Origin of the sequence: Lysobacter sp. BMK333-48F3, from assembly GCF_019733395.1 — a bacterium.
Classification (GTDB): Bacteria; Pseudomonadota; Gammaproteobacteria; order Xanthomonadales; family Xanthomonadaceae; genus Lysobacter.
Genome location: NZ_JAIHOO010000001.1, coordinates 4806797 through 4863068 on the forward strand (window position 1 = coordinate 4806797; position 56272 = coordinate 4863068).

At 69.6% G+C, this 56272-nt stretch carries 52 protein-coding genes and 1 tRNA gene (2 of these 53 cut by a window edge); 19 read left to right on the forward strand and 34 right to left on the reverse strand.

Annotated features, from left to right (window positions below):
* Window positions 1-45 carry the end of an MATE family efflux transporter gene (locus K4L06_RS20630; RefSeq protein ID WP_221673163.1) on the forward strand. It extends 1473 nt beyond the left edge of the window, so the window shows 45 of its 1518 coding nt (coding positions 1474-1518); the start codon falls outside the window, past its left edge; it ends in the stop codon at window positions 43-45.
* Between the two features lie 49 nt (window positions 46-94).
* Here K4L06_RS20630 and K4L06_RS20635 read toward each other — a convergent pair whose 3' ends face one another.
* The 9 genes from K4L06_RS20635 to ffh all read right to left on the reverse strand — a co-directional run bounded on the left by K4L06_RS20635 (window position 95) and on the right by ffh (window position 8205).
* Complete coding sequence (locus tag K4L06_RS20635; RefSeq protein ID WP_221673164.1) at window positions 95-460, reverse strand: hypothetical protein; 366 nt, start codon at window positions 458-460, stop codon at window positions 95-97.
* 217 nt (window positions 461-677) lie between these two features.
* On the reverse strand, window positions 678-1076 hold the full coding sequence (rplS, locus tag K4L06_RS20640) for a 50S ribosomal protein L19 (RefSeq protein ID WP_221673165.1): 399 nt from the start codon (window positions 1074-1076) through the stop codon (window positions 678-680).
* 111 nt (window positions 1077-1187) lie between these two features.
* Window positions 1188-2021, reverse strand: coding sequence for a tRNA (guanosine(37)-N1)-methyltransferase TrmD (gene trmD, locus K4L06_RS20645; RefSeq protein WP_221673166.1), 834 nt, complete (start codon window positions 2019-2021; stop codon window positions 1188-1190).
* Between the two features lie 88 nt (window positions 2022-2109).
* The gene (gene rimM / locus K4L06_RS20650) at window positions 2110-2625 is read right to left on the reverse strand and encodes a ribosome maturation factor RimM (RefSeq protein WP_221673167.1); all 516 of its coding nucleotides are present in this window, start codon (window positions 2623-2625) and stop codon (window positions 2110-2112) included.
* Between the two features lie 53 nt (window positions 2626-2678).
* Window positions 2679-2936, reverse strand: coding sequence for a 30S ribosomal protein S16 (gene rpsP / locus K4L06_RS20655; RefSeq protein WP_064750149.1), 258 nt, complete (start codon window positions 2934-2936; stop codon window positions 2679-2681).
* A gap of 342 nt (window positions 2937-3278) precedes the next feature.
* Window positions 3279-4199 (reverse strand): hypothetical protein, encoded by a 921-nt coding sequence (locus K4L06_RS20660; RefSeq protein WP_221673168.1) that lies wholly within the window; start codon window positions 4197-4199, stop codon window positions 3279-3281.
* A gap of 219 nt (window positions 4200-4418) precedes the next feature.
* A complete protein-coding gene (locus K4L06_RS20665) occupies window positions 4419-5348 on the reverse strand; it encodes a hypothetical protein (RefSeq protein WP_221673169.1) in 930 nt (309 codons plus the stop codon).
* 292 nt (window positions 5349-5640) lie between these two features.
* The gene (locus tag K4L06_RS20670) at window positions 5641-6555 is read right to left on the reverse strand and encodes a hypothetical protein (protein WP_221673170.1); all 915 of its coding nucleotides are present in this window, start codon (window positions 6553-6555) and stop codon (window positions 5641-5643) included.
* 282 nt (window positions 6556-6837) lie between these two features.
* On the reverse strand, window positions 6838-8205 hold the full coding sequence (ffh, locus tag K4L06_RS20675; RefSeq protein ID WP_221673171.1) for a signal recognition particle protein: 1368 nt from the start codon (window positions 8203-8205) through the stop codon (window positions 6838-6840).
* 139 nt (window positions 8206-8344) lie between these two features.
* Between ffh and ccsA the strand changes: the two genes are divergently transcribed.
* The 6 genes from ccsA (at window position 8345) to K4L06_RS20705 (ending at window position 15093) form a co-directional block, all read left to right on the forward strand.
* Complete coding sequence (gene ccsA / locus K4L06_RS20680) at window positions 8345-9136, forward strand: cytochrome c biogenesis protein CcsA (RefSeq protein WP_221673172.1); 792 nt, start codon at window positions 8345-8347, stop codon at window positions 9134-9136.
* An 88-nt stretch (window positions 9137-9224) separates the two neighbouring features.
* A complete protein-coding gene (locus K4L06_RS20685; protein WP_221673173.1) occupies window positions 9225-9842 on the forward strand; it encodes a CPBP family intramembrane glutamic endopeptidase in 618 nt (205 codons plus the stop codon).
* Window positions 9843-10110: 268 nt separating this feature from the next.
* Window positions 10111-10569, forward strand: a complete 459-nt coding sequence (locus K4L06_RS20690) for a MarR family transcriptional regulator (RefSeq protein ID WP_255595380.1) — start codon at window positions 10111-10113, stop codon at window positions 10567-10569.
* A gap of 4 nt (window positions 10570-10573) precedes the next feature.
* Window positions 10574-12097 (forward strand): efflux transporter outer membrane subunit, encoded by a 1524-nt coding sequence (locus K4L06_RS20695; protein WP_221673174.1) that lies wholly within the window; start codon window positions 10574-10576, stop codon window positions 12095-12097.
* Window positions 12094-13290 carry an efflux RND transporter periplasmic adaptor subunit gene (locus K4L06_RS20700; RefSeq protein ID WP_221673175.1) on the forward strand — a complete coding sequence of 399 codons (1197 nt, stop codon included), beginning with the start codon at window positions 12094-12096 and terminating at the stop codon, window positions 13288-13290. Before K4L06_RS20695 ends, K4L06_RS20700 begins: the two co-directional genes overlap by 4 nt.
* A 225-nt stretch (window positions 13291-13515) precedes the next feature.
* Window positions 13516-15093 (forward strand): DHA2 family efflux MFS transporter permease subunit, encoded by a 1578-nt coding sequence (locus K4L06_RS20705; RefSeq protein ID WP_221673176.1) that lies wholly within the window; start codon window positions 13516-13518, stop codon window positions 15091-15093.
* A 176-nt stretch (window positions 15094-15269) separates the two neighbouring features.
* Here the strand turns inward: K4L06_RS20705 and K4L06_RS20710 are convergent, their stop codons facing one another.
* Window positions 15270-16970 (reverse strand): enoyl-CoA hydratase-related protein, encoded by a 1701-nt coding sequence (locus K4L06_RS20710; protein ID WP_221673177.1) that lies wholly within the window; start codon window positions 16968-16970, stop codon window positions 15270-15272.
* Window positions 16971-17342: 372 nt separating this feature from the next.
* Here K4L06_RS20710 and K4L06_RS20715 point away from each other — a divergent pair, with 372 nt between their 5' ends.
* Entirely contained in the window at window positions 17343-17555 is a 213-nt protein-coding gene (locus tag K4L06_RS20715; RefSeq protein WP_064750140.1) for a hypothetical protein, read from the forward strand.
* Between the two features lie 383 nt (window positions 17556-17938).
* On the forward strand, window positions 17939-18364 hold the full coding sequence (locus K4L06_RS20720) for a glutaredoxin family protein (protein WP_221673178.1): 426 nt from the start codon (window positions 17939-17941) through the stop codon (window positions 18362-18364).
* 120 nt (window positions 18365-18484) lie between these two features.
* Here K4L06_RS20720 and K4L06_RS20725 read toward each other — a convergent pair whose 3' ends face one another.
* From K4L06_RS20725 to murJ, 14 genes are all read right to left on the reverse strand, one after another.
* Window positions 18485-19099, reverse strand: coding sequence for a hypothetical protein (locus K4L06_RS20725; protein ID WP_221673179.1), 615 nt, complete (start codon window positions 19097-19099; stop codon window positions 18485-18487).
* A complete protein-coding gene (gene radA, locus K4L06_RS20730; protein ID WP_221673180.1) occupies window positions 19096-20511 on the reverse strand; it encodes a DNA repair protein RadA in 1416 nt (471 codons plus the stop codon). Before radA ends, K4L06_RS20725 begins: the two co-directional genes overlap by 4 nt.
* Window positions 20512-20647: 136 nt before the next feature.
* A complete protein-coding gene (locus K4L06_RS20735) occupies window positions 20648-20944 on the reverse strand; it encodes a hypothetical protein (RefSeq protein ID WP_141233643.1) in 297 nt (98 codons plus the stop codon).
* A 389-nt stretch (window positions 20945-21333) separates the two neighbouring features.
* Window positions 21334-21996 carry a hypothetical protein gene (locus K4L06_RS20740; protein WP_221673181.1) on the reverse strand — a complete coding sequence of 221 codons (663 nt, stop codon included), beginning with the start codon at window positions 21994-21996 and terminating at the stop codon, window positions 21334-21336.
* A gap of 365 nt (window positions 21997-22361) precedes the next feature.
* Window positions 22362-23846, reverse strand: a complete 1485-nt coding sequence (locus K4L06_RS20745; protein WP_221673182.1) for a hypothetical protein — start codon at window positions 23844-23846, stop codon at window positions 22362-22364.
* A 158-nt stretch (window positions 23847-24004) separates the two neighbouring features.
* Window positions 24005-24080 (reverse strand) — tRNA-Thr (locus K4L06_RS20750).
* Window positions 24081-24177: 97 nt separating this feature from the next.
* Window positions 24178-24744, reverse strand: coding sequence for a hypothetical protein (locus K4L06_RS20755; protein WP_221673183.1), 567 nt, complete (start codon window positions 24742-24744; stop codon window positions 24178-24180).
* Between the two features lie 107 nt (window positions 24745-24851).
* Window positions 24852-25853, reverse strand: a complete 1002-nt coding sequence (locus K4L06_RS20760; RefSeq protein ID WP_221673184.1) for a glycoside hydrolase family 16 protein — start codon at window positions 25851-25853, stop codon at window positions 24852-24854.
* A gap of 233 nt (window positions 25854-26086) precedes the next feature.
* Window positions 26087-27217 carry a hypothetical protein gene (locus K4L06_RS20765; RefSeq protein ID WP_221673185.1) on the reverse strand — a complete coding sequence of 377 codons (1131 nt, stop codon included), beginning with the start codon at window positions 27215-27217 and terminating at the stop codon, window positions 26087-26089.
* Between the two features lie 194 nt (window positions 27218-27411).
* Window positions 27412-28362, reverse strand: coding sequence for a 4-hydroxy-3-methylbut-2-enyl diphosphate reductase (gene ispH, locus K4L06_RS20770; protein ID WP_221673186.1), 951 nt, complete (start codon window positions 28360-28362; stop codon window positions 27412-27414).
* Window positions 28363-28469: 107 nt separating this feature from the next.
* The gene (lspA, locus tag K4L06_RS20775) at window positions 28470-28979 is read right to left on the reverse strand and encodes a signal peptidase II (protein ID WP_221673187.1); all 510 of its coding nucleotides are present in this window, start codon (window positions 28977-28979) and stop codon (window positions 28470-28472) included.
* Window positions 28980-29088: 109 nt separating this feature from the next.
* Entirely contained in the window at window positions 29089-31947 is a 2859-nt protein-coding gene (gene ileS, locus K4L06_RS20780) for an isoleucine--tRNA ligase (protein ID WP_221673719.1), read from the reverse strand.
* 86 nt (window positions 31948-32033) lie between these two features.
* Window positions 32034-33023 (reverse strand): bifunctional riboflavin kinase/FAD synthetase, encoded by a 990-nt coding sequence (locus tag K4L06_RS20785; protein WP_221673188.1) that lies wholly within the window; start codon window positions 33021-33023, stop codon window positions 32034-32036.
* A 112-nt stretch (window positions 33024-33135) separates the two neighbouring features.
* Entirely contained in the window at window positions 33136-34767 is a 1632-nt protein-coding gene (murJ, locus tag K4L06_RS20790) for a murein biosynthesis integral membrane protein MurJ (RefSeq protein WP_221673189.1), read from the reverse strand.
* Window positions 34768-34907: 140 nt separating this feature from the next.
* Between murJ and rpsT the strand changes: the two genes are divergently transcribed.
* The gene (gene rpsT / locus K4L06_RS20795) at window positions 34908-35180 is read left to right on the forward strand and encodes a 30S ribosomal protein S20 (protein ID WP_221673190.1); all 273 of its coding nucleotides are present in this window, start codon (window positions 34908-34910) and stop codon (window positions 35178-35180) included.
* 325 nt (window positions 35181-35505) lie between these two features.
* On the opposite strand, the gene cgtA is transcribed toward rpsT, so the two are convergent.
* From cgtA to rplU, 3 genes are all read right to left on the reverse strand, one after another.
* Complete coding sequence (gene cgtA, locus K4L06_RS20800) at window positions 35506-36573, reverse strand: Obg family GTPase CgtA (protein ID WP_221673191.1); 1068 nt, start codon at window positions 36571-36573, stop codon at window positions 35506-35508.
* A 212-nt stretch (window positions 36574-36785) separates the two neighbouring features.
* Window positions 36786-37046 (reverse strand): 50S ribosomal protein L27, encoded by a 261-nt coding sequence (rpmA, locus tag K4L06_RS20805; RefSeq protein ID WP_221673192.1) that lies wholly within the window; start codon window positions 37044-37046, stop codon window positions 36786-36788.
* A gap of 12 nt (window positions 37047-37058) precedes the next feature.
* The gene (rplU, locus tag K4L06_RS20810) at window positions 37059-37379 is read right to left on the reverse strand and encodes a 50S ribosomal protein L21 (protein ID WP_064750124.1); all 321 of its coding nucleotides are present in this window, start codon (window positions 37377-37379) and stop codon (window positions 37059-37061) included.
* A 294-nt stretch (window positions 37380-37673) separates the two neighbouring features.
* Between rplU and K4L06_RS20815 the strand changes: the two genes are divergently transcribed.
* Together K4L06_RS20815 and K4L06_RS20820 are read left to right on the forward strand one after the other, a co-directional pair.
* Window positions 37674-39158 carry an OmpA family protein gene (locus tag K4L06_RS20815; RefSeq protein WP_221673193.1) on the forward strand — a complete coding sequence of 495 codons (1485 nt, stop codon included), beginning with the start codon at window positions 37674-37676 and terminating at the stop codon, window positions 39156-39158.
* A gap of 907 nt (window positions 39159-40065) precedes the next feature.
* Window positions 40066-42156: a S8 family peptidase gene (locus tag K4L06_RS20820; protein ID WP_221673194.1), complete on the forward strand. Its 2091-nt coding sequence runs from the start codon at window positions 40066-40068 to the stop codon at window positions 42154-42156.
* Between the two features lie 62 nt (window positions 42157-42218).
* Here K4L06_RS20820 and K4L06_RS20825 read toward each other — a convergent pair whose 3' ends face one another.
* Window positions 42219-42509 (reverse strand): hypothetical protein, encoded by a 291-nt coding sequence (locus tag K4L06_RS20825; RefSeq protein ID WP_221673195.1) that lies wholly within the window; start codon window positions 42507-42509, stop codon window positions 42219-42221.
* Between the two features lie 90 nt (window positions 42510-42599).
* On the opposite strand from K4L06_RS20825, the gene K4L06_RS20830 reads away from it, so the two are divergent.
* From K4L06_RS20830 to K4L06_RS20845, 4 genes are all read left to right on the forward strand, one after another.
* Window positions 42600-43439: an OmpA family protein gene (locus K4L06_RS20830; RefSeq protein WP_221673196.1), complete on the forward strand. Its 840-nt coding sequence runs from the start codon at window positions 42600-42602 to the stop codon at window positions 43437-43439.
* Between the two features lie 267 nt (window positions 43440-43706).
* Complete coding sequence (gene uvrA, locus K4L06_RS20835; protein WP_221673197.1) at window positions 43707-46625, forward strand: excinuclease ABC subunit UvrA; 2919 nt, start codon at window positions 43707-43709, stop codon at window positions 46623-46625.
* A gap of 209 nt (window positions 46626-46834) precedes the next feature.
* Complete coding sequence (locus K4L06_RS22690) at window positions 46835-47233, forward strand: thioesterase family protein (protein WP_343225825.1); 399 nt, start codon at window positions 46835-46837, stop codon at window positions 47231-47233.
* 111 nt (window positions 47234-47344) lie between these two features.
* Complete coding sequence (locus K4L06_RS20845) at window positions 47345-48022, forward strand: IS1595 family transposase (RefSeq protein WP_221669623.1); 678 nt, start codon at window positions 47345-47347, stop codon at window positions 48020-48022.
* Between the two features lie 265 nt (window positions 48023-48287).
* On the opposite strand, the gene K4L06_RS20850 is transcribed toward K4L06_RS20845, so the two are convergent.
* Window positions 48288-48731 carry a copper chaperone PCu(A)C gene (locus tag K4L06_RS20850; protein ID WP_221673199.1) on the reverse strand — a complete coding sequence of 148 codons (444 nt, stop codon included), beginning with the start codon at window positions 48729-48731 and terminating at the stop codon, window positions 48288-48290.
* A gap of 382 nt (window positions 48732-49113) precedes the next feature.
* Between K4L06_RS20850 and K4L06_RS20855 the strand changes: the two genes are divergently transcribed.
* Window positions 49114-49872 carry an enoyl-CoA hydratase/isomerase family protein gene (locus tag K4L06_RS20855; RefSeq protein ID WP_221673200.1) on the forward strand — a complete coding sequence of 253 codons (759 nt, stop codon included), beginning with the start codon at window positions 49114-49116 and terminating at the stop codon, window positions 49870-49872.
* A 123-nt stretch (window positions 49873-49995) separates the two neighbouring features.
* Here K4L06_RS20855 and K4L06_RS20860 read toward each other — a convergent pair whose 3' ends face one another.
* From K4L06_RS20860 to K4L06_RS20875, 5 genes are all read right to left on the reverse strand, one after another.
* A complete protein-coding gene (locus K4L06_RS20860) occupies window positions 49996-51339 on the reverse strand; it encodes a substrate-binding domain-containing protein (RefSeq protein WP_221673201.1) in 1344 nt (447 codons plus the stop codon).
* A 980-nt stretch (window positions 51340-52319) separates the two neighbouring features.
* Entirely contained in the window at window positions 52320-53171 is an 852-nt protein-coding gene (locus K4L06_RS20865; protein ID WP_221673202.1) for a sulfurtransferase, read from the reverse strand.
* Entirely contained in the window at window positions 53168-53830 is a 663-nt protein-coding gene (locus K4L06_RS20870; RefSeq protein ID WP_343225793.1) for a CoA pyrophosphatase, read from the reverse strand. Before K4L06_RS20870 ends, K4L06_RS20865 begins: the two co-directional genes overlap by 4 nt.
* Window positions 53827-54006, reverse strand: coding sequence for a DUF1289 domain-containing protein (locus tag K4L06_RS22815; protein ID WP_343225794.1), 180 nt, complete (start codon window positions 54004-54006; stop codon window positions 53827-53829). Before K4L06_RS22815 ends, K4L06_RS20870 begins: the two co-directional genes overlap by 4 nt.
* A 151-nt stretch (window positions 54007-54157) precedes the next feature.
* Window positions 54158-54844, reverse strand: a complete 687-nt coding sequence (locus tag K4L06_RS20875; RefSeq protein WP_221673203.1) for an FKBP-type peptidyl-prolyl cis-trans isomerase N-terminal domain-containing protein — start codon at window positions 54842-54844, stop codon at window positions 54158-54160.
* Window positions 54845-55084: 240 nt separating this feature from the next.
* On the opposite strand from K4L06_RS20875, the gene K4L06_RS20880 reads away from it, so the two are divergent.
* Together K4L06_RS20880 and K4L06_RS20885 are read left to right on the forward strand one after the other, a co-directional pair.
* The gene (locus tag K4L06_RS20880; RefSeq protein ID WP_221673204.1) at window positions 55085-55867 is read left to right on the forward strand and encodes an enoyl-CoA hydratase-related protein; all 783 of its coding nucleotides are present in this window, start codon (window positions 55085-55087) and stop codon (window positions 55865-55867) included.
* A gap of 8 nt (window positions 55868-55875) precedes the next feature.
* On the forward strand, window positions 55876-56272 hold the 5' portion of the coding sequence (locus K4L06_RS20885; RefSeq protein ID WP_221673205.1) for a hypothetical protein. The gene runs 41 nt beyond the window's last position; only the first 397 of its 438 coding nucleotides appear in the window; its start codon is at window positions 55876-55878; the stop codon falls past the right edge of the window.

Genomic DNA, 56272 nt, shown 5'->3' on the forward strand with positions numbered 1-56272 from the left:
CCCGACCAGGCCGAGCCCGTCGCCGCGCCGGCCAAGGCCGACTGACAACGCAGCCCGCCCGGTCGCGCCGGAACCGAGCGCAGCCGGTGCGGACTCAGATCTCTTCCAGCGCCACGGTGAACACCCCGGCCTCGCCCTGCTCGTAGGCGGCGCGCCAGATCCGATAGCCCTCCAGGTCGGCCTCGCTCACCGGCATCGAGCCGATCACCCGCGGCTCGACTTCGGCCACGCGCGTGCCGACGATCGGGAAGTGGCCTTGCAGCGGCTTGCTCTTGAGTTCGCGCACGTCGTCCAGGTGCTCGCGCAGCACCTCGTCGCGGGCGTGCACGGCGAACTTGCGCAGCGACAGGGCGTCGCGGCCGTCGGCCAGCGCGTCGATGCGCTGCACCCAGAAGAACCCCCACACGCCGTCGCTGCGCAGATAGGTGCAGATGTCGCCTTCGGACAGACCCGGATTCACGATGCGCTCCTGCCGCGGGGGCGGCGTGATGGCGAACGGTGCGGGCGCACAGGCCGCGTCGGGAATCTAGCGCGAACCGCGCTCCGCGCACAGCGCCGCGCGGCGGCCGCCGCAGGGGGCTGTGCGGGCCGGCGCCGGCCGCAAACGCGAACGGCCGCCCGAAGGCGGCCGTTGCGGGCGCCGCGCGATGCGCGCGGCGCAGGCTCGACGACGACGATTACTCGGCGGCCGGCGCGTTCTTGGCGCGCGCGTAGGCGGCCAGATCTTCCTTGATGCGAGCCTTCTTGCCTTCCAGGCCGCGCAGGTAGTACAGCTTGCCCGAACGGACCTTGCCGCGGCGCTTGACGTTGACCGAATCGATCACGGCGCTGTGGGTCTGGAACACGCGCTCGACGCCGAAGCCGTGCGAGATCTTGCGCACGGTGAACGAGGAGTTCAGGCCGGCGTTCTTCTTGGCGATGACCACGCCTTCGTAGGCCTGGACGCGCTCGCGGTTGCCTTCTTTGACCTTCACGTTGACGACGACGGTGTCGCCGGGGCTGAAGTCGGGCAGCTGGCGCTGGACCTGTTCGGCTTCGAAATTCTGCAGCAGGGTGTGGATCGACGGCTTGTTCATGGGTGCGGCCTGTTGGATTAGTTGTTGCGCGAGTGCACGTGGACCCGCGTCATGGCATGGGTACAGCTAAGCGGTTAATTATAGCGGCGTTTTTTCCCGGATGGCTAGGGCTCAGGCGCTGGCGCCCGAATCCCGGCCGGTCTCGCCGCCGGCCGCGACAGCCGGATCGGGCGTGGAAACGGTTTCGGCCGCCCCGGCGGCGGCCTGGGCGGCCAGTTCGGCCCGGTAAGCGGCGAGCAACTGGCGGTCGGCCTTGGACAAGGCGGCCTCGTCGAGCAGGTCCGGGCGGCGCTGCCAGGTCCGGCCCAGCGCCTGCTGGCGCCGCCACTTGGCGATCAGGGCGTGGTTGCCCGACATCAGCACCGCCGGCACCGAGCCCAGTTCGTGCTCGACCGGGCGAGTGTAGTGTGGGCAGTCCAGCAGGCCGTCCTCGAAGCTGTCCTGGACCGCGGACTCGGCGTCGTTGAGCGCGCCCTCCTGCAGCCGCGCGACCGCGTCGACCACCACCGCCGCGGCCAGCTCGCCGCCGGACAGGACGTAGTCGCCGATCGACAGTTCCTCGTCGACCTCGGCCTGGATCAGCCGCTCGTCGACGCCCTCGTAGCGGCCGCACAGCAGGATCAGCCGTTCGTGCCCGGCCAGTTCGCGCACCTTGGCCTGGTCCAGGCGCGCGCCCTGCGGGCTCAGATAGATCACCCGCGCCGGCGCCGGATCGGCGGCGCGCGCGGCGCGGATCGCCGCCCGCAGCGGTTCGATCAGCATGACCATGCCCGGGCCGCCGCCGAACGGACGGTCGTCGACCCGGCGGTAGTTGCCCTCGGCGTAATCGCGCGGATTCCAGCCGTGCAGCGCCAACAGCCCGCGCTCGCCGGCCCGCCCGACCACGCCGAACGCGGCGCACTGGGCGACGAATTCGGGGAACAGGCTGATCAGGTCGATGCGCATGGGGCCAGGAAATGAGTGGAGAGGAGTGAGTAGCGAGCAAGAGCGGAGCGAGCGCTTTCGCTCGCTCCTCATTCCTGCGCACCGGCTGCTAGAACTCCGGATCCCAATCGACCGTGACCAGATTGGCCTCGAAATCGACCGACAGCACGTACTGCGGGATCACGAACGGGATCATGCGCTCGCGTTCGTCGTCGCGCGCGACCAGCACGTCGTTGGCGCCGGTCGCGAACAGATGCGAGACGGTGCCCAGCGACACGCCTTCGGTGGTGACCACGCGCAGGCCTTCCAGGTCGACCCAGTAGTACTCGCCCGGCTTGGGCGGCGGCAGGGCCGAACGCGGCACGTAGATTTCGGTCCCGCGCATGGCCTCGACCGCATTGCGGTCGGTCACGTCGGGGAAGGTGGCGATCAGGTACTTGCCGCTTTCGCGCCCGCGCACCCCGGACAACTCGCTTTCGCGCCCTTGCGGGTCGCGTACGGTCCAGGGCTGATAGCGGAAGATCGCGGCGCGCGGCTCGGTCCAGGACTCGAGCTTGACTTCGCCGCGAATGCCGAAAGCGCCGAGCACCCTGCCCAACAGGATGCGGCGCGTCGTATCGCTCATGATGCGAAGGTCGGGCCGCGCGTGCCGAACGGATCGGTGCGCGGCCCGCCGGATCAGGCGGCCGGAGCGGCCTTGGCGGCCTGCTTGTACAGGTCGGCGACCTTGTCGGTCAGCTGGGCGCCCTTGGAGACCCAGTGCTTGACGCGCTCGAGGTCGAGCTCGACGCGCTTTTCGTTGCCGGCGGCCACCGGGTTGTAGAAACCGACGCGCTCAATGTTGCGGCCGTCGCGGGCGCTGCGGCTGTCGGTAACGATGATGTGGTAGAACGGACGCTTCTTGGCGCCGCCGCGGGTCAGTCGGATCTTGACCATGAGGGTTGCTTTCCTGTGTTGCCCAGCCGTCGGAATGACGGGGTAAGTCGGAAAGTCTAACCGATTCGAGGGCTTGAGCAAACCAGCCCGGGTCTCGGGGGCCGTCGGCTCCTCCCGGACGCCCGCCCCGCAAGCCCCGCAGCGCCCGGAGCGCCGGGCGTCCCTGCCCGGCCTCCCCAATCCACGCCCGGCCGCGACCGCCGTCCCTGGCGCCCGCCCTGCCGGGTCTCGCTGGCCGGCTCGCTCCCTCGATGCCGGCCGGGCGGGTCTGTTGCCCCGCCCTTGCGCCGCCCCCCCCGAGGGGACCGGCGCCCCGTCGCCCGCCCCCTCGCGGGCGACGGCTCAGGCTTGGTAGCGGATGGTGCCGCGCAAAGCTTCGCTGGCGCCCTCGCAGTGCTGGACGAATTCGGCGTGCAGGCCGGTCATCTCGCCGCTGGCCGGATCGAAACGGACCGATTTGATCTCCAGGCGGCCGCCTGAGATCCGCGGGCAGCGGCGCTCCGGGCGTTCGAAGCGAAACCCGGCATGGGCCGCGTCGGGCGCTTCGGCGATCGGATAGCTGCCGACCTGCAGCGCGGTGCCGGTCGGCGGCGACAACTCGGCGCTCCAGAAGTCGTGCTGGCCGCTGGCGCTGTAACGCGCTCCGTCGCGATTGCCCCAAAGCTGGAACACGCTGCTGTCGCCGGCATAGGCCTTGTCGATGCCCTGGCCGACGTAGTCGCCCGGATCGGCCTGCAGGCGCAGCGACAGCGGCTCGACGTTGTGCCGGATCACCGCCGCCAGCACCGGCGCCGAGGCCGCGCCGCAACGCTGCAGCACGGTGGCCTCGAAGGCGACGATGCGGTCTTCCTCATCGGTGCGCAGTTGCTGGACGTGGATCTCGCCCCACAACTCGGCGCAGCGGCGGCCGTTGTTGTCCATATGTACGTAGGGCGCGCGACCGGTGCGCCTGGTCGGACTTTCGGCGTCGTAAAAGCGCCGCACCCCGAACGTCTGCTCCAGCGGCGCGCCGAGCGAGACGTACCAACTGTCGTTGCCGCGCTCGACGCGCAAGATGGCGTGACGCGAGTCGCCGCTGAAGCTCAGCGTCGAGTCGGCCTCGGTATAGACCTGCGACTCGCCCAGGCCGACCGGATCGCCGGGCTGGCTGGTGTAGGAGAACACCGTCGCCGCGATCGCGGACGGCGCGACCGCGGCGCAGGCCGCGGCCAGGATCGGCGCGCCGCCGCGGCGCGCCCAACGGGCAAAAGTGGAGTGTTTCATAGGACCTTGTCGCTCCCGGCGCCGCTGCAGGCGCCCGTTTCTTCCATGAGGGCCCGGCGCGCGGCGCCGGATCTGTGGGCGGACGAAGGCGTCGATCGCCGCGTCCGTCGATGCGTGCCACGCCTCCCTAGGCGAGAGCCGCCGCGCCGCCGGCCGCCGCCGAATGGCGAAGCGATCCGCAACGGTCGCGGCGGCTTGCGCCGCCGCGACCGCACGGGCTCAGGCCTTGTAGCGGATGGTGCCGCGCAAGGCGGTGCTGCCGGCCTCGCAATGCTGTTCGAAATCCATCAGCAGCTGGGTCACCAGGCCGGTGACCGGGTCGGACTGGATCTGCTTGATCGTCGCGGTGCCGGAAATCCGGTTGCAGCCGCGGCCGTTGCCGCCGAAGTCGAAGCCCATCCGGGTGGTGTCGGCGAACCGCGCGATCGGGTACGTGCCCGGCGCCAGGGTCTTGCCGGTCGGCGCCTGCACGAAGGCCATCCAGTCGTCGCGCTGGCCCGAAGCGGCATAACTGAAATAGCGGTTGTTGCCCTGCAGCAGGAAGATGCTGGTGTCGCCGGCGTAGCTCTTCTTGATCCCGCCGCCGATGTAGTCGCCGACGTCGCTGTCCAGGCTCAGCGCCAGCGGTTGCACGTTGTAGCGCAGCACGCCCGCCAACAGCGGCGCGGTCTCGCGCTCGCAGCGCTGCAACGCGGTGGCCTCCAGCGCGGTCACCGCGCCGTTGGCGTCGAACTCGATCTGCTGGATGTAGACCGAGCCCCAGGTCTCGTTGCAGCCGCGGCCGTTGCCGCCGATGTCGATGCCCGGCGACAGGCCGGTGCGGAACGCCGAGCGCTCGGCATAGTAGTAACGGCCGCGCTGGAACTTCTGCCCCTGCGGCGCGGCCAGGTCGATGTGCCAGTTGTCGACTCCGGAGCGCACGTTCATCGACAAGGCTTGGGCGTTGCCGGACACGGTGATGGTCGAATCGGCGTGGGTGTAGACCTTGGACTGGCCGGCGCCGATGTAATCGCCGGCCTGGCTGACGTAGGAGTACAAGGCATCGGCGGCGGCGGCCGGCGCGGCGGCGACGCCGATCAGGGCCAGCGCGAACGCGCCGGCCAGACGGGAATTGCGGGAACTGCGGGAACTGCGCTGCTTCAAAGCCATGCGTACGACCTCCGTGTGTGTGCGCCGCGCGATGGCGGCGAGTGCATGCGGCTGCGCGACGACGGCGGGAAGAGGCGCGGCCTTGCCTGCGATGGGCGCGAAGGCCGGTGATCCGCGTCGTGCATGCATAGGATCGGCTGCGCGGGTCTCGCTGGCCGAGAACCGCTCACCCGCTCGTCGGCGACCGTCGGCTTCGATGCGAAGCGCGGTTGCTGCTCGCGCGCCGTTTTCGATCAGGCACAAAAAAAGGCCGGCGCGTCCGCGCCGGCCTTCGACCGAGAGCCAGGGCCGGTCAGAGTTTGTGGCGGATGACGCCGCGCACTGCGTCGCCGTCCGCGCAGCGGTACTCGAAATCCGCCCACAGCGCGGTCGCCGCGCCGGCGCTGCTGTAGCGCACGTCCTTGATCTGCAGGCTGCCGGACATGCCCTCGCACAGGAACGCGTGGTGGCCGCTACGCGAATACATATCCAGGCCCAAGGCATTGGCGCTGGCGACGGAAGCGAGCGCGTACGTGCCCTTGAGCAGGCGCTTACCGGTAGGCGGCGTGAGTTTCAGACGCCAACGGTTCTGGCGTCCGTCGACCTCGTAGCTGAGCAGGCTGTCGGTTCCGCTCAGCGCGAACAACGACGTGTCGCCGGCGTAGCCCAGATCGACGGTCCTGACCGGGTCGCTGAAGGTCCGCTTGAACTTGAACGACAGCGGCGCGACGTTGTGGCTCATCGCCACGGTCAGCAAGGGCATCACATCGTGGTCGCAGCGCTGCTGGACCACCGCCTCCAAACCCTTGATCGCACCGTTGCTGTCGAACGCGATCTGGCGGATCTGCACCGTACTCCAGGCATAGGTGCAGGAGCTGCGGTCGGTGGAAACATAAGCGCCGGCCGCGCGCCCGGTCCGCTCGCGGAAATGCTCGGCCAGGTAGTAACGCCCCGGCCGCAGCCGCTCGCCGGGCGGCGGCGCCAGGCGTACCGTCCACACCTTGTCGCCGGTGGAGATGTCGAGCGTCGCTTCGGCGGCCGTGCCGCGCAGTTGGAACTGGGCGTTGGCGTCGGTGTAGCTGCCGCGCTTGCCGTCGCCGATCACGTCGCCGGTTTCGCTGACATAGGCGAAGCTGGAAGCGGCCATGGCCGCCTGCGGCGCGCCGTACAGGCCGGCGGCGGCGAAGCCGAGCGCGAGCGCGCCGCGGATGGGAAAGGATTGCATCATGCGTTGGATCTCCAAGTGAAATCGCTGCGATGCTTCGCGAGCGATGAAAGACGAACCGAAAGTGCGTCGGCGACGGCCGTCGCGGCGTCCCGAGCGAAGACGAAACGAGCGCGCCGTCGCGACGCGCAGCAAGTGTGCGCAGCGCGCGTCGCGACGCAAGGGACCCCACGCGTGCGGAGCGTGACGCCTCGCCGATCGGCACAAACAAAAACGGCGACCCGAAGGCCGCCGTCGCGTTTCTGTAACGATCTGTGCCGGGTTCGCCGCGCGCGGCGCGACCGCTCAGCGGAACGGCATGCCGCCGCGGCCGCCCATCATCCCGCGCATGCCGCGCATCAGGCCCTTCATGCCGCCGCCGGAGAGCTTGCTCATCATCTTCTCCATCTGCTGATACTGCTTCATCAGCTTGTTGACGTCGGCCGGGGTCAGGCCGGCGCCCTTGGCGATGCGCGCCCGGCGCGAGCCGTTGAGCAGGGTCGGATTGCGCCGCTCCTTCTTGGTCATCGAGTTGATGATCGCGACCATCCGCGGCACTTCCTTGCCGGTGATCTGGTTCTTGACCGTATCCGGGATCTGGCCCATGCCCGGCAGCTTGTCCATGAGCCCGTGCAGGCCGCCCATGTTCTGCATCTGCTCGAGCTGGTCCTTCATGTCGTTGAGGTCGAACTTCTTGCCCTTGGCGACCTTCTCGGCGAGCTTCTGCGCCTTGTCCTTGTCGACCTGCTGCTCGACCTGCTCGACCAGCGACAGCACGTCGCCCATGTCGAGGATGCGGCTGGCGACGCGGTCGGGGTGGAACACGTCCAGGCCGTCGGGCTTCTCGCCGACGCCGATGAACTTGATCGGCCGGCCGGTGACGTAGCGCACCGACAGCGCGGCGCCGCCGCGGGCGTCGCCGTCGGTCTTGGTCAGCACCACGCCGGTCAGCGGCAGCGCCTCGGCGAAGGCCTTGGCGGTGGTCGCCGCGTCCTGGCCGGTCATCGAGTCGACCACGAACAGGGTCTCGACCGGGGCGACCGCGGCGTGCAGCGCCTTGATCTCGGTCATCATCGCCTCGTCGATGGCGAGGCGGCCGGCGGTATCGACCAGCAGCACGTCGACGAACGACTTCTTGGCGTCGGCGATCGCCGCGCGCACGATCTCTTCCGGCTTCTGCGACGCGCTGGACGGGAAGAACAGCACCTCGACCTGCTCGGCGAGCTGGCGCAGCTGCTCGATCGCGGCCGGACGATAGACGTCGGCCGAGACCACCATCACCTTCTTCTTGCGCCGCTCGCGCAGGTGCTTGGCCAGCTTGCCGACCGTGGTGGTCTTGCCCGCGCCCTGCAGGCCGGCCATCAGGATCACCGCCGGCGCCGGCACGTTGAGGTTCAGGTCGGCGGCCTGCGAGCCCATGACCGCGGTCAGCTCGTCGCGCACGACCTTGATCAGGGCCTGGCCCGGGGTCAGCGACTTCAGCACTTCCTGGCCGACCGCGCGCACCTTGATCCGCTCGATCAGCGCCTGCACCACCGGCAGGGCGACGTCGGCCTCGAGCAGGGCGATGCGCACTTCGCGCAACGACTCGCGGATGTTCTCTTCGGTCAGACGGCCGCGGCCGCGCAGGCGCTCGATGGTGCCGGACAGGCGTTGGGTCAGGGATTCGAACATGGCGGAGCGGGGTCGCGGAATGGCGGGACCGGCAAGTATAGCGGCCCCGGCCCGTCGCCCGTGCTGGCCGCGACAACCAACCCGGTCCGAATCCCCAATCCCAAATCCCGAATCCCCGCTCTTATGCCACACTGCGGCGATGACAATCGTTCTCATCGCGGTCGCCCTCTACCTGGTCGCGACCGGCCAACTGGTCGCGGCGGTGCGCAACGGCGACGGCCGCAGCGCCCGCTGGTGGCTGCTGCCGGCCAATCTGGCCGTGCTCGGCCACGGCCTGGCGCACCTGCTGGCCTGGCGCAGCGCCGGCGGCGCCGACCTGCATTTCTTCGCCGCGCTGTCCCTGGTCGGGCTGGGCATGGCGGTGCTGACCGCGATCGTCGGCGCCTCCGGGCGCATGGCCGCGCTCGGCGTGGTGGTGTTCCCGCTGGCGGCGCTGATGTTGCTGGGCTATCAGTCCTACGGCCACGTCCAGCACCCCGAGCCGCTGGACTGGCGCCTGCAGTTGCACGCCTGGCTGGCCCTGCTGGCCTACGCCACCCTCGCCGTCGCGGCCCTGTTCGCGCTGATGCTGTGGGCGCAGGAACGCGCCCTGCGCCGGCGCGAGTTCCACCGCTGGCTGCGCGCGCTGCCGCCGCTGGTGGAACTGGAAAGCCTGCTGTTCCGCACCATCGGGGTCGGCTTCGCCCTGCTGACCGCGACCCTGCTGACCGGGGTGCTGTTCGTCGAGAACCTGTTCGCCCAGCACCTGGTGCACAAGACCGTGCTCAGCGTGCTGTCCTGGCTGGCCTTCGGCGGGCTGTTGCTGGGCCGCTGGCGCTACGGCTGGCGCGGCGCGGTCGCGGTGCGCTGGACCCTGGCGGCGATGATCCTGCTGGTGCTGGCGTTCTTCGGCAGCAAATTCGTCCTGGAACTGGTGCTGCAGCGGGTCTGACCGTAACGGTCGGCGAGGCCCGGCCTAAGGATGGCGTCGCACGGGGGGATGGATCAGGGCGCTACCGGAACGCAGCGAGTTCGTCGGCGTGCTGACGCTGGCGTTCGGCTGGACGATCTACGCCAATCTGAGCCTGCTGCTCGCCCCGCCGCAAGCGCCGCAGCCGATCGACCCCAACTGGCTGATCGGCGTGCTGTGGATGGAACTGCCGATCCTGGCGATGATCGGGCTGTTTCTGCGCGAACGCGGCTGGACCTGGGCGCGGCTGGGGCCGCCGCCGGCGTGGCGCGACGTCCTGCCGGGCTTGTCGTTGGCCCTGGCCACCGCCCTGGTGTTCTGGCTGATGCAGACGGTGGCGGCGAGCGTCGGCCTGGCGACCCGCGCGGTCGAAGAGGCCGTGCCGGTCCAGGCCGGGATGAACTGGCCGCTGGTGCTGGCGGCCTCGGTCGTGAACGGCTTCTACGAAGAGGCCCTGGTTTGCGGCTATCTGATCTCGGCGATGCGCGGCAAGCGCGGGATGTGGACCGCGATCCACCTGAGCACGGCGATCCGCCTGGCCTATCACCTTTACCAGGGCGAGGTCGGCGTGATCGCGATCGTGCCGATGGGCCTGGGCTATGCCTGGCTGTATGCGGTCACCGGCCGGCTATGGCCGCTGGTGCTCGCCCATGTGGTGCTCGACGCCTGGGCCCTGGGCGCCGCCTGAGCCCGGCGGCCCGGATCGCCTGCCCTCTGGCCTTCGGCGTCTTGCCTGTTTTGGCGAGTGGCACGGGAAAAGTCCGCGTTCCGCGGCCCAGATCCGGGGCTGCCCGGCTCCGGCAGAGCCAGAATTTAAGTCCTTAAATCAGATATTTATCGCGAAGTCGCGAGGCAACGGCGTTTCCGCACGCTCGTTCGATGTTTGCTGAACAAGGCTTTTGCAAGAACAATATTTGCATTGACAACTATTGCGCAGGCGCAGATCATCCCGCGCCATGACCACCCTGCCCCCGAACCCCGTCTGCTCGACTTCCAATCTCGGCCTGCTGTTCCGCCAGGTCCGCGATGCGATGTGGGCGCAAATGGAACGCGAGCTGGCCCAGGCCGGCCACGACCTGACCTTCAGCCAGTTCATCACCCTCAAGGAACTGGCCATCGGCACCGCCGGGGTCACCGAGCTGGCGCGCGCTGCCCAGCTCAACCCCGGCGCCATGACCCGCCTGCTCGACAAGCTGGAAACCCGCGGCCTGGTCGCCCGCGTCGCCGATCCCGACGACCGGCGCGCGCTCAACATCCACCTGACCGAAACCGGCGCCGCGATCTGGGCCGACATCGACGCCTGCGGCCGGCGCGTGCGCGAGCGCGCCATGACCGGCCTCAGCGACGCCGACCGCGACCAGTTGCACCGCTTGCTCGAACAGGTCCGCGACAACCTCACCCTTACCGGTTCCTGAGCCCATGACCCGCCACGCCCCTCGCCCGCGCCGCGGGCTGCCATTCGTGCTGGCGCCGCTCGCCGCGGCGCTGATCCTGGCCGGTTGCGCGAGCAGCCGCGGCCTCGCTCCGGAAGGCCGTGCGCTCGACGCCGACACGCTGGTCGCGCAGCGCAGCTTCGCCGACGCCGCCTTGTCCGACGCCGCGTTCCCGCGCGCCGACTGGTGGACCGGGTTCGGCGATGCGCAATTGAACGCGCTGATCGAGGAAGCCCTGGCCGGCAACCCGAGCCTGGACGCCGCCGACGCGCGCGTGCGCCAGGCGGTCGCCCAGGCCGGCCTCGCCGACGCGGCGCGCAAGCCGACCCTCGGCGCCAGCGCTCAGTACTCGGGACTGCAACTGCCCGAGACCGTCGCCCCCGAACCGCTGGGCGGCAAGTACAGCGGCGTGGAAGTGCTGTCGCTGAGCTTCAAGTACAGCCCCGACCTGTGGGGCGGCCAGCGCGCGCGCTGGCAGGCCGCGCTGGGCCAGGCCCGCGCCGCCGAAATCGAGGCCCAGGCCGCGCGCCTGACCCTGTCGTCCAACCTCGCCCGCAACTATGTCGCCCTGGCCCAGGCCTTCCAGGCCCAGGACGTGGCCCAGGCCGAGCGGCAACGCGCGCAGGGCCTGCTCGCGCTCGGTCGCCAGCGGGTCAAGGCCGGCCTCGACAACCAACTGCAGATCCGCAACGCCGAAAGCGCCAGCGCCGCCGCCGACCAGCAAATCCAGTCCGCCCAGCAGCAGATCGACGCGCTGCGCAATGCCCTGGCCGCCCTGCTCGGCAAGGGCCCGGACCGCGGCCTCGACATCGCCCGTCCCGGCGCGCTGGCCGCGCAGGCGCCGGCGGTGCCGGCGGTATTGCCGAGCGAATTGCTCGGCCATCGTCCCGACGTGGTCGCCGCGCGCTGGCGGGTCGAAGCCGCCTCGCACGGCATCGAAGCGGCCAAGGCCGAGTTCTATCCGACCGTCAATCTCAGCGCGCTCGTCGGCCTGGCCTCGGGCGGGCTGTCCGACCTGTTCACCCACGATGCGCTGTTGATCCAGGGCGGCCCGGCGATCAGCCTGCCGATCTTCGACGGCGGCCGGCTGCGCAACCAGTTGGCCGGGCGCGACGCCGACTACGACCTCGCCGTCGCCAACTACAACCAGAGCCTGGTCGGCGCGCTGCGCGAAGTCGCCGACGCGCTGCAGGCGGCGCGCTCGCTCGACGGCCAGCTGGCTTCCGCGCAGCAGGCGCGCGACGCCGCGCAGCAGGCCTGGCAGATCGCCAGCACCCGCTACCGCGCCGGCCTCGGCACCCAGCTCGACGTGCTCGCCGCGCAACGTCCGCTGCTGCAGCTCGACCAACAACTCGCCGGCCTGCGCGCGCAGCGCCTGGCGGCGAGCATCGAGCTCGACCGCGCGCTCGGCGGCGGCCTGCCGGTGCAGGCGCCCGACCCGGTCGCGCCTTTGTCCGAACGCGCCGCCCCTTCTTCGATCCACGCCATCGCCAAGGCCCCCACGCCATGACTTCCGAAATCAACCCGCAAGCCGCGACCGCGGCCGCCGCCGCGCCGACCAACGGCAAGCGTCGCAAGGCGATGCTGATCCTGCTCACCGTGGTGGTGATCGCCGCTGTCGCCTGGACCGCGTACTACCTGCTGGTGCTGCGCTGGCACCAGGACACCGACGACGCCTACGTCCAGGGCAACGTGGTCAACATCACCCCGCAGACCCTGGGCACGGTGGTCAGCATCGGCGCCGACGACGGCATGAAGGTGCGCGCCGGCCAGGTGCTGGTGCAGCTCGATCCCAACGACGCCCAGGTCGCCTACGACCAGGCGGTGGCCAACCTGGCCAATACCGTGCGCCAGGTGCGCGGCCTGTACAGCGCGGTCGATGCCGGCCAGGCCGATCTGTCGGCGCGCCAGGTCGCGGTGCAGAAGGCCCGCGCCGACGTCAAGCGACGCGAAGGCCTGGTCGCCGGCGGCGCGGTCTCGGCCGAGGAACTGGCCCACGCCCGCGACGAACTGGCCGCGACCGAAGCGGCGCTGTCGTCCTCGCGCGGCACCCTGGCGCGCAACCGTGCCCTGGTCGATGCGACCACGGTCGCCAAGCAGCCGCAGGTCGCCGCCGCCGCCGCGCAGCTGCGCCAGGCCTATCTGAACCTGCAGCGTTCGGCGATCGTCGCCCCGGTCGACGGCTATGTCGCCAAGCGCAGCGTGCAGCTGGGCCAGCGGGTCCAGCCCGGCACCGCGCTGATGACGGTGATTCCGCTGGAGCAGGTCTGGGTCGAAGCCAACTTCAAGGAAACCCAGCTCGCCAACATGCGCATCGGCCAGCCGGTGGAAGTGCATGCCGACCTGTACGGCAGCGACGTGGTCTATCAGGGCAAGCTGACCAGCCTCGGCCTGGGCACCGGCAGCGCGTTCTCGCTGCTGCCGGCGCAGAACGCCAGCGGCAACTGGATCAAGATCATCCAGCGCGTGCCGGTGCGGATCGAACTGGATCCCAAGCAACTGGCCGAGCATCCGCTGCGCCTGGGCCTGAGCATGCACGTCGACGTCAGCATCCGCGACCAGGCCGGCGCGGTGCTCGCCAGCGCGCCGCCGGCCAAGCCGGTGCTGGCCACCGACGCCTACGCCAGGCAGCTGCACGACGCCGATTCGATGATCGACAAGATCGTGCGCGAGAACCTGCCCAACGGCGCCCAGCACGGCTGATCCCTCCCCCGCGGACGACGCCCCTCCCCCTCGTCGTGCCTCGTCCGCTGTTCGCGCCGTCGTCCGGCGATCCGGCCTCCTCCCCCGCCGGCATCGCCTTCCCCCCGCGACCGGGCGCGAACTCCGAAGCCGCCGTTCCGGCCCCGCGCCGGAACGGCGGACTAAGGACCGCGGCGCCGCGCTAGCGCAGCCGTCCGCGTCCCCACCGACTGCACAGGCCGATCCATGTCCGCCACCACCGCCAACGCCGGACCCGCCGCCGCACCGGCGCCGCAAGCCGGCTTCCGGCCGCCGAACATCGCGCTGACCACGCTGGGCCTGGCCCTGGCCTCGTTCATGCAGGTGCTCGACATCACCATCGCCAACGTCTCGCTGCCGACCATCGCCGGCAATCTCGGCGGAAGCAGCAGCCAGGCGACCTGGGTCATCACCTCGTTCGCGGTCAGCAACGCCATCGCCCTGCCGCTGACCGGCTTCTTCACCCGCAAGTTCGGCGAGCGCAAGCTGTTCATGTGGGCGACCATGCTGTTCGTGATCGCCTCGTTGCTGTGCGGCCTGGCCAACAGCATGGGCCTGCTGGTCGCCGCGCGCGCGCTGCAGGGCTTCGTCGCCGGGCCGATGTACCCGGTCACCCAGGCGCTGCTGATCTCGATCTATCCGCCGCACAAACGCGGCCAGGCCATCGCCCTGCTGGCGATGGTGACCGTGGTCGCGCCGATCGCCGGCCCCATCCTCGGCGGCTGGATCACCGACAACTACAGTTGGGAGTGGATCTTCTTCATCAACGTCCCGATCGGCATCTTCGCCAGCCTGGTGGTCGGCAATCAGTTGCGCGGCCGGCCGGAGAAGCTGGAGAACCCGAAGATGGACTACATGGGGCTGGTCACCCTGGTGGTCGGCGTCGGCGCGCTGCAGGTGCTGCTCGACCTGGGCAACGACGAGGACTGGTTCAACTCGAGCAAGATCGTGATCCTGGCCATCGTCGCCGCCATCGCCCTGGCGGTGTTCGTGATCTGGGAGCTCACCGAGCGCGATCCGATCGTCAACCTGCGCCTGTTCCGCCACCGCAACTTCGCCAGCGGCACCGCGGCGATGGTGCTGGCCTACTCGGCGTTCTTCGCGGTCGGCCTGCTGGTGCCGCTGTGGCTGCAGCGCAACCTGGGCTATACGCCGATCTGGGCCGGCCTGGCGACCGCGCCGATCGGCATCCTGCCGGTGCTGCTGACGCCCTTCGTCGGCTTGTACGCGACCCGCTTCGACCTGCGCATCGTCGCCAGCCTGGCGTTCGTGGCGATGGCCTTCACCAGCTTCGTGCGCTCCGGCTTCAACCTCGACGTCGACTTCCAGCACGTGGCGATGGTGCAGCTGTGGCAAGGCCTGGGCGTGGCGCTGTTCTTCATGCCGGTGTTGACCATCCTGCTATCGGACCTGGAACCGCACGAGATCGCCGCCGGCTCCGGCCTGGCGACCTTCGTCCGCACCCTGGGCGGCAGCTTCGCCGCCTCGCTCACCACCTGGGGCTGGAACCAGCGCAGCACCATCCACCATGCCGAACTGACCGAGCACATCGGCGCCTACGACCCGGCGATCCGCCAGACTGTGGACATGCTGGGCCGCGGCGACCTGCAGCGCGGCGCGGTGTCCTTGAACCAGATGATTTCGCAGCAGGCGGCGCAGATCGGCTTCAACGAGATCTTCCACCTGCTCGGCATCCTGTTCCTGGTGGTGATCGTATTCGTCTGGTTCGCCAAACCGCCGTTCACCGCCAAGGCCGGCGGCGGCGCGGCCGCGGGCGGCCACTGAGCGGCTAGCAGCCAACCCTCGCAACGCAACAGGCCGGGCATCGCCCGGCCTGTTGCGTTTTCGTCCTATCCCGATCGAGAGCGGCAACGGCCAATAAGCCAGGCTGAAACCGACGCCCCTCACCCGCCTGCAGCGCCGATTCCCTATTCCCTATTCCCCATTCCCGACGCCCCGCCTCAAGCCATCGCCTCCGCCGGCGCCGCCGCCTCGCACACCGCCGCGTGCTTGCGCACGAAGCGGCGGCGCGCTTCGTGATAGCTGCGGTCGGGGCCGAAGAAGTTGCGGTACATGTGCGCCAGTTCCTCGGCGCCGTAGCTTTCCAGCGGCTTGCGGCGCTCGTCGGCGGCGCGGTGGCGACGCTTGAGCGCTACCGCCTTGCGCCATGCGACCGGGTCGGCCGCGCGTTCGGCGCGCTGCTCGACATGCGCGGCGAAGTCGGCGACGCCGGCGCCGAACGCGGCGTCGATCAGGCCGATGCGTTCGGCCTTGGCGCTGCCGAGCGGGCGCAATTCCTCGGTGAGCTCCTGCGCCATCGCCTGGCCGACCCGACGCGGCAGCAGGTAAGTCCAGTACTCCGAACCGTACAGCCCGCCCATGCCTTTGTAGTGCGGGTTCATCACCGCGCCGCGGCGCGCCCAGACCTGGTCGGCGGCCAAGGCCAGGATCACCCCGCCGGCGCCGGCGTTGCCCTGCATCGCCGAGATCACCAGGTGCGATTCGGTCAGCACGATCTCGCGCACCAGGGCGTTCATCGCCAGGATGTTGCGCCAGGATTCCAGCGCCGGATCGGCCGCGGCCTCGATCGCGTTGAGGTGGATGCCGTTGGACCAGATGTCCTGGCCGCCCATCAGCACGATCGCCCGGGTCGGCCGCTGCCGCGCCTGCAGGAACGCCGTGCGCAGACGGTCGCATTGCCCGGTCGACATGGCGCCGTTGTAGAAATCGAAATGCAGATAGCCGACCGCGCCGATCTCCCGATAGCGGATCTGGCGGTAGGCGCGGTCGCGGCGCGCGGCGACCGAGGTCGCCGGCCGCGGCGGGCGCTGGGCGACGCCGGCCAGGCGGCGTTCGCCGAGCACCTGGGTCGCCGGCAGCTTGATCCCGTCCTTCGCGCGCAGATGGCTCAGCCACAGCGCGCCGTCTGCGGTACCGACGCAGACCGCGCCTTCGCGCCGGCCGAGCAACTCGCCGGGGCGGCCGCGCAATGTCGGTTCGATGTGCGCGCCGAAGGCGTGGCAACGCATCCCGGCCAGCTCCACCCGCGCGCCCGGCGCGCTGTCGGCGCTGCGGATCCGATCGTGCAGGGTCGCGGTATCGCCATGCCAGTCGATCTCGCGGTCGCCGGCGCGGATCGCCGGACGCAGCCGGCCGCGCACGTCCGCACGGGCGTAGTCGAGCGCTTGTGGGCGGAAGTCGCCGTTCTCGAACCGTTCCACCGCCTGCAGCAGCGCGCGCAGCGCCGCATCGGCGACTTCGTGCCGGTACAGCTGGCTCTTCGGCGCCGCGCGCATGGCGAAGCCGGCGCTGGCCCAGATGTCGCCGGCGTCCATATCCTCGGCCGCCTGCAGCACGGTCACGCCCCAGTCCGGTTCGCGCTCGAGGATGGCCCAGTCCAGCGACGACGGACCGCGGTCGCCGACGATGCCGGGATGGACGATCAAGCACACGTGCCGACGCCAGATGTCTTCGGGAATCGCCGACTTGAGCATCGGCGCGACGATCAGTTGCGGTCGCTCCCGCGCCACCGCCGCGCGCATCGTCGCCGCATCGGCGGCGACCTGCACGACGACCTGATGGCCGAGATCGCCAAGCTCGGCCCAGGCGCGTTGCGCCAGTCCGTTGTACGCGGTGCACAGGAACAGGATACGCAACGACATCGCACGCTCCTTGTCACGACGAAGGCTCGAATGTCCGCCAACTCTCGTTCACGATCCTGAGCGCCGATCACAAATCGCGCGCCCTGGCGGATCGAACGCGATGACCGGATCGTTCCGGTCGACGAACGCGATCGCGCCTGCGGCGCAGTGCGCAGCCTGACCGTGCGCGCCGCCATACTTCGTTTGCCGCGCCGCCGCACCTATCGAAACTGACAGTAGCCAAGTCCGGTTTCTCCGGCCGATGCTCGCCGGGCCGACATCGCTTCATCGTCGCGACGCCCGGGACGCAGCGCCGCGATGGTTCGGACCGCGTCCGGGAACCGGCCGCCACACGGCCCCATCGCCCATGACGGGCAATCAAGGAGAGCATCGATGTTGAAGCGTGCAAGCAAGCTGTTGGGCATCTGCGCATTCTGTTTCGGCGCGGCGTTTTCGATGAGCGCGTTCGGCGCCGGCGGCTGCCAGTCCTGCTGGGACAACTGCCAGGTCCAGTTCGACCAGTGCATGGACTCCGGCAGCCCGGCCTACGTCTGCCAGACCAACTGGCGCCATTGCGGCCTGTCCTGCGGCTGCGACATCCCCTGATCCCGACCCGGTGCGGGAGGCCGCGCGCCTCCCCACCGCCGCGCGGCGCCGTGCTGCGGCGCAACGAATCCGCGCCCGGCGACGGCCGCGCGCGAGCGCCGGCGATGCCGCGGCGCGGACAATCGCCGACTGCGTCGCGGATCGTCGTGGCAGCGGTCGCGATTCGGTACGGCGATGCTATAAACGCAAAGCCCGACGACGGGCACAGGGAGCAAGAGCGATGTTCGAGTCAGGCTGGATCGCCGACGCCACGGATCGTGCGCGCAATCTCGAATCCACCGTCCCGCATGCCGACCCCGCGACGCCCGCAACGGCGCCGCGCTCCCGCCCCTGACTCCACCCACCGCCGCGCGCGCTGCGCCGGCGACTCTTGAGGACAAGGAATGAGCTTCAAGTCGATACTCGGCACCATCGCGATCGTGGTAGTGGCGCTCGCGCTCGGCGTGGGCGCCGGCACCCTGGTCAAACGCACCGGCCTGATCGGCGACGGCGGCAAGGGCGGCGGCGCGATGGTCGAACAAGGCGACTACTCGCAGGTCTACGCCCAGGCCGGCGGCGAGGTGGTGCTGTACTCGCTGTCGACCTGCCCGTTCTGCCACAAGGCCAAGGAACTGCTGCAGAAGCAGAACATCCGCTTCGTCGAACGGGTGATCGACAAGGACGAGGCCGCGCGCAAGGAAGCCGACGGACTGAAGATCAAGAGCGTGCCGGTGATCTACGTCGGCAACCAGAGCCTGCACGGCTACGACGAGGCCAAGCTGGCCGAGATCCTGGCCGCCCACGCCAAGGGCGCCAAGCCGGCAGCCTGAGCCGGCGCATCCCTGCGGGCCGCCGCGGATCGCGGGCGGCCCGCAGCGCATCGGCGCAATGCGATCATCGCCGCCGGTGACGCGATGCCGGCCCAAAGCGCGTAGCGCTCGGCGCGCCGCTTACGCCAACCAGCGCAAGCCCATCGCAAAGCCCACCCCCAGCACCGCGCCGCCGATCACCTCGGCCGCGCCGTGCCGGCGCATGCGCAGCCGCGCCCAGCCCAGCAGCGGCAACAGCGCCAGCCCGATCGCCGCCGCCGTCGGCGCCAGCGGCCACAGCGCCACCGCCGCGAAGCTCAGGCTGGCCATGTGCAGCGACAGCTTGATCCAGCGATTGAACAGGGCGGCGGCGACCAGCATCGCCGCGACCGCGACGATGCCGTGGCCCAACGACGCGGCGCGATCGCGCATCCACCACCAGACCAGCGCCAGCACCAGCAGCAGGACCAGATACAGCAGCGGCCGCTCGCTCGGATGCGAGGCGTCGACCGTGCTCCAGCGGCCGCTGCGATGGCGCTGCCAGACGAACAGCCACACCACCGCCACCGCCGCGCCGACCCCGGCCATCGCCGCGGCGAACGCCTGCGGCGCCAGCGCCCGCACGCCCAGCACGGTCAGGGCCAGGAACACCGCGAAAGGGTGCAACGCCACCGACACCGCGCGCGCCAACGCGAACGCCGCACCGGCGTCGGTCTCCCCACGGTCGCCGTCGCGCGGGCCCGGCGTCGGGCTCACGCCGCGTCCAGCGCCTCGGACAGCCGCTCGACCGCGATCACTTCCATCTCGCCGATGCGGCCGCCGCGCGGCGCATTGCCCTTGGGCACGATCGCGCGCTTGAAGCCGTGGGTGGCCGCTTCCTTGAGCCGATCCTCGCCGTTGGGCACCGGCCGGATCTCGCCGGACAGGCCGACCTCGCCGAAGGCCACGGTCTGCTCGGCCAGCGGCTGGTCGCGCAGCGAAGACAGCACCGCCAGCAGCACCGGCAGGTCGGCCGCGGTTTCCTGCACGCGGATGCCGCCGACCACGTTGACGAACACGTCCTGGTCGCCGACCGCGATGCCGCCGTGGCGATGCAGCACCGCCAGCAACATCGCCAGCCGGTTCTGCTCCATGCCGACCGCGACCCGGCGCGGATTGGACAAGGGCGAGGAATCGACCAGCGCCTGCACCTCGACCAGCAACGGCCGGGTGCCTTCGCGGGTCACCATCACGCAGCTGCCGGGCTGCGGCCCGCGGCTGCCGGAGAGGAAGATCGCCGACGGGTTGGGCACTTCGCGCAGGCCCTTGTCGCTCATCGCGAACACGCCCAGCTCGTTGACCGCGCCGAAGCGGTTCTTGAACGCGCGCAGCACCCGGAAGCGGCTGCCGCTTTCGCCTTCGAAGTACAGCACCGCGTCGACCATGTGCTCGAGCACGCGCGGGCCGGCGATGCCGCCTTCCTTGGTCACGTGGCCGACCAGGAACACCGAGGTGCCGGTTTCCTTGGCGTAACGCACCAGCCGCGCCGCGCTCTCGCGCACCTGGCTGACCGAGCCCGGCGCGGCGCCGAGCTGTTCGGTCCACAGGGTCTGCACCGAGTCGGCGACGATCAGCGCCGGCTTCATGCTCGCGGCGTGTTCGAGGATGCGCTCGACGCAGGTTTCGGCCAGCGCATGCACGCCGTCCAGCGGCAGGCCCAGGCGCGCGCCGCGCCCGGCCACCTGGGACAGGGATTCCTCGCCGGTCACGTACAGGCCGGGCATGCTCTGGGCCATGCGCACGATCGCCTGCAGCAGCAGGGTCGATTTGCCGATGCCCGGGTCGCCGCCGACCAGCACCACCGCACCGGGAACCAGGCCGCCGCCGAGCACCCGGTCGAACTCGCCGATGCCGGTGCCGACCCGTTCCTCTTCGCTGTGGCGCACGTCCTTCAGCGCGGTCACCGCCGGCGCGTCGGCGCGGCCGGCCCAGCCGGCGCGGCGCGAGGCGGCGACGCTGGCGGCGGCGCCGGCCTTGGCCGCCGGCTCGACCACGAACTCGCTGAGCGTGTTCCAGGCCCCGCATTCCCCGCACTGGCCCTGCCACTTGCTGTAGTCGGCGCCGCATTCGCCGCAGACGTAAGCGGTGCGGGCCTTGGCGGCGGCGGATTTGAGCGGGGTCTTGGACATGGCGGACGGCAACGGCACGGACGAAGCCGCACTTTAGCCGCTGCCGGTCGCAGCGTGCGAGACCGGGACCCGCGGACGCGGCGAAGTCCTACCCGCTGCCGGCGACGCCGCGCGGACCGGGCCGGGCCGGCGCGGGTCAGGCCGCCATCGGCTGGTTCGGCCGGTGCTGCTCGGGATAGATCGCCTGCAGGTGCTGCTGCGGCATCGCCAGCAGGCCGCTGACGTCGTTGGAGGCGACGATGCTGTAGCCGCGCGCGTCGATGTCGTTGGCGATCGCGTGCCAGTCCAGCTTGGGCATGGCCATGCGGGTGTCGATGGTCCAGCCGAAACGCAGCGCGCCTAGGGCCTTCATTTCGTCCAGGGGCAGCCAGCTGTCGGACGGTGCGACCACATAGCCTTCGTCGTCGCCCACTACGAATACGTCTACGCGCATTTTTGTCGGTGCCTTTGCTGTATGCGTTGCAAGCCGGCGCATGGTGTCGATCCGCCCGATAAAAAGGAGTGAAGAAGGAATGGCCAATTGGTGAATCCAGGCAGCTGCCTGAATGATGGATTCCGATTCAATGCAGACATGTGACAAGGCCGGCGGAACCGTAGTGTGACCGGCGCGGCTCTCACCGGCCGAGACGGCGCAGGCCGCTCGAACGCGGTCTCGCCCCCCAACGGACGATGAACCGGTGCGAGACGAATCGTCGGCCACGCGGCCGCGCCTGCCGGACCGGTCGTGCGCGCAGCGCGCCGGGCACCCCGCTCCGCCCGACGTCGCATGCTTAACGGTACGCACGCCGCCGCAGCGCATCACGGCGGCGTGCGCCCGCCCCCTCAATCGATGCAGCTCTCGACCCGGGCGCGGCCGACGTCGAGGAACTCCGCGAGCGCGTCCAGGTGCTCCGGGTGGTCGCGCAAGCGGGTTTCCCTCGGCGCGATCACCACCAGTTCGAAGCGGTTGAGGTAGGTGGGGTTCTGCGCCAGCTTATAGCCCCAGGTAATACCCACGCCGGCCACCTTGCCGGTGCCGGTATCGAGCGCGTACTCGGCGAAGCGGGTGGCGGCCGGACTGTCGAGCACGCCGCCGGCCAGAGCGTCGGCGACCTCGCGCGCCGTATCGATCAGCCAGCACTCGGTCGCCGCCAGACGCCGCACCGGCTGGCCGGCGTAATGCGGCGAATGCTCGCCGACGAACAGATTCGCCTCGCCGTACAGGCAACGGCCGAGCAACGAGGCGCCGGGCTCCGGCTCGCGCTTGTGCACGCTCCAGCGCCCAGGCTGGGCATGCGCGAACAGCGCCAGCGGCGACTGGACCAACTGGATCAAACCGACCGCACTGGAATGCAGCGCCGCGCGCGCGTACGACACCTTGCCGTCGATGCCGTACTCGACCGCGGCCCCGGTCGCGAACACGTTTTCGGGCGCGGCGACGTAGGGATGCAGGCGCAGCCCGAATTTGCCGACCTGGTAACTCTGTTCGGGACCATAGTGGCTCATGAACGCGCCCGCCGTGTGAGTCGAAAGCCCGGGCCAGCCGCCCAGGAATCTGTCACCTGGACGACTTCGACCGCAGTCCGCCTTTGCTAACGACCGGGGCCCGCGAGCGTGAAGCGAGCTGGTGGCGACGACTGCAGACGGCCCGAACGGCCAACGTGGTGCACGGACAGCATTCGATGGCGCGCAAAGGTGCCGATACCGGCCAGCGGCTTACTGTTCGGGTTCTGGGAAGTCCCTCGGCCGCGTCAGAGCGACTGACCAATTAGCCAGGGCGCGACTTCCAAAACGGCGGCCGCGATCGACCCGGCGCACTGCCAATCGTCTGCGGCGCGCGCGCGACCAGACCGAGCCGTCAACGGTCGTCGTCAACCGGCCCGGGAGCGCACGGCACCCGACGACGGACGATCCGCCGGGGCCGACTCGCCGCTGCGGTATTCGAAGCGCAATTCGCGCATGCCATCCTTCACCTCCGGCAGCGACGGCTCCGCGCCGGTGCAGCCCCGATAGAGACGCCCCTGCAAGAACATCGCCAGCGTCTGCAGCTTGGCCGCATCGGCCTGCGAGGGGTCGCGCATCACGACGCGATCGGAGAGCACCCACGCTACAGCTTCCCCTTTGACCGAAGTCGTCGCCATCGCCTTCTGCGGTACCGGCGCGCCCTTGGCCAGGGTTTCGACCGGCGGCGGCGACCAGCAGCCGCCGCTGCTGCCGATGTCGAGCCGCGTCAGCATGTCCCGCGCGAATGCTTCCAGGTCTTGGCGCACCCGGGCACGCGGGTACTTCGCGGTCTCGGCGCTGTAGCGGAACTTGATGGCGTACATCCGATCGATTGCGAACACCATCGCCGAGCTGAGCGCCTTGCCGTCGCGGACATAGGCGAAATCGAGCGCGTAGGCGGCGATGTCGTCGTCCGCGGCGCTGGAGCCGGACGCGGGCTCGGCGCGCGCGTCGTGCTTGATCGGCACGGAGAACCGGCTCAATGCCGTCATATCCTGCGGGCCGGCCATCGACTTGCCCCAGGTATCGAGCAAAGCCCGACGTTCGGCGTCGGCCATCTTCGCCGTATCGGCATCGGACGACACGCCGACGGGGTAGAAAAATACGTCGATCCAACCGCTGTCGTCGCCAGCGCGCTCGAACCGCACCGAGGCGCCGGCCTCTTGCTGGTCGTAACGCTTTTCCGCCTGCATCTCCCAGCCGCCGGAACGGAGCGGGTACACCACATGCGATTGGCGAAGAAAGCCGCCCAGAAACGCCTGCTTGGACGGCTCCGGCGCGGCAGCAGCCCCGTTCGACGCCGTGGGAGCCGCATCCCGGCACTTCTGCTCCACCCGCGGCGCCAGATAGGCCCGCAGCGCGCCGGCGTCGCGCTTGGCGATCAGCGCATCCAGGCGCGCCACCCTCGCCTTCGCATCCCGGGCGACGAATGCGGCATAGGCGCGCAACGCGCTTTCGACCGCCGCAACCTGCGTCGAGAGCTCATCGGCTTCGCCGCCGGCTTCGATCTGAAACGCGGCATTGCCGTAGATCATCTGCATCAGCAGTTCGTCCGCATGCGGCACGGCATCGCCGCCCGCGTCGCCGAAATCGAGCAGATCGCAGACTGCCAGGGTGTAATCGGGCGTCTTGATCGCCCACTGGGTCAGCCAGCGGCGAAGTTCGGGCGCGTCGGCGCGATCGGGCGCCGTCTCGAGGGCACGCGTGTAGCGCAGAACCCGGGCGGTGTCCGATTCGGGCGGCGCCGCAGTTGCGTCGCCCGGCGTCTGCGCGCCGGCAGTGGCCGAAGCGAGCAGTAAGCAAAACCCAAGCCCCGCATTCAACCCAAAGCCACCCAGTCCGTGTGATGCCATTGTCCTGTCCCTTGTCGACGCGGGTTGCAGTCGTCGATGGGAGATTATCGATGGATGCACGCTGCGGCTCTCGTCTGAGGCATCCACGCAAACGTTGCTCACGCAGCAAATAAAAAAGGCCTGCAGCCCAAACGGGCAATGCAAGCCTTTGATTTTACTGGTGCCGGAAACAGGAATCGAACCTGCGACCTACGCATTACGAATGCGCCGCTCTACCAACTGAGCTATTCCGGCGAAGGACGGCAATTCTAGGCGGCCGGGGCTTGGGCGGTCAATTCGAGCCGGGGCGGAACCGAGCGCATGCGGCGCTCGGCGGGCCGGGCCGGCCGCTTCACGCCCGGGCGCCGCCGTTCGCCGGCATAGCGCCTGCGGGACGATCGGCGGGCGGCTGCGGGTGCGCCGGCACGGCCTTCGGCTCGATCCGCTCGAACCCCGGCGAGTGGTAGCCGCGGGCGGTCTCGCCGGTCAGGGTGCGGCCTTTGCACTCCAGCAAGGTGTCTTCATAGGAGTACTGGGTCTGAATCATGCCGTCGATGGCGTCGCGTTCGCTGCCGCGCCCGGCCCAGCCGATCTGGACCTTGTAGCGGGCATGGCGGCGGCCCGGTTCGACCACCCCATCGGTGGTCACCACGGTCTGCACGGTGCCGCCGGCCGCGACCGGGCGCGGTCGCGCGTCGGCCTGCGCGCGGTCCTCGCGGTTTCGCTGCTGCAGATGGGCCTTGCAGGCGGCGTAGCTGGGAAAGCGTCGCGGCCCCATCGGCGGGCCCGGCATCCAGCCGCTGCCCAGGGCCGACAAGCTGGCCAGCAGCAGGCCGGCGCCGAGCGCGATCGCAGGAACGCGGCGAAACGCCGCGCGAGGGCGCGACCGGGAAAGCAGGCGGTGGCTGGCGGCGTCCATGGCATCGAGATCCTGCGCGGGCGGGCGGCCCGCGCGTTGCCGGCACTGTAGCCCTGTTCGGACGCGGCGGTCGATTCCGGGGACGAACGCCCCGCGTTACGCCACGGTCACAACCCGCAAGGCGACGGCAGCGCCGGGCTGCGCTCTTTCACCCCGTCGATATGCGCCACCTTCCTGGCCCGCAGCTCGGCGACTTTCGCCTCCACCTCGGCGCTGGCCAGGGCCGCGTCCTGCTGGAAGAACACCCAGTCGATGTCCTCCTGGTACTCGCGCAGCTCCGGGGAATCGACCGGCCCCAGCGAGCCGTCCGCGCCCTTGGGCATGAACCACAGGTTGAAGTTGATCGACATGAAGTCTTCCGGGTACACGGCGCTGCTGTGCTCGGAGAACAACTGGCCGTCGACGAAATAGCGCACCTTGTCGCCGGCGATCGTCAGCACCAGGGTGCGCCAGCCGGCGTAGCTGCCCTGCTTGCGCGAGAATTCGTTCACCTTGGTCCACGGCTCGAGCTGGAAGGTTTCCCAGGTCGTGGTCCACATCGCCGGCATGGCGTTTTCGCCCCAGCCGCCGTTGGGCAGGTACTCGAAGTCGGTCTCGCTGTAGTCCTTGTCCATCGGCGCCTTGAGCGGGCTGATGGCGTAGAAGGTCTGGATCACTTCGTCGCCGTCCGGGCCGAAGCTCGGCGCATCGCGGAAGAAGATCCGCGCGGCGTAGGTGCCTTCGCGATATTTGCGCGCGTGGCAGAACTGGGTGTGGCGGGTCTTCTCGCCGCTGCCGTCGGTGACCGAACTCATCCTGACCGCGCCCGATTGGGTATCGGGAATGTCGGCGTGGAACGACAGGCCCTGCGCCGACCAGGTCGCACCCTTGATCCCCGGGTGGCCGGTTTCGGTTCGCACCTTCCAGCCGTTGGCGTGGAACGCGGCGAGGTCGGGGTAGCTGAAATCGTCGAAGAACACCGCTTCCGCCGGCGCCGCAGCGGGCGCGGCCGCGGCCGTGTCCGCCGGCTTGGAGGCCGGCTCGGCCGGAGCGCCGGTGTTCGAATCGCAACCGGCGACGGCGATCGACGCCGCGACGATGCTGGCGAGAAAAGTGCGGTGCAGCCCCATGGTGTCGTCCTTTGGTTGGTGACCGATCGGTTGCGCTGGGTCGAGCGAACCAATCTCCCGCACAAAAGACAACGTTGTCAAATAGAGGCGCCAAATGGCCGGGAATCGGACATTGCGGCGGAGCCGGTGGGGCCGGCGCTGGAGCGCACGCCCGCCGGTACCGACTGAGCGTCGTAGCCCGGCGGCGCCGCATCGCGAATCCGCGGGCCGCCCTCGCCCGTCGCCGGTCCGCGCTACAGATCCCAGGCGTTCCCGGCCAGGATGCGCCCGACCAAGGCGTTCCCGGAGGGCGGCTGCAGACGCACGGCCTCGCCCTCCACGGCGACGCCGAAGCACTCGTGCGAGGTGAATTCCCGGCGCCGCACGCTGGCGGGCACGTCGGTCAGGCACAGCAGCGCACGGTCGTCGCGCAGCAGCCACTGCAGCGGACGCACGGTGCCGGCCGCGCCGGCGCCGCGCAGCGCGATGCGGCCGTCGCCGTCGGGCAACAGGCGGATCCCGCGTTCCTGCTCCGGCCGGTCCCGGTGCCGTACGACCAGGGTATGGCCGACCAGCCGCGCCCGCAGCCGCCGGGCGGCCTCGCGGGCCGGAGCCGACAATCGCCGCGGGTCGTCGGGCAGCACGCGGCCGTAGACGCCGCCGCCGTCGTTCATGCGCCAGCTCATGCGGTCGCCGGCGAGCCGGACGCTGCGGCAATCGCCCTGCTCGGGCGAGCGTTCTTCTACCCCGATGCACAGGCCGCGCTCGGAGTCGAACGTCCATCGGAACGGGCGCACCGAAGCGCCGGCGATGCGGTCGGTGCTATTGCCGGGGTCCGGCACCAGCATCTGCCCACGGCCGCGGGGCTCGAAACGGTAGGCGCCGGATTCGGTACCGCTTGGCCTGTCGTCGCCGAGCACCGCTACGACGAAGGTGCGATCGATCAGGGCTTCGACCGCGTCCCGGCCGGCGAGCGCGCGCACCGGGCGCTGCAGCCAGCGCTGTTCCAGGCCCCAGGCATCGCCGGCCAGCACCTGCCCGGTGCCGGCGCGCCCGTCTTCGCCGGTCCAGTTCGCCCGGTCGCCGTCGATCGCGACGACGCGGCAATCGGCCTCGCGGTAAGAACGCTCGGGGGCGTGGGTACAGAACCGGCCGTCCGAGCGCGAATACCACTTCAACGGTCGCGGCGGTCCGATCCGATCGCCGTCGCGCGACGCGCTCCAGCCGCTGCCGTCGTAGGCGAAGAAGCTGGCCGTATGCGCTTGCGCGCCTGCGGCTTCGACCAGGGTGTTCTCGGCCAGGGCGTAGACCGGCGAAATCGCCGCGTCCGTGGGGCGCTCGGCGGCGTGCAGCAACGGCACGGCCGCAGCCAACAATGCCGCCATCGGCCGGCGCATCCTATCGAACATCGGTCCTCTCCCTGGGCCATCGTGGTCGCGCCGCCGGTGCGGCGCCGATCACGGCATTCTGCCGCCTAGCCGCTGCGCGGGGAAATCCGGCCTGTAGTCAGGGATTGGCAAAGCGATTGTTTGGCTCTTGCTTTTGCCAATCCCGAATCCCGAATCCCGAATCCCGGCCCTCAATCCACCAACTGCAGGCGCAATTCCTTGGGCAGGGCGAACACCATGTTTTCCGGCTCGCCGTCGAGCTCGGTCACCCGGTCCGCGCCGAGTTCGTGCAGACGCTCGATCACTCCGCGCACCAGCACTTCCGGCGCCGAGGCGCCGGCGGTGATGCCGATCCGCTGGCGGCCTTCGACCCACTTGGGATCGATCTCGATCGCGCCGTCGATCAGATGCGCCTCGACCCCGTCGCGCTCGGCCAGCTCGCGCAGGCGGTTGGAATTGGAGCTGTTCGGCGAACCGACCACCAGCACCAGGTCGCAGCGCTGGGCCAGCTCGCGCACCGCGTCCTGGCGGTTCTGGGTGGCGTAGCAGATGTCGTCCTTCTTCGGTCCCTGCAGCGCCGGGAACTTGGCGCGCAAGGCCTCGATCACCCCGCGGGTGTCGTCGACCGACAGCGTGGTCTGGGTGGTGTAAGCCAGGTTCTCCGGCTGGTCGACCACCAGGCGGGCGACGTCGTCGGCGTCCTCGACCAGGTAGATCCGGCCCGAGCCGGCCTCGCGCCGCCACTGCCCCATCGTGCCTTCGACTTCCGGATGGCCTTCGTGGCCGATCAGGACCACGTCGCGGCCGGCGCGGCAATGGCGCGAGACTTCCAGATGGACCTTGGTCACCAGCGGGCAGGTCGCGTCGAACACCTTCAGCCCGCGCCGGTCGGCCTCGGCGCGCACCGCCTTGGACACGCCATGGGCGCTGAAGATCACCGTCGCGCCGTCGGGCACTTCGTCGAGTTCTTCGACGAAGATCGCGCCGCGATGCTTGAGGTCGTCGACCACGAAGCGGTTGTGCACCACTTCGTGGCGCACGTAGATCGGCGCGCCCAGGGTCTCGATGGCGCGCTTGACGATTTCGATCGCGCGATCGACGCCGGCGCAGAAGCCGCGGGGGTTGGCGAGGATGACGTCCATGGGGGCGATTGTACTCCGGTACCGGCCGGGCGGCTTGGAGCGGAAGTCGGCGATTGGGAGATGGAACATGGAAAAGCGTGTTCCGCCATCTCCTGCCTTCCTGTCCGCTAACTCTTGGCCGCGTCGGGCTTGCTGAACAACCCGTAAGCCGCGATCCCGATCGCGCCGGCGACGATGGCCGAGTCGGCGATGTTGAACGAGGGCCAGTGGTAGTCGCGCCAGTACCACTGGATGAAGTCGACCACGTGGCCGTGCATCAGCCGGTCGATCACGTTGCCGATCGCGCCGCCGATCACCAGGGCGTACGGCAGCGCGGTCTTCCAGTCGCCGCGGCGGGTGCGCGACAGCCAGAACCCGAGCAGGCCGCTGATCGCCACCGCCAGGACCAGGAAGAAGTACTTCTGCCAACCGCCGGCGTCGCTGAGGAAGCTGAAGGCCGCGCCGGTGTTGTAGCTGCGGTACCAGTTCCAGAAGCCGTCGATCACCGGCACCGCGGTGTACTCGGGCAGCGAAGCCAGCACCCAGGCCTTGCTCCACTGGTCGAGGGCGATGACCACGATCGAGACGATCAGCCACGGCAGCGCGCTCTTGTCGGGTCGGTGGGCGGTGTCGGTCATCGGTTCGGGAATCCGCAGGAAACTACTGAAAGGGTGGAACTCGCAAGCGAGCGGAAACAGGCGGCGGCAGCGGCGCCCGCGCCCGTCGCCGGGCGCGCGCGAGCCGGGGTCAGAACCAGCGACGGTCCTCGCCCTCGCCCGCCACGTTGCTGACGCAGCGGCCGCACAGCTCCGGATGCGCCGCGTCGGCGCCGACGTCGGCGCGGTAGTGCCAGCAGCGCACGCACTTGCTCTTGGCGGTCGGCGCGGCGAGCACGGCGATGTCCTTGATGCCGTCGTCGGCGACCACTTCGACGTCGCCGCTGATGAACAGGAAGCGCAGCTCCTCGGCCAGCGGCGCCAGCCAGTTCTGGTCGGCGACGCCGCAACGCAGCGAGATCTCGGCCTCGAGCGCGGCGCCGATCTCGCCGGCGGCGCGCATCGGCTCCAGCACCTTGGCCACGCCTTCGCGCAGCGCCAGCAGGCGTTCGAAATCCTCGGCCGACAAGGGCGCGTCGGCCGGCAGCAGGGCCAGGCCGTCGTACCAGGTCGCGAACAGCACGTTGCCGGCGCGCGCGCCGCGCTCGGTGGTCGCCGGCAGGTGGCGCCACATCTCGTCGGCGGTGAAGGCCAGGATCGGCGCGATCCAGCGCACGAAGGCCTCGGCGATGCGGTACATCGCGCTCTGCGCCGAACGCCGGCCGCGCGAGTCCTCGCGCATCGTGTACAGCCGGTCCTTGGTCACGTCCAGGTACAGCGAGCCCAGGTCGACGCTGCAGAAGTTCGACAGCAGCTGCACGATCTCGGCGAAGTCGTAACGCTCGTAGGCCGAGGCGATGCGGTCCTGCAGCTCGGCTGCGCGATGGACGATGTAGCGGTCCAGCGCGACCATGTCCTCCAGCGCGACCAGATCCCGCGCCGGGTCGAAGCCGTTGAGATTGCCGAGCAGGAAGCGCGCGGTGTTGCGGATCCGGCGGTAGACGTCGCCGTTCTGCTTGAGGATTCCTTCCGACACCGACATCTCGGCGCTGAAGTCGGTAGATGCGACCCACAGGCGCAACACATCGGCCCCCATCTTGCCGATGACCTCCTGCGGAACGACCACATTGCCCTTGGATTTGGACATTTTTTCGCCGTTGCCGTCCACGGTGAAGCCGTGGGTCAGCACCTGCCGGTACGGCGCCACGCCGTCCATCGCCACGCCGCTGAGCAGCGCGCTGTGGAACCAGCCGCGGTGCTGGTCGGAGCCTTCCAGGTACAGGTCGGCCGGCTTGCGCAGGCCGTCCTGCGGCCGCTGCGCCAGCACGCATTCGTGGCTGGTGCCCGAATCGAACCAGACGTCGAGGATGTCGGTGACCTTCTCGTAGTCGCCGGCCTCGTCGCCAAGCAGTTGTTCGGCGGTCATCGCATACCAGGCGTCGACGCCTTCGCGCTCCACCGCGTCGGCGACCTGGCGCATGATCTCGACCGTGCGCGGATGCGGCTGGCCGCTCTCGCGATGGAAGAACAGCGCGATCGGCACGCCCCAGTAGCGCTGGCGCGAGATGGTCCAGTCCGGCCGGCCCTCGATCATGTTGTAGATGCGCGCCTCGCCCCAGCCCGGGATCCAGGTCACGCCCGGGATCGCCGCCAGCGCGTCGCCGCGCAGGCCGGCCTGCTCCATCGAGATGAACCACTGCGGGGTGGCGCGGAACACCACCGGCGTCTTGTGCCGCCAGCAATGCGGATAGCTGTGCTTGAGCCGGCCGGTGGCGAGCAGGGCGCCGCGCTCGCGCAGGATCTCCAGCAACAGCGCATCGCTCTTGAAGATGTGCTGGCCGGCGAGGACGTGCTCGCCGACGCCCGGCGTCGACGGCAGGTACTTGCCGCGGCCGTCGACCGGATTGATCTGGGCCGCGCTGTAGCGCTCGATCAGGCCGTACTTCAGCGACACCGCATAGTCTTCCTGGCCGTGGCCGGGCGCGGTGTGCACCGCGCCGGTGCCGGCGTCGGTGGTGACGTGGTCGCCGAGCAGCACCGGGATCTCGCGATCGGCGTAGAACGGATGCTGCAGGCGCAGGCCGTCGAAGGCCTCGCCCTTGTGCGAGGACCAGTCGCGGGTCTCGACGCTGTGGCCCTGCTTGAGCGCTTCCGGCGCGGTGATCGCGGCGAGCACGCCGCCGATCAGCTCGCTGGCGACCAGCAGGTACTCCGGACGCTGCGCCGGCTCCTTGAACAAGCCCGCTTCGCTGGGCTCGATCCGGACCAGCGAGTACTCGACCTGCGGCCCCATCGACACCGCCAGGCTGGCCGGCAGGGTCCACGGCGTGGTGGTCCAGATCGGCACCGACAGCGGCGCGCCGTCGTCCTGCAGCCCGAATACCTCGAACACGCGCTTGCGGTCGAGCACCGGGTAGCGCACGTAGATCTGGGTCGATTCCTTGTCCTGGTACTCGATCTCGGCCTCGGCCAGAGCCGAGCCGCAGTCGAAGCACCAGTGCACCGGCTTGGAGCCGCGCACCAGGTGGCCGCGTTCGACGATCTTGGCCAGCGAACGCACGATGTCCGCCTCGTAGCGGAAATCCATGGTCCGGTAGGGGTTGTCCCAGTCGCCGATCACGCCCAGGCGCTTGAAGTCGCGGCGCTGCAATTCGATCTGGCTGGCGGCGTACTCGCGGCACTTGGCCCGGAACTGGGCCGCGTCGAGCTTGTCGCCGACCTTGCCGAACTCCTTCTCGACCTTGGTCTCGATCGGCAGGCCGTGGCAGTCCCAGCCCGGCACGTAGGGCGCGTCGAAGCCGGCCAGCAGCTTGGACTTGACCACGATGTCCTTGAGCACCTTGTTGACCGCGTGGCCGATGTGGATCTCGCCGTTGGCGTACGGCGGGCCGTCGTGCAGGACGAAGCTGCGCTCGCGATCCTTGACCTGCTCGCGAATCCGCTGGTACAGGCCCTCGCTCTCCCAGCGCGCCAGGGTGTCCGGCTCGCGCTTGGGCAGGTCGCCGCGCATCGGGAACTCGGTCGCCGGCAGCAGCAGGGTCGCCTTGTACGGATTGGCGGGGGCGGATTGGTTCGGATCGTTGGTCACAGCGGGTCTCAGGCAGTAGGGGTCGCGGCCGCGCGCGCGGCCGGCGCGGACGCGCCGACGCGCGGAGCGTCCAGTCGCAACAGCTCGCGGGCCTGTTCGGCGTCGCGGTGCATTTGCTCGGTCAGGGACGACAGATCGGGGAACTTCAGTTCGGGCCGCAGATGGGCGACGAATTCGACCTCGATCCTGCGACCGTACAGGTCGCCGTCGAAATCGAACAGATGCGCTTCCAGCAAAGGCTCGACCCCGGCCACGGTCGGGCGGGTGCCCAGGCTCGACACCGAGGCCCGCGGGCGCTCGCCGACGCCGTGCACCCAGGTCGCGTAGATGCCCGACAGGGCCGGCGTCTTGCCGGCGAAGCGCAGGTTGGCGGTGGGAAAGCCCAGAGTGCGGCCGAGCTGCTGGCCGCGCACCACCCGTCCGCCGATCGCGTACGGGCGGCCCAGCCAGCGCGCCGCGGCGGCGAAATCGCCGGCCAGCAGCGCCTCGCGGATGCGGGTGCTGGACACGCGCTCGCCATCGAGCAGCACCGGCTCGATCTCGTGCGCGCTGAAACCGCCCGCCTCGCCCATCCGCCGCAGCAGCGCGATGTCGCCGCCGCGGGCCTTGCCGAAACGGAACTCCGGGCCGACCCAGACTTCGCGCGCGCCCAGGCGCTCGATCAGCACCCGGCGCACGAAATCCTCAGCACTCAGGCCGCTGAGCGCGCGGCCGAAGCGCAGCAGGCCGGCCTGGTCGACGCCGAGCCGCAACAGCCCTTCGGCCTTGGCGCGGGGCAACAGCAGCCGCGGCGGCGGCGCAGCCGGGGCGAAGTACTCGCGCGGCAGCGGCTCGAAGCTCAGCGCGACCGCCTCCAGGCCCAGCGCCTGCGCGCGCGCGATCGTGTGGCGCACCAGCGCGCGATGCCCGAGGTGCAGGCCATCGAAGGCGCCGATGCAGACCACACTGCCGTGCGGGCAACGCAGCCCGCCTTCGACGTCACGAAACAGCCTGCTCATTGGATCTGGCGTGGGGACCCGGACCGGCCGGGTTTAGCTCGAAGGATGAACCCTGAAGTATAGCCGCCGGCCGCGACTCTCAACGGTACGGACTGCGGCGGCACGCGCGGGCTCAATGCCCGCGCAGATCGCGCGGACGGATGCCCTGCAGCCACAGCGAGGCGCCGTAGGCCGCGCCGCCGGCGCCGACCACCACCGCCAGCTTCCAGGCCCGCTCCCACCACGGCCAACCGGTCCAGCCGGTCCACACCCACAGCAGGGCCAGCACCACCGCGCTCAGCGCCAGGCTGGCCACCGCGATCTGGCGCAGGAACCGGCCCCAGCCGGGCTGGCGCCGGTAGACCCGGGCGCGGCGCAGATACCAGGCCAGTTGCAGCGCGTTGACCCAGCCGGCGATCGCGATCGCCGCGGCCAGGCCGGCGTGCGCGCCGGGCACCCGGCCCAGCGCCTGGGTCAGGCTCGCCCCGGACGCCAGCGCGGCGCGACCGGCGTCGGTGCAATACACCGCCGCCAGCAGCAGGCCGACCGTGCTCAGCAGGTTCACCGCCACCGACACCACCGCGGCCTTGACCGGGGTCTTGGTGTCCTGGCGCGAATAGAACGCCGGCGCCAGCACCTTGACCAGCAGGAACGCCGGCACCGCCAGCGACTGCGCCATCAGGCTGAGCCGGATCATCGCGGTGTCGTCGGCATTGAGCCGGCCGTACTGGAACAAGGCCGCGATCAGCGCCTCGGCGCACAGCACCAGGCCCAGGCAGGCCGGCACGCCGATCAGCAGGCAAAGGCGGAAACCCCAGTCCAGGCCCTTGGAATAGCCGTCGCTGTCGGTCGCGGCATGGCGCTTGGACAGATGCGGCAGGATCACCGTGCCGATCGCGACCCCGAACATGCCCAGCGGGAATTCCAGCAGGCGGTCGGTCAGGTACAGCCAGGTCACGCTGCCGGCGATCAGGAACGAGGCCATCGCGGTGTTCAGCAGCAGGTTGAGCTGGGCCACCGACGAGCCGAACAGGGTCGGCACCATCAGCCACATGATCTTGCGCACCCCGGCATGCGCCCCGCCCCAGCGCGGCCGCGGCAGCAGCCCCAGCTTGGCCAGCGCCGGCAGCTGGAAGCCCAGTTGCAGCACGCCGGCGACGAACACGCCCCAGGCCAGGGCCAGCACCGGCTCGATCCCCAGCGGCGGCATGATCGTGCTGGCGCAGACCGCGGCGGCGATCATCGACAGGTTCAGCAGCACCGGCGACAGCGCCGGGATGGCGAACTTCTCGTAACTGTTCAGCACCCCGCCGACCAGCGAGGCCAGGGAGATGAACAAGGCGTACGGAAAGGTGATCTGCAGCATCTGGGTGGCCAGGCGGTACTGCTCGCCGCCGGGCTCGAAACCGGGCGCGAACACCGCCATGACCCAGGGCGCGGCCAGGATCACCACCGCGGTCAGCACCAGCAGGGCCGCCGCCAGGGTGCCGGTGACCCGGTCGACCAGTTCCTTGACCGCGGCCTGGTCGTGCTGCTGCCTGTACTCGGCCAGGACCGGCACGAAGGCCATCGAGAACGAGCCCTCGGCCGACAGCCGGCGCATGAAGTTCGGGATCCTGAACGCGACGAAGAACGCGTCCATCGCCGGGCTGGCGCCGAACTGCCAGGCGTAGACCTGGTCGCGGACCAGGCCGGAGACCCGGGAAATGAAGGTCATCGCGCTGAACACGATCGACGAGCGCAGCAGCCCCCCGCCCCGGCTCATCGGCGGCCTCCGGCGGAGTTGACGCAACCCACTGAATCGGCCATACTTTTGGGTCTGATTTTCCGCAACTGCGAATTCAACCGTAGTTCCTCGTCCAGTTTCATCACTGCTTTCAACCAAATAATTCCAGGAATCCACCCGTGGCAAACATCAAGTCCGCCAAGAAGCGCGCCAAGCAGACTGTCGTGCGTAACGCCCGCAACGCCAGCCAGCGTTCGATGCTGCGTACCGCCGTCAAGAAGGTGCTGAAGGCCCTCGGCGAGAACGACGCCGCGGGTGCCAAGTCCGCGTTCGACGTCGCTCAGCCGATCCTCGACCGTTTCAGCTCCCGTGGCCTGATCCACAAGAACAAGGCCGCCCGTCACAAGAGCCGCCTGGCCGCGCGCATCAAGGCACTGGCCACCGCCGCCTGATCCGCCGCCCACCCGGGCAGCGCGACGCAAAAACCCGGCCATGGCCGGGTTTTTGTTTGCCTGCGATTCGGCCACCGCCTGCGTCTCGGCAGCCGAACCCTCGCCCGCCACGCGGGCGACAGCCGTCGTCGCCGGCGCGAGCGCGCCAACCGCAGCGGAACCGCCGAAGGACGCCGACACTCGCATCGCGCACAGCATCGGCGCGCTGAGTGAAGCGGGATTGAAGCCGGCCGCGGCGCGCCGCGAGACGGCGGGCGCGAGCAGGCCGCGACGCGCGATGCGCCGCGGCGAAGATTGCGAAGAAGAATGCCGAGCCGCGCCGGGCTCAGGGCACATGGTCGCCGGCGGCGTTCGCGGCTTCCAGGGCCTCTTCGCGCTGACGATCGAAGAACGCCATCACGTCCTTCATGATCGGCCAGGTGCCTTCGCGGCCGATCGCCGAGACCAGGTACCAGCCGTCCTTCCAGCCGAGCTCGTCGATCACCGCCTGCGCCGCCGCCTGCCGCTCCTCTTCCAGCAACAGGTCGGCCTTGTTCAGGACCAGCCAGCGCGGCTTGGCCAGCAGCTCGGGGTCGTGCTTGCGCAACTCGTGCTCGATCGCCCGCACCTGCTCGGCCGGCGACACGCCCTCGACCCCGCCCTCCATCGGCGCGATGTCGACCAGGTGCAGCAGCAAGCGGGTGCGCTGCAGATGGCGCAGGAACTGCGCGCCCAGGCCGGCGCCGTCGGCCGCGCCCTCGATCAGGCCCGGAATGTCGGCGATCACGAAGCTGCGGTGCGCCTCGACGCTGACCACGCCCAGGTTCGGATACAAGGTGGTGAACGGATAGTCGGCGACCTTCGGCGTCGCCGCCGAGACCGCGCGGATCAGGGTGCTCTTGCCGGCGTTCGGGAACCCGAGCAGGCCGACGTCGGCCAGCAGCTTCAGCTCGAGCTTGAGCATCCGCTCCTCGCCCGGCAGGCCCGGCAGCGCCTTGCGCGGGGTGCGGTTGACCGAACTCTTGAAGTGCATGTTGCCCAGGCCGCCCTTGCCGCCCTGGGCCACCAGCAGACGGTCGCCGTGCGCGGTCAGGTCGCCGATCACTTCGTCGGTCTCGACGTTGGTGACCACGGTGCCGACCGGCACGGTGATGACCAGATCGTCGCCGCCCTTGCCGTACATCTGCCGGCCCATGCCGTTCTCGCCGCGCTTGGCGCGGAACTGCTTCTGGTGGCGGAAGTCGACCAGGGTGTTGAGGTTTTCGTCGGCGACCAGATACACGCTGCCGCCGTCGCCGCCGTCGCCGCCGTCCGGCCCGCCGAGCGGGATGAACTTCTCGCGACGGAAGCCGACGCAGCCGTTGCCGCCGTTGCCGGCGATGACCTGGATTTCTGCTTCGTCTACGAGTTTCATTGGGCCGGGAATGGGGAATGGGGAATGGGGAATCGGAAAGCAGTACGCGCGAGTCTAACGCCGCGTCGCAAGCACGTTCGCCGAGACGGGCAACGAAACTCAGGATTGAGGCAGAACCGCTTTAACGATTCCCTATTCCCCACTCCCGATTCCCGGCCTTGAAACGAAAAACCCCGCCGAAGCGGGGCTCCTCGCGTCGCGTCGCGCCGGAATTACTCGGCGGCGACGATGCTGACGGTGCGGCGCTTCTTCGGGCCCTTGGTCGAGAACTCGACCTTGCCGTCGATCAGCGCGAACAGCGTGTGGTCGCGACCCAGGCCGACGCCGGTGCCGGCGTGGAACTGGGTGCCGCGCTGGCGCACGATGATGTTGCCGGCTTCGATGGCCTGGCCGCCGTAGATCTTCACGCCCAGGTACTTCGGGTTGGAGTCGCGGCCGTTGCGGGTGGAACCTACGCCCTTTTTATGTGCCATGGCTGCTGCTCCTTACTTGTTGTCGCCACCGGCGATGCCGGTGATCTCGATTTCGGTGTAGTGCTGACGATGGCCCATCTGCTTGCGATGGTGCTTGCGGCGACGGAACTTGACGATGCGCACCTTGTCGGCGCGGCCGTGGCCGACGACCTTGGCGGTGACGCTGGCACCCTTGAGCGCGTCGCCGATCTTGATGCCTTCGCCGTCGCCCAGCATCAGGACGCTGTCGAACTTGATTTCGCTGCCGGCTTCGACGTCCAGCAGCTCGACGCGAAGCGTCTCGCCTTTCATCACGCGGTATTGCTTACCGCCGGTGACCAGTACTGCGTACATGACCAGATTCCTCTGTAGTTATTTTGGTCCTGCCGACCCGAACGGGGCGGACAGAAGCGGAATTCTAGAGGAAATCCGCGCGCCGGGTCAAACCGGATGACCCTCGCGACACACTGAGCGGGGAAAAACCCCAATAGAAAAGCACACTTACGTGGTTTTTTCGACCGTTCGTCCGCCCTACGCCACCGTTTGGTAAAAAGCCCCCGACGCCCCCCTTCGCCCCCCTGGCCCCGTGCTACATCGGCGGCGCGCATCGGTATTTCGTGATGCGCATCCCATTCCATGGAAAGCACTATGCGCATCGACTTCCTGAATTCCCTCGTCGGCGACGTCGCCCACCGCTTCGGCCTGAGCACCGACCAGGCCCGCCAGCTCGCCGGCGTCCTCATCGCCCTGATCTTCGACGAAAAGCGCGGCGGCTTCACCGGCTTCGTCCACCTGTTCGAAAGCAAGGGCCTGGGCCGCCTGGTGCAGTCCTGGATCGGCACCGGGCCGAATCAGCCGATCAGCGTCGGCCAGGTCGAACACGCCTTCGGCGCGCCGCTGATCGGCGCCATCGCCGGCAAGCTCGACGCCCCGGTACCGACCACCGCCGGCGCGATCGGCGAGCTGTTACCGGACCTGGTCGACGGGCTCACCGAGAGTGGCCAAGCCCCGGCCGGCATCCCCGAAACCCTGCGCTACTGGGTGGCCAGCATCGCCGACTGGCTCGGCGACCTCGGCCGCTTCGGCTGGGGCGCCCTGGCCGCCGGCGCTGCGGCGATCGGCGGCGCGGTCGCCGGCGGCGCGCGCGCGGTCGGCCACGCCGCCGACGCCACCGTCGATGCGGCGGCCGATGCGGCGCGCAAGACCGGCCGCGGCCTGGCCGCGTTGTTGCCCTGGCTGATCCTGTTGCTGGCCCTGCTCGCTGCCCTGGCCTGGTTCAAGGGCTGCCAGCGCCAACGCGAGCCCGCCGACGCGGCGGTCTCCACCCCTGCCCCGCTCGGCGCCGAGCCGGCGGCGACCGCGCCGGCCGCGATCGAGCCGGCTACGCAGGCCAATGCACGTTTCAGCTTTGAGAACGCCGAAGGCAAGGCGCGCATCGCCGGCCAGGTCGCCAGCGAAGCCGAGAAGACCAAGCTGCTCGACGCGATCAAGGCCGCCTTCGGCGCCGACAACGTCGAAGGCGACCTGGTGGTCGACGCCAGCACCGCTCCGGCCGGCTGGCTCGAGCGCCTGATCGCCCTGCTGCCGGAGTTGAAGGCGCGCGGGGTCAAGCTCGGCTTCGACGGCGACAAGATCGACATCGACACCTCGGCGCTGCCGGAGGCCGAGCGCTTCGCTCTGTCGCAGAAACTGCGCCAGGGTTTCGGCGGGTTCGAGATCAGCGGCCTGTGGGACCAGGCGCTGGCCGCGCTGGCCTCGCTCAAGTCCGGTTTCAGCGCCGACGATCTGGTCAAGGCGCTGAACTTGTCAGCGATCTATTTCGACACCGGCTCGGCGACGATCACCCGCGACAGCTACGAAACCCTGCGCAAGGCGGCCGAAGCGATCAAGGCCGCGCCGGCCGGCACCCGCATCGAGGTCGGCGGGCACACCGACGCCAGCGGCGACGCCGCGGCCAATCTGCAGCTGTCGCTGGATCGCGCCAACGCGGTCACCGCCAAGTTGGTCGAACTGGGCGTGAGCGGCGAGCAATTGGTCGGCAAGGGCTACGGCCAGGATCGGCCGATCGCCGACAACGCCAGCGAAGCCGGCAAGGCGCGCAATCGCCGGATGGAGTTCACCGTGCTGGATTGATCCGCGCCGCCGCGTCCGGATCGCAGCACCCGGCGTCATGCCGCGGCGCGATGGACGATACCCACAGGGCGCCGCAAGGCGCCCTGTTTCGTTCGCACCGCGCACTCGCGCAACGCGCGTGCGGCGATCGCCGCGCCGCGCGACTGCGCGCGACGCCGAAGCCGCGCGCGTCCGCAATGCGATCTCATGCGGCCGCGCTCGCGCAGCGCACACTAGGGTTTTCCCCAGGTCGCGCGCATGCGTCGTCGGCGCGTCGTCGGCGCCATCGCGCATCGCCCGAAGCGAGCGCGTCCGGCCGCACCGACATGGCACGACGCAGTTCACAGATCCGAAAGAAACTTGGGCGTTACGGAAAAATCTTCGCGCCTGCGCAGCGTCCCGGCGCGCAAACGAAAACCCCTTGTTTTTTCCCGTTCAATCGATGCGCGCAAAGCCCGCCGTTGCGCCTGCGATACGTCGCGATGTGCGCTCAGTCGCATTCATGCGCGTTACACGATTTGCATGACACTTGCACGCGACCGAGAAGCTCCTTTAGCTTCGGTCGCGAGCGACTTGCAAGGGGTCGCGCGACAAGGAACAGCGGCATCGATGGCGCCCGCACGACCGGGCGGCGGTGCGGCGGTCGCGTTGTCTCGGGGACTTCCTGCACGTGGCCGGGCAGCCATACCGCCAACCCGAATTTCCCGCGAAAGCAACGTTTTCGCGCATGACGACGCAATCGACGTGACGATTCCGCGCAGCGATGCGCGGCGACGGACGCGTGCGCCGCTCGATGCCTCGCAGCCGCGACGCCGGCTGCGCAACGCAAGCCCGCGGCGGCGGGTCGGTAGCGCCGCCGCGGTCCAAGGCCCGACGCTGATGGGGATGCGAAGGGGATCATGCACAACGAAGATCAAGGATGTTTGTCATGACTCGCAAAGCTCGTTCGTTGAAATGGACTGCGTTGGCCATCGCCACCGCGGTCGTGATCGCACCGGTGGCCTATTCCGGCGGCAAGCTGCAGGCCTTCAACAAGGTCCACGGCCCGGCCGCGACGACCTCGAAGAAGGCGGTGAAGAAGGCCGCCGCCGAGACCTACAACCGCTTCATCGTCACCCGCGCGCCCGGCGCGAACGCCAAGCTCAGCGCCGCCGCGGTGAACCAGCAGTACGCCGACGCCGCGACCAAGCTCGGCGTCGCGATCCGCCCGCTGCGCACCCTGGCCACCGGCGCCAGCCTGATCCGCACCGACAGCAAGCTCAGCACCGCCCAGGTCAAGGACCTGGCGATCGAGCTGATGAAGGACCCCAGCGTGATCGCGGTCGAACCCGATGTGCGCGTGCAGCGCCTGTCGGTGCCCAACGACCCCGGCTACGCCCAGCAATGGCACTACAAGAACGGCCCCGGCGGCCTCAACCTGGAACCGGCCTGGGACCTCAGCGACGGCGACGGCATCGTGGTCGCGGTGCTCGACACCGGCATCACCCCGCATAGCGATCTGAACGCCAACATCGTGCCGGGCTACGACTTCATCGACCTGGATCCGGACGGCACCGACGCCACCGCGGTCGACGGCGACGGCCGCGACGCGGATCCGAACGATCCGGGCGACTGGCACAACGGCGAGTGCAACATCTTCAACATCCCCGAAGACAGCAGCTGGCACGGCACCCACGTCGCCGGCACCATCGCCGCAGTCAGCAACAACAGCCTCGGCGTGGCCGGCGTGGCGCACGGCGCCAAGGTCCAGCCGGTGCGCGTGCTCGGCAAGTGCGGCGGCTGGTCGTCGGACATCATCGACGCAGTGGCCTGGGCGTCCGGCGGCACCGTCGACGGCGTGCCGGCCAACCCGACCCCGGCCGAGGTGATCAACCTCAGCCTCGGCGGCAGCGGCGCCTGCAGCGTGGCCTGGCAGACCGCCTTCGACGGCGCGCGCGCGCGCGGCACCACCGTGGTGGTCGCGGCCGGCAACTCCGGCGCCGACGTCGACGGCTTCTCGCCGGCCAACTGCAACAACATCGTCGCCGTGTCCGCGGTCGGCCCGACCGGCGCGCTGGCCAGCTACTCCAACTTCGGCGTCAAGGTCGACGTGGCCGCTCCGGGCGGCACCGGCGCCGCTCCGGCCGCCGACAACATCCTGTCCACCCTCAACCTGGGCACCCAGGGCCAGGCCGGCGAAGGCTATGCCTGGATGGCCGGCACCTCGATGGCGGCGCCGCACGTCGCCGGCGTGGTCGCGCTGATGCAGTCGGCGGCGCCGTCGCCGAAGACCCCGGCCGAGATCGAGAAGATCCTGGTCAACACCGCCCATGTCGGCGGCCTGCCGGGCGCCTGCAGCTGGGACAAGTACTGCGGTTCGGGCATCGTCGACGCGCGTCACGCCGTCGCCGTCGCCGCCGGCAGCGAGCCGCTGCCGCCGGATCCGCAGGCGCCGGAACCCGAGCCGCCGATCGAGCTGGAAAACGGCATCACCGTGACCAACATCGAGGTCGCGGCCAACGGTACGATCAAGTACCAGCTGCTGGTGCCGAACGGCGCGTCCAACCTGCTGTTCGCGATGTACGGCGGCACCGGCGACTCGGACATCTACGTCAAGTACGGCGCCGAGCCGACCAGCACCTCCTACGACTGCCGTCCGTTCACCGCCTCCAACAACGAGACCTGCTTCTTCCCGACCCCGAAGGGCGGGATCTGGTACGTCAACGTCAAGGGCTACCGCGCCTCGGCCGGCATCTCGCTGTACCCCAGCTTCGTCGACGCGAATTGGCCGCGCCGGCTCGACGCCAAGGCCAGCGCGCTGCCGAACCACCGCACCTCGGTCAACCTGTCGTGGGAGAAGGGCAAGAAGAACATCGACATCTACCGCAACGGCGCGATCCTCAAGACCGTGCGCAACACCGGCGCCAACACCGATACCTTCCGGATCATCGGCAGCGGCACCATGAGCTACAAGATCTGCAACAACCAGACCCAGGAATGCGCGGATCCGGTCGAGATCCAGTACAACTCCAGCAAGTGATCGCCGCCTAGGCGAGGCGAAGGACCCGGATCGCCGGGTCCTTCGCCTCGCCTAGGCGGCGATCACTTGCTGGAGTTGTACTGGATCTCGACCGGATCCGCGCATTCCTGGGTCTGGTTGTTGCAGATCTTGTAGCTCATGGTGCCGCTGCCGATGATCCGGAAGGTATCGGTGTTGGCGCCGGTGTTGCGCACGGTCTTGAGGATCGCGCCGTTGTTGTTGACCAGGCTGAGCTTGGCGTCGAAGCGGACCACCGGCGCGGCGACCGCGGGCTGGTCGGCGGCCGGTTCGGCGTCGCCGGCGCCCGGGGCGCGGTTGCAGCCGGCGAGCGCGGCGCCGAGCGCGACCAGCAACAGGCCGGCGTAACGGTAATCGGGGAACAGCTTCCTGGCCTGCTCGAGCAGGCCAGGAAGCTGTTCCCCGATTACCGTTGCGCCGGCCTGTTGCTGGTCGCGCTCGGCGCCGCGCTCGCCGGCTGCAACCGCGCCCCGGGCGCCGGCGACGCCGAACCGGCCGCCGACCAGCCCGCGGTCGCCGCGCCGGTGGTCCGCTTCGACGCCAAGCTCAGCCTGGTCAACAACAACGGCGCGATCCGCTACGACGGCGTGGTCGACAGCGAAGCCACCCGCAAGGCGCTCGGCATCGCCCTGGCCCAGGCCTACGCCGGCCAGATCGGCGGCGACCTGCAAGTCGACAAGGCCGCCAAGCCCGCGCCGTGGCAGGACAAGCTGCCGCAATTCGCCGCCGCCCTGACCATGCCGGGCGCCGCGGTGCGCTTCGAAGGCAAGACCGTCGAACTCAGCGGCCAGGCCTCCGACGCCGACCGCGCGAGCCTGCTCGAGCAGGCCAGGAAGCTGTTCCCCGATTACCGTTACGCCGGCCTGTTCGAAGGCGTCGGCGATGCCGCCGCTTCCGCCGACGCCGCCGCCCAGGCGCTGGCCGCGCTGCAACCGGGCCAGGCCGACGGCGCCGCGGTGGCCAAGGCGCTCAACCAAATGTCGGTGCGCTTCGACGAAGGCAGCGCGCAGATCCAGGCGTCCAGCCTCGACATCCTCAGCCGCGCCGGCAAAGCCCTGCAGGCCGCGCCCAAGGACGCCCGCTTCCAGATCGTCGGCCCGGGCGGCGGCGCCGGCCAGCCGGCCGACAACGAAAGCCTGTCGCGCCAACGCGCCGAGGCGGTCAAGGTCCAGCTGATCGTCGCCGGCGCCAACCCCGGCGCGCTGGAGACCCGCGGCGAGCCCGGCGCCGCCGCCACCCCGCTGCGCTTCCAGGCCGTGCCCTGAGCCAGGCTTCAAACTGAACGAGACCGGCGGGCGGGCCCCTCGCGGGCCTGCCCGTTCGCGCATTCGCGTCCGGCCCCGGCGGTCCCGCAGCCCCTGCCCGACGCCGCCGCGCCGGCGCAAAGCCCGCCGCCACGGGCCCTGCATGACAACGAAGGTGACGCCCGCGGACCTTCCGTTACGCGGATTTGCCCCCATCTTCCCCACTCGATACGCTCTTCTGTTCGCCGTCGCCCCTTGCGCCGGCGACCCTCCCCTTGCAGGCACCCGATGGCGCTGGACTACATCCGCATCCGCGGCGCGCGGACGCACAACCTCAAGAACATCGATCTCAATCTGCCGCGCGACAAGCTGATCGTGATCACCGGCTTGTCCGGTTCGGGCAAGTCGTCGCTGGCCTTCGACACGATCTACGCCGAAGGCCAGCGCCGCTACGTCGAATCCTTGTCGGCCTATGCGCGGCAATTCCTGTCGGTGATGGAAAAGCCCGATGTCGACCACATCGAAGGCCTGTCGCCGGCGATCTCGATCGAGCAGAAATCGACCTCGCACAACCCGCGCTCGACCGTGGGCACGATCACCGAGGTCTACGACTACCTGCGCCTGCTGTACGCGCGGGTCGGCTCGCCGCGCTGCCCCGACCACCACTACCCGCTGGAAGCGCAGACCGTCAGCCAGATGGTCGACCAGGTCCTGACCCTGGACCCGGAGCAGCGCTACATGCTGCTGGCGCCGGTGATCCGCGAGCGCAAGGGCGAACACGCGCAAGTGTTCGAACAGCTGCGCGCGCAGGGCTTCGTGCGCGTGCGCGTGGACGGCGAGCTGTACGAGATCGACGCCGTGCCGCCGCTGGCGCTGCGGGTCAAGCACACCATCGAGGCGGTGGTCGACCGCTTCCGTCCGCGCGACGACATCAAGCAGCGCCTGGCCGAGTCCTTCGAGACCGCGCTCAAGCTCGGCGACGGCATGGCCCAGGTCGTCTCGCTGGACAAGGCCGATGCGGCGCCGCTGCTGTTCTCGTCCAAGTACAGCTGCCCGGTCTGCGACTACTCGCTGCCGGAGCTGGAACCGCGCCTATTCTCGTTCAACTCGCCGGTCGGCGCCTGCCCGACCTGCGACGGCCTGGGCGTGGCCGAGTTCTTCGATCCCGGCCGGGTGGTCACCCATCCCGAGCTGTCGCTGGCCGCCGGCGCGGTGCGCGGCTGGGACCGCCGCAACGCCTACTACTTCCAGTTGATCCAGTCGCTGGCCAAGCACTACCGCTTCAGCGTCGACGCGCCCTGGCAGTCGCTGCCGGCGCCGGTGCAGAAGGCGGTGCTGTACGGCAGCGGCGACGAGACCATCACCTTCACCTACCTCACCGAAAACGGCGGCCGCAGCCAGCGCAAGCATCGCTTCGAAGGCATCGTGCCCAACCTGGAGCGGCGCTATCGCGAGACCGAATCGGCGGCGGTGCGCGAGGAACTGGCCAAGTACATCAGCCAGCGCCCCTGCCCCGAGTGCGCCGGCGCGCGCCTGAACCGTTCGGCGCGCAACGTGTTCGTCGCCGAGCGGCCGCTGCCGGAACTGGTGGTGCTGCCGGTCGACGAGGCGCTGTCGTTCTTCAAGGCCCTGGAACTGCCGGGCTGGCGCGGCGAGATCGCGGTCAAGATCGTCAAGGAGATCGTCGACCGCCTGCGCTTCCTGGTCGATGTCGGCCTGGACTACCTGACCCTGGAACGCAAGGCCGACTCGCTGTCCGGCGGCGAGGCCCAGCGCATCCGCCTGGCCAGCCAGATCGGCGCCGGCCTGGTCGGCGTCATGTACGTGCTCGACGAACCCTCGATCGGCCTGCACCAGCGCGACAACGAGCGTCTGCTCGGCACCCTGACCCGGCTGCGCGACCTGGGCAATACGGTGATCGTGGTCGAGCACGACGAGGACGCGATCCGCCTGGCCGACCACATCGTCGACATCGGCCCCGGCGCCGGCGTGCACGGCGGCGAAGTGGTCGCCCACGGTTCGTTCCAGGACGTGCTCAAGGCGCCGCGCTCGCTGACCGGCCAGTACCTCAGCGGCAAGCGCAAGATCGACATCCCCAAGCAGCGCCACAAGCCGAATCCGAAGTCGATGCTGCACCTGCGCGGCGCGACCGGCAACAACCTCAAGGACGTCGACCTCGACATTCCGGCCGGGTTGCTGACCTGCGTCACCGGCGTGTCCGGCTCGGGCAAGTCGACCCTGATCAACGACACCCTGTACGTGATCGCCGCCAACGAGCTCAACGGCGCCTCGCAGACCGCGGCGCCGTACAAGTCTGTGGAGAACATCGAGCTGTTCGACAAGGTGGTCGACATCGACCAGTCGCCGATCGGGCGCACGCCGCGTTCGAACCCGGCCACCTACACCGGCCTGTTCACCCCGCTGCGCGAACTGTTCGCGCAGGTGCCGGAAGCGCGCGCGCGCGGCTACTCGCCGGGCCGCTTCAGCTTCAACGTGCGCGGCGGCCGCTGCGAAGCCTGCCAGGGCGACGGCCTGATCAAGGTCGAGATGCACTTCCTGCCCGACGTCTACGTGCCCTGCGACGTCTGCCACGGCAAGCGCTACAACCGCGAAACCCTGGAAGTCCTGTACAAGGGCTTCAACATCAACGACGTGCTGGAGATGACGGTCGAAGCCGCGCTGAGCCTGTTCGAGGCCGTGCCGAGCATCGCCCGCAAGCTGGAAACGCTGATGGACGTGGGCCTGAGCTACATCAAGCTGGGCCAGAGCGCGACCACCCTGTCCGGCGGCGAAGCGCAACGGGTCAAGCTGTCCAAGGAACTGTCGCGCCGCGACACCGGCCGCACCCTGTACATCCTCGACGAACCGACCACCGGCCTGCATTTCCACGACATCGAGCACCTGCTGGCGGTGCTGCACCGCCTGCGCGACGACGGCAACACCGTGGTCGTGATCGAGCACAACCTCGATGTGATCAAGACCGCCGACTGGGTCGTCGACCTGGGTCCGGAAGGCGGCCACCGCGGCGGCACCATCCTCGCCACCGGCACGCCGGAGCACATCGCCGCGCTGCCGCATTCGCATACCGGCCGCTTCCTCGCCCCCCTGCTCGGCCTGCCCGCGGCCGATACGCACAAGAAGCCGGCGGCCAAACCTGCCAAATCCGCAACCAGCGCCACGCGCGCCAAGAAGAAGTCCGCTGCATGACCGATACCCCGTCCACGCCGGCCGCCGGCAAGAAAAAGCCGGCGCCGCGCAAGCGCGCCCCGCGCGCGCGCAAGAAACCCGAAGCGGCCGTCGCCGTCGAAGCCGCGGCGCCTGCCGCGGTAGCGGCCGAAGCCGCCGTCGTTCCGGCAGCGCTTGCCGCTGCCGCCGTGGTCCCCGCTGCGCCCGCGCCAGCCGCCGCGCCCGCGCCGATCGCGCTGATCAAGGTGCCGCTGTCGGTGCGCTGGCGCGACCTCGACGCCTTCAATCACGTCAACAATTCCAAGTACCTCAGCTACCTCGAGGAAGCGCGTTTGCGCTGGATGGTGACCCTGCCCGGCCACGGCATGGACGACCACGTCGCGCCGGTGGTCGCCGCCGCCCACCTCAACTACCGTCGTCCGATCGAGTGGCCGAACGAGATCGATGTCGAACTGTTCGTCGAACGCCTGGGCAACACCAGCGTCACCGTCGGCCATCGCATCGTCGGCGCCAACGATCCTTCCGCGCTGTATTGCGACGGCAACGTGGTGATGGTCTGGATCCACCGCGAAACCGGCCAGGCCGCGGCCCTGCCCGATGCCGTGCGCGCGGCCTGCAGCCCGGCCTGATCCGGCCAGCCTTCGCGCCCCCTCGAACGCCCCCCCTTTCGAATGCCATTCCCCCCTTTGAAAAGGGTCTTAGGAAGCAAAGCTGCCTCATAACGCAGCTATCTTCCTGAAATGAATAAGAAAAATAGGTACTACAGCCGTTCGAAAATCAGCGAGGCCCGATTTCGGGCCCTCGTGCGCTGCTGGGCCCTGGACCTGACCGCGACCAGCACCGCGCAACTGACCGGGTTGAGCGTGCGATCGGTCAACTCGATCTTCCTTGCCTTGCGTCGTGCCATCGCCACCGAATGCGAGCAGCATTCGCCGTTCACCGGCCAGGTGGAAGTCGACGAATCCTTCTTCGGACCGTGGCGCGTGCGCGGCAAACGCGGCCGCGGCGCCGGCAAGAAAACCATCGTCTTCGGCATGCTCAAACGCGGCCAGCACGTCTACACCCAGATCGTCCCCAACTGCAAAACCGCCACGCTTCAGGCCTTAATTCGTGGGCATATTCGCCTGGAGAGCGAAATCCTCTCCGACTGTCTGTCCAGCTACGACGGCCTGGTCGACCTGGGCTATGCCAAGCACTGGCGCATTCGCCACAGCGGCAATCATTTCGCCGAGGGCGACAACCACATCAACGGCATCGAGAGCTTCTGGAGCTTCGCCAAGCGGCGCCTGGCCAAATTCAACGGGGTGCCCAAGGCCACCTTCTACCTGCACCTGAAGGAGTGCGAGTTCCGCTTCAACCACCGCCACGAAGACCTCTACCGGGCGACCCTCAAGTTGCTACGATCCAACCCACTCTGAGGGGCTGTTTGCTTCCTAAGACCCTTGAAAAAGGGGGGCCAGGGGGGGGATTTGCTTCTAGCTTCTAGCTTCTAGCTTCTTGTCCTGCGCCACCTCGCCCCCCACACCGAACCGCGCAGCCGCATGAAGGCGGCCGCGACGATGCGGCAAAGCGATTGCGAATGGCGCAGAGACGGTTACGTCTTCTGCGCATCTTGCAGTCGCGGCTTACGCCGCTCCTGCAGGGGAACCGCGGCCTCGCCGGGGCCAAGACAAGCGGCCGCGCTCAGGGCGTCGGCTTGCGCACTTCGAATTCGCCCAGCAGGGTGCCGCCGTCCTTCAGCGCGAACTCCACCGCGATCCGGCTGCCCGCCTTCAGCGGCTTGTGCGGCTGCATCAGCATCAGATGCAGGCCGCCCGGCTTGAGCACCGCCGCGCCGTCGGGCGCGATCCGCAGCTCCGGCACCGGCCGCATCTTGCTGACCCCGTCGACCACCCGGGTCTCGTGCAGGCTGACCTCGCCGAAGGCCGCGCTCTTGGCGCCGACGATGACCACCGGCGCCGCGCAACGATTCTCGATCCGGCCGAAGCCGGCCATCATCGGCATCTGCATCGGCGGCAAGCGCAGCCAGCCTTCGCGGACCTGCGCCGCGCAGCGCTTGGCCGGCGCAGCCGATGCGGCCAGCGCCGCGGACGGCGCCGCGATCGTCAGCGCCAGCAGGAGTCCCATTGCGATGCGAGATGCGTTCATGACCCCATGATAGCGCCGGGGGCGGTGAAGGGGAGTTGAGAGGAACGAGCGAAGAGGAACGAGTAGCGAGCGTCCCCCGCTCTCACGCTCTCCGCTCCGCTCGCTCCCGCATCCCGACAACCGTACCGGACAAGCCATCAGCGAATAGTTCCGCAGCCATCGCCGCAACGCGAAACCGCACTCCGCCACGGTTCGCATCGCCCGACCCTTGCCGCGCTGGTGCGATTGGGGGATCGTGTCGTCCGATCGGCCGGCGAACGCCAGGACCGGCGCCACGCCGGCGTCGATCCGGCGATGGCCGCCGCAGGCGCCCTCCGCCGACCCACACCGTGCGCTATCGCTGGCCCCAGGACTTCAACCCATGAGCTTCGTAGAAACCCAATCCCACGGCGACATCGTCGAGATCCGCCTGAGCCGCGCGCCGGTCAACGCGCTCGATCCGCAACTGTGCAACGCCACCCGCGAAGCGCTGGAAAGCGCCGTCAGCCACGGCGCCCACGGCATCGTCCTCAGCGGCGGGCCGAAGGTGTTCTCGGCCGGCCTCGACGTGCCGTACCTGCTCTCGCTGGGCGAGCGCAAGGATCAACTGCTGCTGGCCTGGCAGGCCTTTTTCGGCCTGGCCCGCACCCTGGCCTCCTCGCCGGTGCCGGTGGTCGCGGCGATCGGCGGCCACGCCCCGGCCGGCGGCTGCGTGCTGGCGCTGTGCTGCGACTACCGGATCATGGCCTCCGGGCCGTTCCGCATCGGCCTCAACGAGACCGAGGTCGGCCTGGTCGCGCCGGAAGGCATCCAGCGCCTGATGCGGCGCGTGGTCGGCACCTACCGCGCCGAGCGCCTGCTGGTCGCCGGCGAACTGGTCGACGCCGAAACCGCGCTCGGCATCGGCCTAGTCGACGAACTGGTCGAGATCGAACACGTCGCCACCCGCGGCAAGGTCTGGCTGGAGCACCTGCTGAGCCTGCCGCGCAGCGCGATGCTGCACACCCGCGCCCTCGCCCGCGCCGACCTGGTCGATGCGCTGCGTCCCGAGCACATCGAACTCGATCGCTTCATCGAGGCCTGGTACGGGGTCGATACGCAGACGGCGTTGAAGTCGCTGGTGGCGAAGCTGCGCAAGTAAAGCAAGGGCGAGGAGTGCGCGCAGAGGAGTGAGTAGCGAGCGGAAGCCAGCCCGTCGTTTCTGCTGGTTTTGCCCACTAGCCGCTTTTGCTCGCTCCTCGCTCCTCTACGCTCGCTCCTGGCGTCACAGCATCCAGATCTCCACCCGCTCGTTCCGATAGCGGGCGCCCACAACGCCGGCGGCGGCCAGCGCCAGCGCGGTGCCCATGCCGCGCGCCTGCTCAACCCGCAGGCCGCGCGCCATCAGTTCCTGCGCGACCAGGTCGGCGCGGTCGTTGCTCATCATCATCGCCGCCATGCTCGAGCCGGCGCTGATGTCGGCGAAACCGATCACCAGCAAACGCCGGCCGCGATTCGGCGGCAATTGCATGAAACGGCGCAGGCGGTCGAGGTCGCGCACCGTGCGGCTGTCGTAGACGCTGGCCGCCACCCCGCTTTCGCCGCCGCCGGCGAAATTGAAGCGCAGGCTCAGCGGCAACCGCACCGCATCGGCGACCAGTCGCCGGTACTCGCCCGGGCCCTGGGCGATGCGGCGGGCCCGGCCCGGAATCAGGGTCATCGCCAGGTGGCCGCTGCGCGCGACCGCACGCTGGCCGGAGCGGGCCATCGCGTACAGGGCGAAGCTGCGGCTCAGGGCGCCCATCATCTGGCCGCCGTAGAAGTACAGGCGCCGGCTCAGCGGATAATCCTCCGACAGCACCTCGGTATGGGTCGGCGCCACCGCCCGGCCGCCGTCGGCGATCGCCAGCGGGCGCGTGCCGGCGCCGTAGTGCGCGCCGATCGGAATCAGTCCGATCGCTTGCCGGTCGGCGGCGACCGCGGCGACCAACTGCTCGGCGCCGGCATGCAGTTGCGCTTCGCCGAACGCGGCGCCGCGCATGACCCGCTCGTTCATCAGGTCGCGCACCGCGCCTGCGCCCGGCATCAGATGCAGATGCACCTCGCCCGCCGCCGCGCCGAACTCGCGCCAGTCGCGCGCCTGGCCCGAGAACAGCCGCCGCAGCTGACCGACATCGAGGCGCACCAGCGGATGGTCGCGCGCGACCACCACCGCGATCCCGTCCAGCGCGACCGCGAATTCCTGATCCTGCGAAGCCAGATCGCCGAGCTGCCAACCGGCATCGAGCTCGGCCGCGTTCGGACGCCGGGTCGTCATCGCGATCTGCGCATTGCCCTCGACCAGATCGGCGAAGCCGCGCGCCGAATCGCTGGATTCGATCTCCACCACCAGCGGCAGCCCGTCGCGCAGCGCATGGATTTCGGTGAGCCCGGCGCGAGGACGAACGTGGCGGATACCGACATAACCGATATCCCGCAGCCAGGACTCGGCCAGCGCCGGCGTCAGCGCGTAGGCCAGCGTGTGCGAGCCGTGGATGCGCACGCGCTCGGCATCCTGCGCTTGCGCCTGCACGCACAACGCGAGCGAGCACAAGATCGCAACAAAGAAATTCAGAACCAGGCGCAACATGATGCGCACTCCCCCTGTAAGAGTGCGCGCAAGAATGGCCACGACCTGTGACGCGACGATTACGCGACACGAAGCACATTAATGACGAAGCGGAATATCTTTATTTCGCCAAGCTGCAACAAATCAATGCAGGTGCGCCCGCCCAACGGAACATAAGAAGAAGCGCGGCGAGCACCGAACATGGCGGTCGCGGCTTGTGATCAAAGGAAATCCCCGCGAGACGCCGCTCCTACCCCCAACGTCCCCCGCACCGCCTGCCGTTGCCGTTGAGGCGTTTGAAGCCTTCGAACACAAACCGCGCGAGGCCGCAGCAGCGCGGTCGCGGCTTGCGCCGCTCCTACCCTTCAAGCACCGCGGGCGGCCTGCCGTTGCCGTTGCGGTTGCGGTTGCGGTTGCGGTTGCGGTTGCAGTGAAGAGCTTGGCGCCGCAGCGAACTCGCGAGAACGCCCTGAAGCCCCGAAGGGCGGCCCGCAGGGATGCGGGCCGTGCGCAGCCAGGCCAGGGACGGCCTGTGCGGAGCAGCCCCGCGCAGGCCTCGTCCCATAGTGGCTTTTGACTCGAAACAGCCATGGCGTTTTCTTTGGTTACTTTCTTTGTCGCCTTGGACAAAGAAAGTGACCCGGCCGCTTGCGGACGGAAGCTTTGTTTTAAGAGCTTTGGCGCTTTAGAAGCTTTCGAACGACAGACGGCGCGAGGCCGTAAGAACGCGGTCGCGGCTTACGCCGCTCCTACAGGGGCGTAGGACAAAGACGCGGCGAACGGGCGGGATGTCGGTCGCGGCTTGCGCCGCTCCTACAGGCGATGGCCTTGGGCTTCGATCGATGACGTCGGCCTTGGATCTTCTGCGCGTCCCGCGGTCGCGGCTTATGACCGAAGGAAATCCCTGTGGGACGCCGCTCCTACAGGGGGCATAGGACAATGACGCGGCAAACGGGCGAAAGGCAGACAGAAACGAACCGGGGCGACGTCGCGGCGGAAGCTCACTCTTCGCCGGTCGCCACCGGACGCTGCGGGTCTTCGATCCAGCCGCTCCACGAACCGGTGTACAACGCCGCGCCGTCGAAACCGGCGTGCGCCATCGCCAACAGATGATGGCAGGCGGTAACGCCGGAGCCGCACATCGCCGCGACTTCGCCCGGCGCGCGATCGCCGAGCAAGGGCGCGAACTCCTGCGCCAATACCTCGCCCGACTTGAACCGGCCGTCGGCCAGATTGCTGGCGAAGGCGCGGTTGCGCGCGCCCGGCACGTGTCCGGCGACGCGGTCCAGCGGCTCGACCTCGCCGCGGAAACGCTCGCCGGCGCGGGCGTCGATCAACAGGCCGCCGGAATCCAGCAGCGCCCGCAGGTCCTGCGCGTCGAGCAGCCGGCGGCGGTCGTATTCGGCCTCGTAGCGCGCCGGCTGCGGCGCCGGCAGTTCGGCGTCGGTCGGCAGGCCGAGCGCACTCCAGCGCTGCCAGCCGCCGTCGAGCACGGCCACGCGGCGGTGGCCGAGCACGCGCAGCAGGAACCACAACCGCGCCGCGGCCAAAGCGCCGTCGGCGCTGTCGTAGGCGACGACCTGGTGCTGCGGGGTGATGCCCCACTCGCCCAGGCGCGCGGTGAAATCCGCCGCGTCCGGCCAGGGATGGCGTCCGCCGCCGCGCTTGCGGTGGTCGGACAGGTCGCGATCCAGGTCGGCGTAGCGCGCGCCGGGGATGTGCGCGTCGCGGTAGGCCTGCTCGCTGGCGGCGCGGTCGGTCAGCGAGGTGCGCGTGTCGATCACGATCAGGTCCGGCCGGCCGAGCGCCGCGGCCAGGTCTTCGGCCGACACCAGGGTGGTCCACTGCATCATCGGATCGTCTCCAGTCGTTGCCGCAGGTTCAACAGCATCGAAGCGGTCGCGCCCCAGATGCGCTGGTCCGGCCAGCGGTACTCGAGCACGTGGCGCGCGCGGCCCTTGTAGTCGAGCGCGCGGGTGGTGAGATTGTCGGGGTCGAGCAGGAACGCCAGCGGCACTTCGAACACTTCGGCCACTTCGTTCGGATCCGGCCGGGCGACGTAGCCCGGGTCGATCGTCGCCACCAGCGGCAACACCCGGAAGCCGGTGATGGTGACCAAGGGGTCGAGGAAGCCCAGCGGCGCGATCAGCGCGCCCGGCACGCCGATTTCCTCCTGGGTTTCGCGCAGCGCCGCGGCGACCGCGTCGACGTCGTCGGGTTCGATCCGGCCGCCGGGAAAACTGACCTGGCCGCCGTGCTGGCGCAGCCCGTCGGTGCGCCGGGTCAGCAGCACCTGCACGCCGTCGGCGCGCGGCACCAGCCCGACCAGCACCGCCGCCTGCGCGCGCAAAGTGTCGTCGGGCAGCAGGCCGCTGAGGTCGTCGAGGTTCCAGCCGTCGCTCTCCGGCGCGGCGTCCAGCGGATGCAGCGCGGCCAGCAGACGGATCCGCGCGGGCGAATCGGCGGCGAGGAATTCGGCGCCGAAGCCCTCGGCGAACGCGGCCCGGCTCATCGGCCCGTTTCGCGCAGCGGCAGCACCTGCTCCATCAGCCGCAGGCGCTCGTCGTCGTTCATCTGCGACCAGCGCGCGATCTCGGCCGTGGTACGCAAGCAGCCCTGGCACAGGCCGTCGTCGCCGAGTTGGCAGATGCCGATGCAGGGGCTCAGCACCGCGCGGAAAGTCGTCATGTCGTCCAACCTGGCCATGCGGCCATTGTGCCTCGCGCGGCGGCCGACCGCAGCCGGCGCGCGGACGGCGAATGCGGCGGCCGGACGGCGCCGGCCGCAGAAACGACTTGCGCCGGACGAGCCGGCGCAAGTGGGTGTTGCGAAGCGGGTCTTACTTGACGCTGACCAGCTTGATCTCGAACTGCACCGCGACGTTCGGCGGGAACGGAGTGCGCGGGTCGGCGCCGTAGGCCTTGTCCGACGGCAGGGTCACTTCCCACTTCGAACCGGTCGGCATCTGCAGCAGCACTTCGCGCATCGCCGCCATTTCGATCTCGCTGACCTTGATCGCCGGGATCGAGTTGGCCGGGCGCGCCTGCGCCGGACGCTCGCCGAACGGGTACGGGCCGGCCACTTCCAGGGCCACGGTGCTGGCCTGGGTCGGCTTGGCGCCGGTGCCGTTCTCGATCACCCGGTACTGCACGCCGCTCGGCAGCGCCTTCACGCCCGCCTTGGACTTGTTGGCGTTGATGAAAGCGTCGCTCTTGGTCTTGTTCTCGGACGCGGCCTTGTCCCACTCGGCCTTGGCCTTGTCCTGCTGGCGCTTCTGCATGTTCTGCACCGCAGTGCGCAGCTGGTCGACCGGCACCGACGGCTGCTTCTTGGAGTAACCGTCCTGCAGGCCCTTGACGATGGTGTTCACGTCGACCTGTTCGCCGCTTTCCACGGCATTGCGGCCGAGGTCGTAACCGAGCGCATAGCTCAGCTTGCCCTTCTCGGTAGAAGTGTCCTGCGCGACGGCGTTGCCGGCGGTCAGAGCCAGGGCCGCAACGGCGGCAGCAATCAGACGCAACTTCATTCGGTGGAATCTCCGCTAATGGCACGGGGCGACCTGCGCCGCCCCGATCGGCTGGGGACATCGTCAACCTGTCCCGATTTGAAAGCCCTGGCTCGGTCGTAAGCGGCCGACAGGACGGGTTAGGATACCGGCGGCAGCGCTTAACCGCCACTGACGCCGTCCCGCTACGACCGCGCCGCGGGCGCAGAGTTCCGCGGCGGGCGCGTCCGCCTCCCTTTCCCGAAACCCAACGGCCATCACATGACCGAATCGCCCCTGCTGATCGCCGATCGCGGCGCCGTGCGCCAGATCACCGTCAATCGCCCCGACAAGCTGAACGCGCTCAACGCCGCGACCCTGGACGCCCTGCTGGCCGCCTTCGAGGCCGCCGCGGCCGATCCGGCGGTGCGCGCGGTGATCCTGACCGGCGCCGGCCCCAAGGCCTTCGTCGCCGGCGCCGACATCGCCGAAATGAACGGTCTGACCCCGGTCGAGGGCCGCGATTTCTCCCTGCGCGGGCAGAAGCTGATGCGCCGGATCGAGAAAATGCCGAAGCCGGTCATCGGCATGATCAACGGCTTCGCCCTCGGCGGCGGCCTGGAACTGGCGATGGGCTGCCACCTGCGCATCGCCGGCGACAACGCCAAGATCGGCCAGCCGGAAGTCAACCTCGGCCTGATTCCCGGCTTCGGCGGCACCCAGCGCCTGCTGCGCCTGGCCGGGCGCGCGGCGACCCTGGAGCTGTGCCTGCTCGGCGCGCCGATCGACGCCGCCCGCGCCCAGCAACTGGGCATCGTCAACCGGGTGGTGCCGGCGGCGGAGCTGGAGAGCGAAACCTACAAGCTGGCCGATCAGCTCGCCGCCTCGGCGCCGCTGGCCCTGCGCGGCGTGCTCGACTGCGTCGCGGTCGGCGGCGAATGCGGGATCGAAGAAGGCCTGGAATACGAAACCGCGCAGTTCGGCCTGATGTTCTCGACCCAGGACATGCGCGAAGGCACCGGCGCCTTCCTGGAACGGCGCAAGCCGGCTTTCGCCGGCCGCTGAGCCGCACCATGGCCTCGTCCGCGCCCCTGCCCTGCCGCTGCGGCTGCACCGCCGACGCGGCCGTCGCGCACGCGATCGTCCTGGCCCTGGCCGAGGACGATCTCGACCGCGCGCTGGACCTGGGCCTGGCCGACGCGATCGCGCCCGATTGCGCGCATTGCGCGCCGGACTGCCGCGAGCGCCTGAGCGCGGCGCGCGAGGCGCGCCTGCGCGCGCTGGCCGCGCGCGAGCGCTACCGGGCGCGCGAAGCGCGCCTGCAACGCCGCGCCGCCGAGCGCGCGGCGCAACGCGCCGGCGTGGCGGCAACGGCCGCCGCAGTCGCGCAGGCATCGGCGCCGCAGGCGCCTGCCGCAGCGACTGCGCCGCCGCGTCCCGCACTGCCCGCCGCCGCCGCCGCGGCCTTGG

Bases quoted from the DNA above. Each gene is read 5' to 3' on its own strand.
- rplS (WP_221673165.1), bottom strand. From the start codon at position 1,076: ATGAACAAGCCGTCGATCCACACCCTGCTGCAGAATTTCGAAGCCGAA.
- trmD (WP_221673166.1), bottom strand. From the start codon at position 2,021: ATGCGCATCGACCTGATCAGCCTGTTCCCCGAATTCGTCGCCCAGTGC.
- rimM (WP_221673167.1), bottom strand. From the start codon at position 2,625: ATGAGCGATACGACGCGCCGCATCCTGTTGGGCAGGGTGCTCGGCGCT.
- rpsP (WP_064750149.1), bottom strand. From the start codon at position 2,936: ATGGTCAAGATCCGACTGACCCGCGGCGGCGCCAAGAAGCGTCCGTTC.
- K4L06_RS20660 (WP_221673168.1), bottom strand. From the start codon at position 4,199: ATGAAACACTCCACTTTTGCCCGTTGGGCGCGCCGCGGCGGCGCGCCG.
- K4L06_RS20665 (WP_221673169.1), bottom strand. From the start codon at position 5,348: ATGGCTTTGAAGCAGCGCAGTTCCCGCAGTTCCCGCAATTCCCGTCTG.
- K4L06_RS20670 (WP_221673170.1), bottom strand. From the start codon at position 6,555: ATGATGCAATCCTTTCCCATCCGCGGCGCGCTCGCGCTCGGCTTCGCC.
- ffh (WP_221673171.1), bottom strand. From the start codon at position 8,205: ATGTTCGAATCCCTGACCCAACGCCTGTCCGGCACCATCGAGCGCCTG.
- ccsA (WP_221673172.1), top strand. From the start codon at position 8,345: ATGACAATCGTTCTCATCGCGGTCGCCCTCTACCTGGTCGCGACCGGC.
- K4L06_RS20690 (WP_255595380.1), top strand. From the start codon at position 10,111: ATGACCACCCTGCCCCCGAACCCCGTCTGCTCGACTTCCAATCTCGGC.
- K4L06_RS20695 (WP_221673174.1), top strand. From the start codon at position 10,574: ATGACCCGCCACGCCCCTCGCCCGCGCCGCGGGCTGCCATTCGTGCTG.
- K4L06_RS20700 (WP_221673175.1), top strand. From the start codon at position 12,094: ATGACTTCCGAAATCAACCCGCAAGCCGCGACCGCGGCCGCCGCCGCG.
- K4L06_RS20705 (WP_221673176.1), top strand. From the start codon at position 13,516: ATGTCCGCCACCACCGCCAACGCCGGACCCGCCGCCGCACCGGCGCCG.
- K4L06_RS20710 (WP_221673177.1), bottom strand. From the start codon at position 16,970: ATGTCGTTGCGTATCCTGTTCCTGTGCACCGCGTACAACGGACTGGCG.
- K4L06_RS20715 (WP_064750140.1), top strand. From the start codon at position 17,343: ATGTTGAAGCGTGCAAGCAAGCTGTTGGGCATCTGCGCATTCTGTTTC.
- K4L06_RS20720 (WP_221673178.1), top strand. From the start codon at position 17,939: ATGAGCTTCAAGTCGATACTCGGCACCATCGCGATCGTGGTAGTGGCG.
- radA (WP_221673180.1), bottom strand. From the start codon at position 20,511: ATGTCCAAGACCCCGCTCAAATCCGCCGCCGCCAAGGCCCGCACCGCT.
- K4L06_RS20735 (WP_141233643.1), bottom strand. From the start codon at position 20,944: ATGCGCGTAGACGTATTCGTAGTGGGCGACGACGAAGGCTATGTGGTC.
- K4L06_RS20740 (WP_221673181.1), bottom strand. From the start codon at position 21,996: ATGAGCCACTATGGTCCCGAACAGAGTTACCAGGTCGGCAAATTCGGG.
- K4L06_RS20745 (WP_221673182.1), bottom strand. From the start codon at position 23,846: ATGGCATCACACGGACTGGGTGGCTTTGGGTTGAATGCGGGGCTTGGG.
- K4L06_RS20755 (WP_221673183.1), bottom strand. From the start codon at position 24,744: ATGGACGCCGCCAGCCACCGCCTGCTTTCCCGGTCGCGCCCTCGCGCG.
- K4L06_RS20760 (WP_221673184.1), bottom strand. From the start codon at position 25,853: ATGGGGCTGCACCGCACTTTTCTCGCCAGCATCGTCGCGGCGTCGATC.
- K4L06_RS20765 (WP_221673185.1), bottom strand. From the start codon at position 27,217: ATGGCGGCATTGTTGGCTGCGGCCGTGCCGTTGCTGCACGCCGCCGAG.
- ispH (WP_221673186.1), bottom strand. From the start codon at position 28,362: ATGGACGTCATCCTCGCCAACCCCCGCGGCTTCTGCGCCGGCGTCGAT.
- lspA (WP_221673187.1), bottom strand. From the start codon at position 28,979: ATGACCGACACCGCCCACCGACCCGACAAGAGCGCGCTGCCGTGGCTG.
- ileS (WP_221673719.1), bottom strand. From the start codon at position 31,947: ATGCGCGGCGACCTGCCCAAGCGCGAGCCGGACACCCTGGCGCGCTGG.
- K4L06_RS20785 (WP_221673188.1), bottom strand. From the start codon at position 33,023: ATGAGCAGGCTGTTTCGTGACGTCGAAGGCGGGCTGCGTTGCCCGCAC.
- murJ (WP_221673189.1), bottom strand. From the start codon at position 34,767: ATGAGCCGGGGCGGGGGGCTGCTGCGCTCGTCGATCGTGTTCAGCGCG.
- cgtA (WP_221673191.1), bottom strand. From the start codon at position 36,573: ATGAAACTCGTAGACGAAGCAGAAATCCAGGTCATCGCCGGCAACGGC.
- rpmA (WP_221673192.1), bottom strand. From the start codon at position 37,046: ATGGCACATAAAAAGGGCGTAGGTTCCACCCGCAACGGCCGCGACTCC.
- rplU (WP_064750124.1), bottom strand. From the start codon at position 37,379: ATGTACGCAGTACTGGTCACCGGCGGTAAGCAATACCGCGTGATGAAA.
- K4L06_RS20815 (WP_221673193.1), top strand. From the start codon at position 37,674: ATGCGCATCGACTTCCTGAATTCCCTCGTCGGCGACGTCGCCCACCGC.
- K4L06_RS20820 (WP_221673194.1), top strand. From the start codon at position 40,066: ATGACTCGCAAAGCTCGTTCGTTGAAATGGACTGCGTTGGCCATCGCC.
- uvrA (WP_221673197.1), top strand. From the start codon at position 43,707: ATGGCGCTGGACTACATCCGCATCCGCGGCGCGCGGACGCACAACCTC.
- K4L06_RS20845 (WP_221669623.1), top strand. From the start codon at position 47,345: ATGAATAAGAAAAATAGGTACTACAGCCGTTCGAAAATCAGCGAGGCC.
- K4L06_RS20850 (WP_221673199.1), bottom strand. From the start codon at position 48,731: ATGGGACTCCTGCTGGCGCTGACGATCGCGGCGCCGTCCGCGGCGCTG.
- K4L06_RS20855 (WP_221673200.1), top strand. From the start codon at position 49,114: ATGAGCTTCGTAGAAACCCAATCCCACGGCGACATCGTCGAGATCCGC.
- K4L06_RS20860 (WP_221673201.1), bottom strand. From the start codon at position 51,339: ATGTTGCGCCTGGTTCTGAATTTCTTTGTTGCGATCTTGTGCTCGCTC.
- K4L06_RS20865 (WP_221673202.1), bottom strand. From the start codon at position 53,171: ATGATGCAGTGGACCACCCTGGTGTCGGCCGAAGACCTGGCCGCGGCG.
- K4L06_RS20870 (WP_343225793.1), bottom strand. From the start codon at position 53,830: ATGAGCCGGGCCGCGTTCGCCGAGGGCTTCGGCGCCGAATTCCTCGCC.
- K4L06_RS22815 (WP_343225794.1), bottom strand. From the start codon at position 54,006: ATGACGACTTTCCGCGCGGTGCTGAGCCCCTGCATCGGCATCTGCCAA.
- K4L06_RS20875 (WP_221673203.1), bottom strand. From the start codon at position 54,844: ATGAAGTTGCGTCTGATTGCTGCCGCCGTTGCGGCCCTGGCTCTGACC.
- K4L06_RS20880 (WP_221673204.1), top strand. From the start codon at position 55,085: ATGACCGAATCGCCCCTGCTGATCGCCGATCGCGGCGCCGTGCGCCAG.